The sequence below is a fragment of the Streptomyces sp. NPDC086549 genome (assembly GCF_044746205.1).
GTDB lineage: Bacteria > Actinomycetota > Actinomycetes > Streptomycetales > Streptomycetaceae > Streptomyces.
On sequence record NZ_JBIVBS010000002.1, the window covers coordinates 662,575 to 719,590 of the forward strand.

Sequence of the window (57,016 nt, forward strand, 5' to 3'; positions counted from 1 at the left end):
TGACGGCGAGACACAGGAGCTGGACGACGGCGCCCGCGATGTTCACGGCGACGAAGACGGCATACGGGCGCAGGCCCCTCGGCCGGGTGTTCCGGTACGTCCCGAGCGCGTTGCCGGCGTACGCGACCGTGCAGCCCGCGACGAAGGACAGGGTCTTGGCGGTGAGCGGACCGAGGGCGGCCGGTCCGCGCAGGTACGTGAAGAGGGCCAGGTCGGCGGCGTAGGCGAGCAGGCCGGCGACTGCGAAGCCCAGTACTTCGCGGTGGCGTGGCGCGCTTCGGGGGGCGCTCTGTGGCGCACTCACCAGTTCGCCACCGCCAGGGCGTACATCGCCAGCCAGACCATGCCGATGAGGGCCAGGGCCCGGTCGCGCAGGACCACCTCCTCGGGCTCACCCGCGGTGCCGCGGTCGGCGAAGACGGCGTACCTGAGGATCGCGAGGATGAACGCGACCATCGACAGCTGTCGCCAGGGCAGCACGCTCGCGTGCGGCACGCCGCCCGCCTCCAGGGCCCACATGCAGTAGGCGAGGACGGCGACACCGGCGGCGAGCTGCCAGACGAAGCGGAGGTAGCCGGTGGTGTACTCGGTGAGCAACGCGCGCGTGGCGCCCGCTTTTCCGGCCATCTGCAGGGCTTCGGAGTAGCGCTTGGCCGAAACCATGAACAGCGCCCCGAAGCCCGTGGTGATCAGGAACCAGCGGGACAGCGGGATGCCGAGCGCGACCCCGCCGATCACCGCCCGCATCAGGAAGCCCGTGGTGACGACGACGAGGTCGACGACCAGGACGTGCTTGAGGCTGACGCAGTACGCCAGTTGCACGCCGATGTAGGCCGTCAGGAGGGCCGCGACGACCGGTGAGGTCAGCAGGGCCGCGGCGGCCGGCGCGAGGACGGCCAGGGCGCCTCCGGTGGCGTACGCGACGGGCACGGGGACCTGTCCGGCGGCGACCGGGCGGTGGCACTTGGTGGGGTGGGCACGGTCGGCCTCGGCGTCGCGGGCGTCGTTGATCAGGTAGACGGCGGCGGCGCAGGCGGTGAACAGGACGAAGACGAGGGCGACCTGGACGACGGCGTGCCGGGAGAAGAGCTGTCCGGCGGCGGCCGGGGCGGCGACCACGAGGGTGTTCTTGATCCACTGCTTGGGGCGGGTGGTCCTCAGCAGGCCTCCCAGGAGGGTGCCCGTGCGCACGCGCGCGGGTGGCTCGCGGTGCGTGCGCTGTTCCAGGAGGGCTGCTTCCGCGGTGTGCGCGCCTTCGTGCAGGCCTTCGCGCACGCCGTTCGTGAGGGGCGCTGTCTCAGTCATGAGCGCCTCTGTTCATCCAGCCCGCTCCAAGTCGCGCCGTGAGCGCCCCCAGTGCCGCGCCGGCCACCACGTCCGAGGGGTAGTGGACGCCGACGACCAGGCGGGAGACGCACATGGCGGCGGCGAGCGGCGTGATCCCGTACGCCCCCAGCGTCCCGAAGGCGACGGCGGCGGCCATGGAGGAGGCCGCGTGGGAGCTCGGGAAGGAGTGCCTGCCCGCGGTGCGCACCAGGGGCTCGACGTGCGTCGGGCGTGCGCGGCGCACGAGCTGCTTCACGCTCGTGCCGGCCAGGTGCGCGCCCGCGACGAGCGCCGTGCCGCGCAGCCAGGAGCCGCGCCGCGCACTGTCCACGGCGGCTCCGACGAGGCCCGCCCCGAGCCACAGCGCGGCGTGCTCGCCGGCCAGGGACAGGCAGCGTGCGGCGGACGCGACGCGCGGATCGGTGCCGCAGGCGTGGAGTGCAGAAAGGATCCTGTGGTCCAGGTCGTCGAAGTCGTCCATGTGGACTCACTGTTCACGTCCACGCCCATAAAACTATGACAATATTAAGCGACATCCCATTAATCACCCATTTCGGGTAGCAGGTTATGTTTGGTAATCAATCGTCCACATAGGGGCGATACGGTCACCGACATGCCTGGAGACACGGTGTCCGTCACCGGATGGGGCCGCACCGCACCCACCACAGCCCGCCTGATCCACCCCCGGACGTACGAGGAGGCCACGGCCGCCGTCCGGAACTGCGGGGCCCGCGGGGGCATCGCGCGGGGGCTGGGGCGGGCGTACGGAGACGCGGCGCAGAACGCCGGCGGGTCCGTCATCGACATGACGGGGCTCGACCGCATCCACGCCATCGACGCCGACGGCGGCACCGTGCTGTGCGACGCGGGCGTGTCTCTGCACCGGCTGATGGAGGTGCTGCTGCCGCTCGGCTGGTTCGTGCCGGTGACCCCGGGCACCCGCCAGGTGACGGTCGGCGGGGCGATCGGCGCCGACATCCACGGCAAGAACCACCACGTCTCCGGCTCCTTCTCCCGCCATGTGCTGTCCCTGGAACTCCTCACCGCCGACGGCGGGATCCGCACGGTGGGCCGCGGCACGCCCCTGTTCGACGCCACCGCGGGCGGCATGGGCCTGACCGGGATGATCCTCACGGCCACGGTGCGACTGCTGCCGGTCGAGACCTCGTACCTGTCGGTCGACACCGAACGCGCCACGGATCTCGACGACCTGATGGCCCGTCTGACGGCCACCGACCACCGCTACCGCTACTCGGTCGCCTGGATCGACCTGCTGGCGCGCGGCGCGGCGACCGGCCGCGCGGTGCTGACCCGCGGCGACCACGCGCACCTGGAGGCGCTGCGCGAGGGCACGCGCGCGTGGCGGGACCCGCTGGCCTTCCGCCCGCGCCGGCTCCCGGCCGCCCCGTCCTTCGTCCCGGAGGGACTGCTCGGCAGCACCACCGTCGGATTGTTCAACGAACTCTGGTACCGAAGGGCGCCACGCGCGCGTACCGGTGAGCTGCAGGGGATCTCGGCCTTCTTCCACCCCCTGGACGCGGTGCCGCACTGGAACCGGATCTATGGGCGCGGCGGCTTCGTGCAGTACCAGTTCGTCGTCGGATACGGCCAGGAGGACGCCCTGCGCCGGATCGTGCGCCGCGTCTCGGAGCGCCGGTGCCCCTCCTTCCTGGCCGTCCTCAAGCGGTTCGGCGACGCCGACCCCGGATGGCTGTCCTTCCCCGTACCCGGCTGGACGCTCGCCCTCGACATCCCGGCCGCCCTGCCCGGCCTCGGCGCCCTCCTCGACGAACTCGACGAGGAGGTCGTCATGGCCGGCGGGCGTGTCTACCTCGCCAAGGACTCCCGGCTGCGGCCGGAGCTGCTCGCCGCCATGTACCCCCGGCTCGACGACTTCCGGGCCCTGCGCGCGGAGCTGGACCCGCGCGGGGTGTTCGTCTCCGATCTGGCCCGCCGCCTCGGGCTCTGACCTCCCGCACCCTCACCGCTCCAATCCCTCACACCCGCACCGCTCCAATCCCTCACACCCGCACCGCTCCAATCCCTCACACCCGCCCCAAGGAGCTGTCGTGAAGGACGCCTTCGGCATCCCCCAGTCCCTGCTCGTCCTCGGCGGCACGTCCGAGATCGCGCTGGCCACCGCGCGCCGGCTGATCGCCCGCCGCACCCGCACCGTGTGGCTGGCGGGCCGCCCGTCGCCCGCCCTGGAGAACGCGGCCGACAGCCTGCGCTCCCTGGGGGCGCACGTCCGCACCGTCGCCTTCGACGCGCTCGACCCCGAATCCCACGAGACCGTGCTCGGCAAGGTCTTCGCCGAGGGCGACATCGACATGGTGCTGCTCGCGTTCGGGATCCTCGGCGAACAGGCGCGCGACGAGCGGGAGCCGGTGAACGCGGTGCGCGTCGCCCAGACCAACTACACGGGTGCGGTGTCGGCGGGCCTGGTGAGCGCGCGGGCCCTCCAGTCCCAGGGGCACGGCTCCCTGGCGGTGCTGTCCTCGGTCGCGGGCGAACGCCCCCGCCGCTCGAACTTCATCTACGGTTCCAGCAAGGCCGGCCTGGACGCCTTCGCCCAGGGGCTCGGCGACGCGCTGTACGGCACCGGCGTCCACGTCATGGTGGTGCGCCCCGGCTTCGTACGCTCGAAGATGACGGCCGGTCTCGACGAGATGCCGCTGTCCACCACCCCGGAGGAGGTCGCCGCGGCCATCGAGCTGGGGCTGCGCCGCCGCTCGGAGACGGTGTGGGTGCCGGGAATGCTGCGGCTGGTGATGTCGGCCCTGCGGCACGTGCCGCGTGCGGTGTTCCGCCGGTTGCCGATCTAGCGCAGACGCGGCTACCGGCTACCGGCTACCGGCTACCGGCTACCGGCTACCGGCTGGCGATGGTCCCGCGCTCGATGTCCTCGATGTCCTCGATGTCCTCGATGCCCGCGTGCCCGGCCTGCGGCGGCACCACGGACCCGCCGAAGACGAACTCCCGGAGCTTGCGCCACACGCCGTCGGGGCCCTGTTCGTACAGCGCGAAGCCCGTGCACGGCCACTCGGCCTCGTAGTCGGCGAGTTCCCGGAAGGCACGGTCCATCGCCGCGTCGTCGATGCCGTGCGCCACCGTGACGTGCGGGTGGTACGGGAACTGCAGATCGCGCGCGAGGGGACCCGAGACGTCGCGGACCCGTGCCTGCAGCCGGGTGCAGGCCTCGGCGCCCTGGACGACCTGCACGAACACCACCGGCGACAGGGGCCGGAAGGTGCCGGTGCCGGACAGCCGCATCGGGAAGGGGCGGCCGGTCGCGGCGACCTCGGTCAGATGCGCCTCGACGGCCGGCAGGCCGGCGGCGTCGAGCTCGGTCGGCGGCAGCAGCGTGACGTGCGTGGGGATGCCGTGAGCCGCGAGGTCGCCGAAGCCCGCGCGCCGCTCCTGGAGCAGGCTGCCGTGAGGCTCCGGGACCGCGATCGACACGCCGATCGTTACGGTCCCCACGTCGTCTCCTGTCGTCGTGCCGGGTGCTCGTCGAGTGCGCGGTCGGACGGCAGTCGAGTGGCAGTCGGGTGTGTTGTCTGGTTCGTACTCAGCCGTCCGGCTATCGACTGTACGGCCACGGCTGTGCTGTGGGCAGGCGCAGCCGTAGTGATGTGCAGCGCTCTGCCCGTTGGTACGTGTGTGCGGTCGTACGCCTCAGTGCTTGGCAGGCAGGAAACCCACCCGGTCGTACGCCTGGGAGAGGGTCTCCGCGGCGACGGACCGTGCCTTCTCCGCGCCCTTGGCCAGGATCGAGTCGAGCGTCTCGGGGTCGTCCAGGTACTGCTGGGTGCGCTCCCGGAACGGCGTCACGAACTCGACCATGATCTCGGCGAGGTCGGTCTTGAGCGCACCGTAGCCCTTGCCTTCGTACTTCTCTTCCAGTTCGGCGATACCCGCACCGGTGAGCGTCGAATAGATCGTGAGCAGGTTGCTCACGCCGGGCTTGTTCTCCGCGTCGAAGCGGACCACGGTGTCCGTGTCGGTGACCGCGCTCTTGACCTTCTTCGCCGTCGCCTTCGGCTCGTCGAGGAGGTTGATGAGGCCCTTCGGCGTGGACGCCGACTTGCTCATCTTGATCGACGGGTCCTGGAGGTCGTAGATCTTCGCCGTCTCCTTGAGGATGTACGGCTTCGGAATGATGAAGGTCTGGCCGAAGCGGCCGTTGAAACGCTCGGCGAGGTCGCGGGTGAGCTCGACGTGCTGGCGCTGGTCCTCGCCGACCGGGACCTCGTTGGCCTGGTACAGCAGGATGTCGGCGACCTGCAGGACCGGGTAGGTGAACAGGCCGACGGAGGCGCGGTCGGCACCCTGTCTGGCGGCCTTGTCCTTGAACTGGGTCATGCGGGAGGCCTCGCCGAAGCCGGTGAGGCAGTTCATGACCCAGGCGAGCTGGGCGTGCTCGGGCACGTGGCTCTGGACGAAGAGCGTGCAGCGCTCCGGGTCGAGGCCGGCCGCGAGGAGCTGGGCGGCGGCGAGCCGGGTGTTGGCGCGCAGCTCCGCCGGGTCCTGCGGGACCGTGATCGCGTGCAGGTCGACGACCATGTAGAACGCGTCGTGGGACTCCTGCAGGGCCACCCACTGGCGGACGGCGCCGAGGTAGTTGCCGAGGTGGAACGAGCCGGCGGTGGGCTGGATTCCGGAGAGCACGCGAGCACGATCAGAGGCCATACTCATCATTCTCTCAGAGCGGGGCCGCCGCCCGGAACGGGTCCCGGGCAGCCCTGAGGGCTGCCCGGGGTGCCGGCGTGTGTCAGCCCAGGTCGATCTCGGGGTACAGCGGGAAGCCCGCCACCAGGTCCGTCGCCCTGCGGGAGATCTCGTCCGCGATCTTCTCGTCCAGGACGTGGGAGGCCTTGGAGGGGGCGCCCGACTTGGTGGTGCCGGGCTCGGCGGTGGTCAGGACGCGGTCGATCAGGCCCGCGACCTCGTCCATCTCCGCGGTGCCCAGGCCCCGGGTGGTCAGGGCGGGGGTGCCGATGCGGATGCCGGAGGTGTACCAGGCACCGTTGGGGTCGGCCGGGATGGCGTTGCGGTTGGTGACGATGCCGGATTCGAGGAGGGCGGCCTCGGCCTGGCGGCCGGTGAGGCCGTAGGAGCCGGCGACGTCGATCAGGTTGAGGTGGTTGTCGGTGCCACCGGTGACCAGCGTGGCGCCGCGCCGCATCAGGCCCTCGGCGAGGGCGCGGGAGTTGTCCACGATCCGCTGGGCGTAGTCCTGGAAGGACGGCTGACGTGCCTCGGCCAGGGCGACGGCCTTGGCGGCCATGACGTGCGGGAGCGGGCCGCCCAGGACCATCGGGCAGCCGCGGTCGACCTGGTCCTTGAGCGAGTCGTCGCACAGGACCATGCCGCCGCGCGGGCCGCGCAGCGACTTGTGGGTGGTCGTGGTCACGATCTGGGCGTGCGGGACCGGGTCGAAGTCGCCGGTGAGGACCTTGCCCGCGACCAGGCCCGCGAAGTGGGCCATGTCGACCATGAGCGTCGCGCCGACCTCGTCGGCGATCTCCCGCATGATCCGGAAGTTCACCAGGCGGGGGTACGCGGAGTAGCCGGCGACGATGATCAGCGGCTTGAAGTCACGGGCCGACGCGCGCAGGGCCTCGTAGTCGATCAGGCCGGTGGCGGGGTCGGTGCCGTAGGACCGCTGGTCGAACATTTTCCCGGAAATATTCGGGCGGAAGCCGTGGGTGAGGTGGCCGCCGGCGTCCAGGGACATCCCGAGCATGCGCTGGTTGCCGAAGGCCTGGCGCAGCTCGGCCCAGTCGGCCTCGGAGAGGTCGTTGACCTGGCGGACGCCGGCCTTCTCCAGGGCGGGCGCCTCGACACGCTGGGCGAGGACGGCCCAGAAGGCGACGAGGTTGGCGTCGATGCCGGAGTGCGGCTGGACGTAGGCGTGGCGGGCGCCGAACAGCTCCTTGGCGTGCTCGGCGGCGAGGGACTCGACGGTGTCGACATTGCGGCAGCCGGCGTAGAACCGGCGGCCGATGGTGCCCTCGGCGTACTTGTCGCTGAACCAGTTGCCCATGGCAAGCAGGGTGGCCGGGGAGGCGTAGTTCTCGGAGGCGATCAGCTTCAGCATCTCGCGCTGGTCGGCCACCTCCTGCCCGATGGCGTCGGCGACGCGCGGCTCGACGGCGCGGATCACGTCGAGGGCGGCTCGGAAGGCCGTCGACTCGGTGGAGAGAGGCGCAGGACTGGCGGAATTCTCGGGCATCGGGACCTCCGGACGTGGCATTCGGCGTACTCGGCTCGGCCCAGGCGCACGGCACTGTTTCCCGCTCGGGCCGCTCCCCGATGGTCCGTCCCATCCCAGCGCGCCAGTTACGGCCCGCTGGTCAGCCTACCGGGCGCGTCGGATTCGGCAGGTCCCACGTCCACCATGCGAGCGAGGATAAGAAGGGGGCGAAACCGACTCTCTGGCCCTCTGGAGATCCCGTGAACGCTACGGAGACGCTCATCGCCGCCGCCGACGCCCACAGTGCGCACAACTACCACCCGCTGCCGGTGGTCGTGGCCACCGCGGACGGCGCCTGGATGACGGATGTCGAGGGGAGGCGGTATCTCGATCTGCTGGCCGGGTATTCGGCGCTGAACTTCGGGCACGGCCATCCCCGGCTGGTGCAGGCGGCCAAGGCGCAGCTGGAGCGGGTGACGCTGACGTCCCGCGCGTTCCACCACGACCGGTTCGCCGCGTTCTGCACGGAGCTGGCCGAGCTGTGCGGCATGGAGATGGTGCTGCCGATGAACACCGGGGTGGAGGCGGTGGAGACGGCGGTGAAGACGGCCCGGAAGTGGGGGTACCGGGTGAAGAGGGTGCCCGCGGAGATGGCGAAGATCGTGGTCGCGGGCGGCAACTTCCACGGCCGTACGACGACCGTGATCAGCTTCTCCACGGACCCGGAGGCGCGGGCGGACTTCGGGCCGTACACGCCGGGCTTCGAGATCGTGCCGTACGGGGACCTGACCGCGATGCGGGACGCGCTCACCGAGAACACGGCCGCGGTGCTGCTGGAGCCGATCCAGGGCGAGTCGGGGGTGATCGTGCCGCCGGAGGGTTATCTGCCGGCGGTGCGGGAGCTGACGCGGGAGCGGAACGTCCTGTTCATCGCGGACGAGATCCAGTCGGGGCTGGGCCGGACCGGGCGGACCTTCGCCTGCGAGCACGAGGGCGTCGTGCCGGACATGTACGTGCTGGGGAAGGCACTGGGCGGCGGGATCGTGCCGGTGTCGGCGGTGGTGTCGAGCGCGGAGGTGCTGGGGGTGTTCCGGCCCGGTGAGCACGGGTCGACGTTCGGCGGGAATCCGCTGGCCTGTGCCGTGGCGCTGGAGGTGATCGCTCTGCTGCGGACGGGCGAGTACCAGGCGCGGTCCGCGGAGCTGGGCGCGCATCTGCACCGCGAGCTGGGCGCGCTGCTCGGCACCGGAAAGGTGACGCAGGTGCGGGGGCGCGGGCTGTGGGCCGGGGTCGACATCGCCCGGCGGACCGGGACGGGGCGGCAGGTGTCGGAGCAGCTCATGGACCGGGGCGTCCTGGTGAAGGACACCCACGGCTCGACGATCCGGATCGCCCCGCCGCTGGTGATCGGCAAGGAGGACCTGGACTGGGGCCTCGACCAGCTCCGTGGCGTGCTGGGTGTCTAGGGCCCGTCGCCCTGGATGATCACGTGGGGCAGGAAGCGGGCGTACTCGTCCGTGATCAGGCCCGAGGACTCGCGGATGCCCAGTCCGGCGGACTCGTCCTCGACGACCCAGGCGCCGAGGACGACGTGGTTGCGGTCGAAGACGGGGAGCGGGGCCAGCTGCTGGTAGCAGCAGGGCTCCTCCCGTACGACGGGCTCCGAGCCGGGCTCGTGGACGGTGACACCGGCGCCCTCCCGGCCCAGCAGGGGCTTGGCGACGTAGCCGGTGGTCGCCGCGAGCTCGCGCGGGCCGTCGAGGTAGGCGGGAAGGAGGTTGGGGTGGCCGGGGTGCAGCTCCCAGAGGATCGCCAGGAGGGCCTTGTTGCTCAGCAGCATCTTCCACGCGGGCTCGATCCACAGGGTGCTGCCGGTGCCGCCGCCGTTGTCGAGGGTGTCGAGGACGTGGCCGGCGAAGGCGTCGGTGGTGAGCCACTCCCACGGGTAGAGCTTGAAGCAGCTGCGGATGAAGTGGAGCCGGTTGTCGACGAAGCGTCCGGAGAGCGGGTCCCAGCCGATCTCCTCCATGGAGATCCAGTCGGTGTCCAGGCCGGCCTGCTCGGCGGTCTCCTTCAGATAGGCGACGGTCATCAGGTCCTCGCCCAGCTCGTCCTCGGAGGAGTGCGCGAAGTACAGGGGACTGCCGGGCGGGAGGAGCGCGGCCTGCTTCTTCCAGGCGGCGACGAGGCGTTCGTGCAGCGAGTTCCACTGGTCGGCGCCGGGGAAGCGGTCCTGCATCCAGAACCACTGGGGTGAGGCGGCCTCGACCAGCGAGGTGGGGGTGTCGGCGTTGTACTCCAGGAGCTTCGCCGGGCCGGTGCCGTCGTAACGGAGGTCGAAGCGGCCGTAGACGGAAGGGAGTTCGGCACGCCGCCGCCAGGCCTCGGCGACCGCCCGCGCGACGCGCGGGTCGGTGATGCCGAGGTCGGCGAAGCGGTGCTCCCTCACGATGTGTTCGGCCGCCGTCAGGCACATGCGGTGCAGTTCCTCGACGGTCTCCTCCAGCGCCTCGACCTCGTCGAGCGTGAAGGCGTAGTACGCGCTCTCGTCCCAGTAGGGGCGCAGGGAGCCGTCGGGGTGGCGGGTGAGCGGGTAGACCAGCCCCTGCTCCTCGACGGTCTGCTGCCAGCCGGGGCGGGGTTCGATCGTGCGGCGTTCCATCTCGCGTGCTTCGTTCAGCCGCCGGAGCTGCCATGACCGCCGCCGAAGCCACCGCGGTGCACGCCGCTGCGGTGGCTGTCGTCGTCGGAGGAGCCGCCCGATCCCTTGCCAGGCCTGGTGAAGGAGCCGCCGTCGACCCAGCCGCTCTTCTTGTCGCCGCCGTAGTACCAGGCACCGTTTACGGAGACCTTGGTCACCTTGGCGGACTTGGCGGAGGACTGGGTGGACTTGCAGTTCTTGTCGGAGACGACCTTGTAGCCCTTGGCGAGGTTGTAGCTGTCGCGGTCGACGCAGCGCTTGTCCGGTTCGGACGAGCAGGCGGTGAGGGCGGCCGCGAGCAGGCCCATCCCGCCGAGGACGACCGTTCCGGAACGGAGTTGTCGGCGTGTGTCGGCCATGTTCGTGTGTCCCCCGTCGGCTGATTTCCTGCTGCTGTCCGGTCAGCCTAGAGGCCGGTGAGAACGGCGCCACGGGAGCCCCCCCGTTTTTCCCGCTCCCCTACAGTCGCTCTGTGCTCTTTGGAATGGTGTGTGCGCTCGGCGCTGCGGTCTGCTTCGGTACGGCGACGGTGTTGCAGGCGATGGCCGCGCGGGAGGCCGCCGACACGGGCGGGGGCGGAGACGCCGCGCTGCTGCTGCGGGCGCTGCGACAGTGGCGCTACCTGGCCGGGCTGGCGCTGGACGGGCTCGGCTTCCTGCTGCAGATCGCGGCGTTGCGGTCGATTCCCATCTACGCGGTCGGCGCGGCGCTCGCGGCCAGCCTCGCGGTGACCGCGGTGGTCGCGGCGCGGCTGCTGCGGGTGCGGTTGAGCGTGATGGAGTGGCGCGCGGTCGGGGCGGTGTGCGCCGGGCTGGCGATGCTGGGGCTGGCGTCCGGGACGGAGGGGGACCGGGGCGGTTCGGCGGCGCTTAAGTACGCGATGCTGGGCGCGTCCTTCGGGGTGCTGCTCCTCGGCACGGTCGGCGGGCGGTTGCCCGGACGGGGGCGGGCGCTGCTGCTCGGGCTGGGGGCCGGGTTCGGCTTCGGGGTGGTGGAGGTGGCGGTCCGGCTGATCGACTCGCTCCGGCCGTCCGACCTGCTCACCAACCCGGCGACCTATGCCCTGCTCATCGGCGGGGGCGCCGCGTTCCTGCTGCTGACGTCGGCCCTGCAACGGGGTTCGGTGACGACGGCCACCGCGGGGATGGTGATCGGGGAGACGATCGGCCCGGCGGCGGTGGGGGTGGTGTGGCTCGGGGACCGTACGCGGGAGGGGCTGACCTGGCTGGCGGTGCTGGGCTTCGCCGTGGCCGTGGCGGGGGCGCTGGCGCTGGCGCGGTTCGGGGAGGCGCCGGTGGAGACGCCGTAGGGTGCCGAGGGCCTGTCCGGCGGATCGGGTCGCAGGAAGGCAGCGGCGCCTCATCAGTCCAGGTGAGCGGGGTCATGGGGTCCCCCGCGCGAGCGCAGCCGAGCGTGGGGGAGTCGGCAACCGACGACAACACGGCAGATGGGCGTGCCGGACCCCGCGTCTGCGCCATGATCCGCCGGACTGACCCCAGGGCCGCCGGGGTCACGGCAGCACCCGGCACAACGCCTCCAGGGCCCCGGCCCAGCTGTGGTCCGACGGGGTCCCGTAGCCGACGACCAGGGCGTCCAACGGGTCGGCGGCGGCCCGTTCGTGGCGGTAGAAGGACAGGCCGTGCAGGGCGAGGCCCTGCCAGGCGGCCGCCTGGACCACCGACCGCTCGGTGCCGGGCGGCAGGCGCAGGACGGCGTGCAGGCCGGCCGCGATGCCGGTGGCGCGGACCTCGGGCGCGCGGGCGGCCAGGGCCGCGACGAGGGCGTCCCGGCGGCGCCGGTAGCGCAGGCGGGCGGAGCGTACGTGGCGGTCGTACGCCCCGGAGGTGATGAACTCCGCCAGGGTCAGCTGGTCCAGCACCCCGCAGTTGTCGACACGGCCCTTGGCCGCCGCGCACTCCTCCATGAGGGAGGGCGGCAGCACCATCCAGGCCAGCCGCAGGCCGGGGGCGAGGGACTTGCTGGCGGTGCCCAGGTAGACCACGTGGTCGGGGTCCAGGCCCTGAAGGGCGCCGACCGGCTGGCGGTCGTAGCGGAACTCGCCGTCGTAGTCGTCCTCCAGGACCAGCCCGCCGGTGCGCCGCGCCCAGTCCACGACGGCCGCACGCCGGTCCGGGTGCAGCGCCGTACCCATCGGGAACTGGTGGGCGGGGGTGAGCAGCACCGCCCCGGCGTCCGTCAACTCGCGGGTGTCCGTGCCGAGTTCGTCGTACGGCAGCGGCCGGGTGGCCAGTCCGGCCGTCGTGAGCAGGTTCCAGTGGAATTCGAGGCCGTAGGACTCCACCGCGACCGTCCGTACGCCGCGCGCCCGCAGCACCGCGCCGAGGATCCTCAGCCCGTACGAGAAGCCGCTGCACACCAGGATCCCGTCGGGGTCGGCGCGCACGCCGCGGGCGCGGGAGAGATAGCCGGCGAGGGCGGTGCGCAGTTCGGGGCGGCCGCGCGGGTCGCCGTAGCCGAAGGCCTGGGAGGGGGCGGCGGTGAGGGCGCGGCGGGCCGCCTTGAGCCACTCGGCGCGGGGGAAGGAGGCGAGGTCGGGGGTGCCGGGGACCAGATTGTGGGTGGGCCGGCCGGGAGCGCGGTGGCGCGGAGCCGTCTCGCTGGGCGGTACGACCGCTCGCTCGGCGACCCGGGTCCCCGACCCCTGCCGTGCGGTGAGCCAGCCCTCCGCGACCAGGTCGCCGTACGCCTCGGCGACGGTGTTCCGGGCGATGCCGAGGTCGGCCGCGAGGGTCCGGGAGGAGGGCAGCCGGGTGCCCGGGGCGAGCCGTCCGCTGCGCACGGCGTCCCGCAGGGCGTCGGTCAGCCCACGGCGGAGCCCACCCGCGCCGGAGGGCTCCAGATGCAGATCAACCCCGAAAGCGGCCCAAGGTTTCCCCATGGAAATGGACCATACTCCTGGGCCGCCTACTCCATAGGGTCGAAGACATGAACGAAGACATGAACAACAAAACGACTGACGTCCAGTACGCCGCGGAGATCACCCCCCGCCTGAGGTGGGCCGAGCACGCCCCGGGCGTATACAAGGCGATGATCCACCTGGAGACCGCCGTCCGCCGGGGCCTGGACGACCCCACGCTGTACGAGCTGGTGAAGATCCGCGCCTCGCAGCTCAACCACTGCGCGTTCTGCCTGGACATGCACACCAAGGACGCGCTGGCGGCCGGCGAGAGCGTCGAGCGGATCGTGCAGCTGAGCGCGTGGGAGGAGTCGCGGCACTTCTACACGGAACGCGAGCTGGCCGCGATCGAGCTGACCGAGGCGATCACGGTCCTGACCGACGGCTTCGTCCCGGACGAGGTGTACGACCACGCCGCCAAGCACTTCGACGAGGCGGAGCTGTCCCACCTGATCGCCGCGATCACGATGATCAACGCCTGGAACCGCTTCGGCGTGAGCACCCGGATGACCCCGGGGCACTATCAGCCGGGGCAGCACGGCTGAGGCGCTCACCCCCTGGAAAGAACACAAGATAATCACAAAAACCCGGCTGCTGGCGGGCCTTGCTCATCGCACCCGCCAGTGACCAGCAAGAATGTCCCCGGCGAGCCAACTTGACATCCAGGTAGGGACTTTACGCGCGCATTACGTGTGCATATGGTGTCTGCGCATGACCGGACCTGACCAGTCCGCGTCCGTGCACATCTATCGGCGACCGGGGGAACACTGTCGCTCACGGGGAGGGCTCGCTTCGTCATGCCGCCGTACCCGTTCGTACGGCTTCTGGGCTGCTTTTCGGCCGTTCTTCGGCTGCTCTCCCGGCACGCATCCCCCTTGACGAAGACAAGGATGCCTCTTTGCGTTCCAAACCATGGTCCGGCCTGGCCAGATCACGCAGTTCAGGGTTTGTGACCACCTCCGCCGTGGCGTTGGCGGTACTGGCCGGGCTGGCAGTCCAGCCCGGTGCGTCGCCGTTGCGGGCCGAGCCGGCGAGTGACTCGTATCCCTGGTACGAGGACACGGCTGCCGAGCAGTTGCGGCAGGACCAGTGTCTGATGGCCGACGTGCTGCGGCTCGGCGGCACGTCGATGGCGGCGACCGCGCAGGACGGCCTGAACCAGACTCCGGAGAAGCTGCATGTCGCAGCCGACCGGAAGAACTGGGAGAAGACGCCGCTGGCCGTCGCCTACAAGGCGGACAAGGACGCGGCGAGCAAGGAGGGCGAGGCGCTGTCCGCGCTCCAGCAGTCCTGGCAGAAGCCGCTGGACGGTCTGGCGACGCCGGGCGGGTTCACGGATGCCGCGTTCCACTGGCCGCCGGGCACCAGTAACGACGGGCAGCAGACGTTCTACGGGCAGACCGGTCTGACGTCGTGGATCTCGGACCGGTACTGGAAGACCGACTCCGACTTCTACGACGACGAGACGCCCGCGGCCGACGAGAAGACACTCGCCGCCGTCGACCAGGTGGGCGGCCCGTTGTACGGGCAGGACCCGAGTCCGACGGGCACGACGCAGCAGGAGTGGAACCGGGCGCTGGCCGAGCACGACGCGTTCGAGTGGATGCACGGCCGTCCCAGTGCGAACCCGGGTGCGGACGACGCGCGGATCTTCCTGGCCTCGGGCGGCTTCCCGCGCACCGCGCCGCAGCCGGGCACGCCCGAGTACCGGATCGCGGTGGAGGACGTGAAGTCCCGCTTCGCCGCGTGCGGTTGGCGTGACCCGCTCGACCCGGACAACGTCCTGGGTGACATCACCTCCACCGCGGCCGGCGAGTGGCAGCAGGAGATCGCCTCCCAGGCCACCCAGCGCAACCAGATCCTCGGCGCCAACAAGGCAGCGGTCGACGCGCTGACCAAGGGCACCAAGGCCCTGGGCGAGATGCTCGGGCACTCCTGGATCGCCGACCACGCCACCCGCTGGCAGGACTACTGGTCCGCGGGCGGTATCGGTTACATCGGCGACGCCCCGCTGACCATCGAGATCCCCGGCGCCAAGGGCAAGTGCCTGGACGTGGAGGGCGGCGGCACGGCCAACGGCACCGCGGTCCAGGTCTACACCTGCAACGGCGGCGCGGCGCAGGAGTGGCAGCTGGGGGGGTCCTACGACGGCGGCTACGCCCTGGCGAACACCAAGTCGCTGAAGTGCCTGGACGTGGCCGGCGGCAAGAACGCCGACGGTACGAAGATCCAGATCTCCAGCTGCAACGGCAGCAAGGCGCAGCAGTGGGACTTCGACGTGCGGGCGGCAGGCGTGTTCCGTAACGCCGCGACGGACAAGTGCCTGAACCTGCCCTCGTTCGACAACAGCAAGAACTCCTCGCTGCTGGGCTGCAACAGCTCGGCCTCGCAGAAGCTGCGCCTCGTGCCCAAGGGGCACACCGGCGATGACAAGCTCGGCTACCCGACCACGGCGCAGTTCACCAAGGCGAAGAGCGCGGTGAGCTCGGCGCAGGCCGGGTCGAAGAGCCAGCTGGCCGTGATCAAGGCGCAGTTGGCCGCCGCGCAGAAGGCCGCGACCAGTTCGGACACCGCGCTGCAGACCGCCTACGACACCGCCGACGCCAACGGTGCGCCGCGGGGCCGTGGTCTGCTGGTGGGCCAGCAGAAGGCACAGGTGACCAAGGGTGCGGTCGCGGCGCTGACGGCGTTGGTGAAGGCCGGCGAGACGGCCGATGCCGCCACCCGCGCCTCCGCCGGTGACAGCGCGACCATCGCGCAGCGTGCGCTGGCGCAGGCGGCGCAGGCCAAGGCCGAGTTCCGCAAGGAGGCCGCGAAGACGGCCGAATGGCAGGCCAAGTCCGCGGCGGATGCGGCCAAGGTGCACCGCGACAACGCGAAGAAGGACAAGGAGACCGCGGAGGCCAAGCTCACCGTCGCGCTCACGGCCGAGGGTGACGCGAAGGCGGCCGCCGCCGACGCGCACGCCAAGCGGCTCACCGCCGAGGCCGAGGCACTGACCGCCAAGTCCGAGATGGAGACGGCCGCCGCCAAGCAGGCCGAGGCCGCCCAGCACAAGACCAACGCACAGGCCGAGGCCACCAAGGCGAGCGAGGCCAAGGGCCGCGCCGAAACGGCGGAGAAGACCGCCGAGGACCGCCGCGACGACGCGGTCAAGGCCAGCAACCACGCCCGGGACATGCGCGACGACGCCTGGGACGCCAAGCAGAAGTCCGACGCCCTGCGCGCCAAGGCCGACGCCAAGACCGCCTACGCCGACTCCCTGAACTCGGATGAGGGCGCCGACGCCGCCCGCGCCGCAGCGAACGACGCGGACAAGGCCGCCGACGACGCCGAGACCGCGGCGGGCAACGCCCGCTCCGAGGCCGACGCCGCCACCCAGGCCGCAGCCGAGGCCGACGCCGCAGCCACCCGCGCCGAAGCCGCCGCCAAACGCGCCCGCGCTGCTTCGGATGCCGCGCAGGCCGACAAGCTGAAGGCCGATGCGGCGGTACGGACCGCGACCGCCGCGGTGGCCGACGCGATCAAGGCGTCCCAGGACGCCGCCGCCGAGGCCAACGCGGCGGTCAAGCTCGCCGACGAGGCCGAGGCACACGCCAAGAACGCCAGGACCCAGGCCGACGCCGCCCAGGCAGAAGCCACCAAGGCCCTGGCCGCGTCCGCGAAGGCCGCCGGTTTCGCGCACGTCACCGCGCAGGCCGCCGCCGACGCCGGGAAAGCGGCCGAACAGGTCGCCGCCCCCGCCAACGACGCCATCCAGCTCGGCTCCCCCTACGTCGACACCGACTCCGCCGCCGGCCTGGTCGTCCTGACCGGACAGGCGTCCAAGTCCATCGCCGACCAGCAGCAGGCCGTCGCTGACGCGCACGCCAAGAACGCGGCAGCCGAGGCCCAGGCGGCCAAGAACCTCGCCGACCAGGCCAAGGGCGACGCCAAGGAGGCCTACCAGCACGCGGCCAACGCCGCCCAGTACGCCGCCGACGCCCGCACCTACTCCAAGGAAGCCCTCGGCTACGCCGCCGACGCAGCCACCGCAGCCTCCAAGGCATCCGCCTCACTGGCCCGCACCATCGAGTACGACCAGCAGGCCACCGAGGACGCCGCAGCCGCCGACAAGGCAGCCGGAAACGCCGAAGGCTACGCCGCCAGCGCCCGCGCCTCCGCCGACCAGGCCGCACTCGACGCCGCAGCCGCCCGCGCCGCAGCCTCCCAGGCCGAACAGGACGCCAAGGACGCCCGCGCCGCCGCCACCCGCGCCGACGCCGCCGCAACCGAAGCCGAACAAGCAGCCAAGGACGCCGACAAGTACGCCAAGGAAGCCCAACAGGCCGCCACGGAGACCGAGAACAAGAAAAACGGTCAGCAGATCCAGACGGGCACCATCCTCGACGCGGCCGGCCACATCGGCAACGTCTTCTATATGGTCGACCACTACGAGAACGTCGGCGAGCCGAAGACCCTGTCCAAGACGTCGGCGTGCGACGACTGGAAGAGCAGGATCGTCTACACGGGCGACTGCACCATCACCGCGGAGATCACCTACAAGGCGATCCTCGACCTCTACCTGTGCACCACGAAGGACCTCAACCCGGCGTACAACATCTGTGCCACCGCTGATGCGGTCTACCTCGGCCAGCAGCCGTCCGAGGAGATGACCAAGGACGTCACCCACACGATCACGATCGCGGAATTCAACGCGAACATCGACCCGATCGACATCCTCTTCGGCAGCTGGATCGACTGCGGCAAGAAGATCGGCTCGATACTCAAGATCTCGGGCAGCGGAGGAAACTGGGGCGGCTGCGGCTGGGCCGCCTTCGACGTCGCCACCCTGTTCGCGGGCAAAATCGTCCGGCCGATCGCAGACGCGGTCAGGGCAGCTGACGCAGCCGCGAGGACCGGCATCGGGTTCGCCGACGCCTACAAGGCCCTGCGTACTCTCGGTGTCTCGGAAGCAGCCATCTCGGGTATCACCGGCAAGGTCTTCAAGCAGCTGCGCGAAAGCTGCTTGAAGAAGACCAGACTCCCCGCCGCGAGGAGCCTGTCCCGGGTCCTCGCCAGGACCAGCCAGGTCGCCGGCTCCCCCTGCACCGAATGGGCGGACGACTACGGCAGCGGAAGTCACGGAGTGATGGGTTCCATCGACAGCGACGGAATCCTGAACCTCATCGTTCTCGCCAAGGAGGGCAAGACTCCGGCCGGCAGCGAAATGATCGCCGACGTCATGGAAAAGATCGGCGGAAACGCGAAGGGTATCCGGGGCACCTGGCTCGGCGGCGGCGACATGAAGGACAATCTGGACAGCTTCAACGCTGGTATACAGAGTCTCATGTTGAGCGAGGAAGAGGCAGCACGACTGACTTTCACCGGCAAGATGGCCGCCAAGTACGGGTTCAACGGGAGGGTCCAGATCGTGAAGACGGTAGGCACTCCTGGTAACTACACCAAGGCCGAGGTGGTGTTCTGGAAGTGAAGGACCCCAAGTTGATCGCGCTCGGCGTTCGTGAGCGTGCGATGCGCGGTGACGACACGGTGGACATCGCCCTGTGGGTGAAGGCGGAACTGGGCAGCGAAGCCACCTTCTTCGCCTTCGCCAGCTGCTTCTTCCATGGACTGGGAGTTCCCGTCCACGCGATCAGGGAACTTGAGGGATGGAACGGCGTAGGGGGCAACCGAGAGGTGTCTGACTCGGAGGTTCGATCGAGTCTGGATCCCTACGTCCTGCCACTCCGGCAACAGCGGTAACGGCTGCACGGCCGTCCGCACGTCCACGCGGCCCCCACTCTGCACCTGCCACGAGTGCGGGCCGCCCCGGGTCTATCCGCGCTGAAGCACTCGCCCGTACGACCTTGGCCCCACGAGGTTTTTCGTGGGGCCAAGGGAACGCGATCGGGTCACCGCTCGGTCAGGAAAGCCAGGGCTTCCACTTCGACTCGTTGGCGTCCACCCACTTCTTCGCCGCGTCCTGCGGACTCATCTTCTCGTCGGCGATCATCAGGGAGACCTCGTTCTGGTCCTCCGTCGTCCACCTGAACTTCTTCAGGAACGACGCCGCCTTGCCGCCGGACCTCGCGAAGTCCGTGTTGAGGTACTTCTGCAGCGGAGTGTGCGGGTAGGCACAGGTGATCTTCTTCGGGTCCGCGTCGCAGCCGTCCTTGTAAGGGGGCAGCTTCACCTCGGTCATCGGGACCTTCTTGAACAGCCACTGGGGTGAGTACCAGTAGGTCAGGAAGGGCTTCTTCTCCTTGGCGAACTGGCGGATCTGGGTGATCTGGGCCGCCTCGGAGCCGGCGAAGACCACCTGGTAGTCCAGCTTCAGGTTCTCCACCAGGGCCTTGTCGTTGGTGACATAGGACGGGGAGCCGTCCAGGAGCTGGCCCTTGCCGCCGCTCTCCGCGGTGCGGAAGAGGGAGGCGTACTTGTTCAGGTTCTTCCAGTCCGTGATGTCGGGGTGCTGCTCGGCGAGATAGGTGGGGACGTACCAGCCGATGTGCCCGGTCACCCCGAGGTCGCCGCCGTGCGCGATCGTCTTCTTGTCGCCGACGTACCGCTTCTCCTGGTCGGGGTGGCCCCAGTCCTCCAGGATCGCGTCCACCCGGCCCTGGCTGAGCGCATCCCACGCGGGGATCTCGTCCACCTGCAAGGTGTCGACGCGGTAGCCGAGCTTGTGCTCCAGGAGGTACTGGGCCACGGCCACGTCGGACTGCGCGCCCACCCAGGACTGCACGGACAGGGTGACCGTCTTCGCGCCCTGGGCGTTGGCGAACGGCGACGCCTGCTTGGTCATGTCGGCCGCGCCGCAGCCGGTGGCCAGGGTCAGGACGCCTACGGCGGCGATCGTCGTGATCTTCGTACGGCGCATGTCAGGCTCCCTTCCTCGCTCGGCGTTCCGTCGGCTGCGTCACCCGGTCGAGCACCAGGCCGAGGCAGACGATCGCCGCGCCGGCGACGAGTCCGGTGGCCAGGTCGCCCTGGGCGAGACCGAACGTGACGTCGTAGCCGAGGGCGCCACCGCCGACCAGGCCGCCGATGACGACGACGGCGAGGACCAGGACCACGCCCTGGTTGACGGCGAGCAGCAGCGCCCGGCGGGCCAGCGGGAGCTGGACCTGCCAGAGCTGCTGGCGGCCGGTCGCGCCGAGCGAACGGGCCGACTCCAACGCGGCCGGGTCGACCTGACGCAGGCCCTGCGCGGTGATCCGTACGACGGCGGGGAGCGCGTAGACGACGGCCGCGGCGACGGCCGGGGCGCGGCCGACGCCGAACAGTGCGACGACCGGGATCAGGTACACGAACTGCGGCATCGTCTGGAAGACGTCCAGGACGGGGCGCAGGGCCCGCTCGAAGCGGTCGCTGCGGGCGGCGGCGATGCCGGTCGCGAAGCCGAGGACGAGGGTGACGGCGACGGCCGCGAGCACCTGGGACAGGGTGTCCAGGGACGGCTTCCACACGCCGAGCACGCCGATCGCGGCCATGGCGAGGACCGCGGTCAGGGCGGTGCGCCAGGTGCCGATCACCCAGGCGAGGGCGGCGACGATCAGCAGCACCGACCACCAGGGCAGCCACTGCAGTCCGTCGCGGATCGGGTCAAGGACCCAGGTGGTGAAGTGGCCGGCCCAGTCGGCGGTGCCGCCGATGTAGGGCACGCCGGAGTAGAGGTGCGCGGTCATCCAGTCCACGACGTGGTTGACCGGTTCCGCGAGGTTGACCACCCAGCCGGACGGCCAGTCGAGGCGGCCCGCGAAACGTGCGGCCAGCGCGGCGGCGACGATGCCGAGCGCGCCGTAGGCCCAGGGGCGCAGGTCGCGCTCGCCCTCGCCGAGCTTCTCGCCTGCCGCGCCGGTGACCCGGTCGAGGACGACGGCGAGCAGCACGATCGGGATGCCGGCGGAGAGCGCCGCGCCCACGTCGACGGAGGCGAGCGCCTGGTAGACCCGGTCACCCAGGCCGCCGGCGCCGATCACCGAGGCGATCACGGCCATCGACAGGGCCATCATGATCGTCTGGTTGAGGCCGAGGAGGAGTTCCTTGCGGGCCAGCGGGATGCGGGCGGTCAGCAGGCGCTGGGGGCCGGTGGCGCCGAGGGAGTCGACGGCCTCCAGGACCTCGGGGTCGGCGCCGCGCAGGCCGAGCGCGGTGAGGCGGGCCATGGGCGGGGCGGCGTAGACGACGGTGGCGAGGACGGCCGCGGGGACGCCGATGCCGAAGACCAGGACGACGGGGAGCAGGTACGCGAACGCCGGGAGCACCTGCATGGTGTCCAGGACCGGGCGCAGGGCGCGGTCCAGGCGGTCGGAGAGGCCCGCGCCGAGGCCCAGCAGGGCGCCCACGGCCGCGGACACGAGCACGGCGACGACCATCAGGGCCAGGGTCTGCATCGTCGGCACCCACATGCCGAGCAGACCGCAGACCAGGAACGCGGTGGCCGTGCCCAGCGCGAGGCGGACGCCGGCGGCCCGCCAGGCGACCAGGGCGCCGAAGGCCGTGACGCCGGCCCAGCCCGCCGCGAGGAGCGCCAGGTACACGGCGCGCACGGAGAGGACGACGGCGTTGCTGATGTAGCCGAAGAAGTAGAGGAACAGGGGGTGGCTGTCCCGGTGGTCGATGACCCAGTTGCCGGAGTCGGTGAGGGGCCGGGAGAGGTCGACGGTGAGGGCGTGCGGCCAGGTTCCGCTCGCCCAGCGGGCGTCGGCCAGTGGGACGAGGAACGCGGCGGCGAGCGCGAGCAGGAGGAGCTTGGCCGCGGCGCGGTTCCTCAGGAAGCCGGGGAGCGCTGTGCGGGGGGCTGTCGCTGTGACCGTTGCCATCAGACGCCCTCCGGGCTGGTGCGGGGCGGGGGTGGGGTCACCCGCCGGCGCTTGCCGGGTGCGCCCTGCATCGGGACGGGCGCCGCCCCGGCGACACGGCTGCCAGGGGTTACGACGCCTGCCACCACGTCCAGCAGCCGGGCGTGGTCGACCACCCCTATGCACTTCCCGCCGTCCATCACCCGTGCCGGAGTTCCCGCGTGGGCCACCGCCTCGATCGCCTCTGCCACCGGGGCGTCCGGGCGGACGGCGGGGCCGCCCGCCGCCTCCTGCGGGAAAGCGGGGCGCATGGCCGTACGGCAGGTGATGACCTGTTCGCGGGGGACGTCGCGGACGAACTCGCGGACGTAGTCGTCGGCCGGGGAGGAGACGATCTCCTCCGGGGTGCCGAGCTGGACCACGCGGCCGTCGCGCATCAGGGCGATGCGGTCGCCGAGTTTCAGCGCCTCGCTGAGGTCGTGGGTGATGAAGACCATCGTGCGGCCCTCGTCGCGGTGCAGGCGGGTCACCTCGTCCTGCATGTCACGGCGGATGAGGGGGTCCAGGGCGCTGAACGGTTCGTCGAAGAGCAGGACCTCGGGGTCGACGGCCAGGGCACGGGCCAGTCCGACGCGCTGGCGCTGACCGCCGGACAGCTGGCCGGGGCGGCGCTTCTCCATGCCCTCCAGGCCGACCTTGGCGACGAACTCGGCGGCCCGCCTGCGCCGTTCGGACCTGCCGACGCCCTGGATCTCCAGGCCATAGGCCACGTTGTCGAGGACCGTGCGGTGCGGGAGCAGGCCGAAGTGCTGGAAGACCATCGCGGCGCGGTGGCGGCGCAGTTCGCGCAGGCGGGCGCGGTCCATGGCGCGGACGTCCTCGCCGTCGATGGCGATCGTGCCCGCCGTCGGCTCGATCAGCCGGGTCAGACAGCGCACGAGGGTGGACTTGCCGGAGCCCGAAAGTCCCATGACGACGAAGACCTCGCCCTTGCGCACGTCGAAGGAGACGTCCCGGACGGCGGCCGTGCAGCCGGTGCGCGAACGCAGGTCGGCGGGGGCCAGCGTGCTGAGTTCCGGGTCGGCCGGGACGCGGTCGGCCTTGGGGCCGAAGACCTTCCACAGGCCGTTCACCGAGAACACGGGCGACTGAGTGGTCGTACTCATCACGCACCACCTCCGATCAGGTCGACGGCCTTCTCCCCGACCATGAGCACCCCGATCATCGGGTTGACGGCGGTCATGGCCGGGAAGACGGAGGCGTCGGCTATGCGGATGCCGTCGAGGCCGCGGATCCTCAGCTCGGGGTCCACCACGGCGATTTCGTCGTCGGCGGCGCCCATCTTGCAGGTGCCGGCGGGGTGGTACACGGTGTGGGCGGCCTTGCGGGCGTACTCGCTCAGCTCGGCGTCGTCCACGACCTCCGGGCCCGGGCAGACCTCGCGCTTGAGCCAGCCGGCGAGCGGCTCGGCCTTGGCGATCTCACGGGCGATGCGGATGCCGTCGACCAGGGTCCGGGCGTCGTAGTCGTCCTCGTCGGTGAAGTAGCGGAAGTCCAGGGCCGGCTTCACGGACGGGTCGGCGCTGGTGAGGTAGAGGCGGCCGCGGCTCTTCGGCTTGGGGATGTTGGGGGTCATCGAGACGCCGTAGCGCGGGCGTTCGTAGCCGAGGCGCTCCGGGTTGTCCGTGAACGGGACCTGGTAGAAGTGGAACATCAGGTCCGGGCCCGCGTGTTCGGGGTCCCGGCGCACGAACAGGCCCGCGTCGGAGTCCATCGCGGAGTTGTCCGGGATCGGCCCGTGGGTCTCCCAGACGATGACCGACTCGGGGTGGTCGAGCAGGTTCTCGCCGACGCCCGGCAGGTCGTGCACGACGGGGATGCCGAGCGCCTCCAGGTCCTCGCGGGGGCCGATGCCCGAGTGCATCAGCAGGCGGGGCGAGTCGACGGCGCCCGCGCACAGCAGGACCTCGTTCCGGGCCCGGATCAGCAGTTCCTCGCCGTCCTTGGTGCGCACGTGGACGCCCTCGGCGCGGGTGCCGTTCAGCTCCAGCTTGTGCGCCCAGGTCTCCAGGAAGACCCGGAGGCCCGGACGCTCGTCCAGCACCGGGTGCAGGTACGCCACCGAGGCGGAGGAACGCTTGTTGTCCTCGGGGTGGTAGGCGAGGTCGAAGAAGCCGACGCCCTCGGTGAACGGCTCCTTGTTGAAGCCCTCGACGCGGGGGACGTCGAGCGCCTTCCGGGCGGCGTCCACGAAGTCGCGGGCGATGGCGTTCCGGTCCTTCTCGTCCACGGGGACGATGTTGTTCAGGAGGCGGGCGTAGTAGGCCTCCATGGGGACGGCACCCCAGCCCTTGGCGCCGGCCGCCTCCCACTCGTCCCAGTCGGACGGGAGCGGCTTGAAGGAGATCAGGGTGTTGTGGGAGGAGCAGCCGCCGAGGACGCGGGCCCGGCTGTGCCGGATGTGGGAGTTGCCGCGGGGCTGTTCGGTGGTGGGGTAGTCGTAGTCGAGTTCGCCACCGAGCAGGCCCATCCAGCGGCGCAGGGTCAGCACGTCGTCGCGGCCGACGTCGCTGGGGCCGCCCTCGATGACGGCGACGGTGACGTCGGGGTTCTCGGTGAGGCGGGAGGCGATGACGGATCCCGCGGTGCCGCCGCCGATGACGACGTAGTCGTAGAGGTGGGGGGTATGGGACGTGGGGGACATGGGGGTGTTACTCCAAAAGACTTGCTGTATACGGCAGTTGGGGGGATCAGCCGGCGAACCAGCGCACCGGCTTCGGTGCGAGGTTCTGGTAGACGTGCTTCGTCTCGCGGTACTCGGCGAGCCCGGCGGGGCCCAGCTCGCGGCCGACGCCGCTCTTTCCGAAGCCGCCCCACTCCGCCTGCGGGAGGTAGGGGTGGAAGTCGTTGATCCAGACGGTGCCGTGGCGCAGGCGTCCGGCGACCCGGCGGGCACGTCCGGCGTCGGTGGTCCAGACGGCGCCCGCGAGGCCGTACTCGGTGTCGTTGGCGAGGGCGACCGCCTCGTTCTCGGTGCGGAAGGTCTCGACGGTGAGGACCGGTCCGAAGACCTCCTCCCGGACGACCCTCATCTCCCGGTGGCACTGGTCGAGGACGGTCGGCTCGTAGAAGTAGCCGGTGGCGGTCCGCTCGGCGGACGGTTCGGGACGCTTGCCGCCCGCGCGCAGCACCGCACCCTCCTCCAGCGCCGACCGCACGTATGCCTCGACCTTGGCGCGCTGCTGCTCGGAGACCAGCGGTCCGCACTCGACGCCCTCGGCCGTGCCCCGGCCGAGGCGGATCCGGGCGGCCCGCCGGGCGAGTTCGGCGACGAACCGTTCCCGCACGCTCTCCTCGATGATCAGCCGGGCGCCCGCCGAACAGACCTGGCCGCTGTGGATGAAGGCGGCGTTGAGGGCCTGGTCGACGGCGGTGTCGAAGCCCTCCTCGGTGACGCAGGCGTCGGCGAAGACCACGTTGGGGTTCTTGCCGCCGAGTTCGAGGGCGACCTTCTTCACGGTCGGGGCGGCGGCCTGCGCGACCTTGGTGCCGCTGGCCAGGCCGCCGGTGAAGGAGACCAGGTCGACGTCGGGGTGCTCGGCGAGGCGGGCGCCGACGGTGTGGCCGGGTCCGGTGACCAGGTTGGCGACTCCGGCGGGCAGGCCGGCCTCGGTCAGCAGGTCGATCAGCGCGATGGTCGTCATCGGGGTGATCTCGCTGGGCTTGATCACGAACGTGTTGCCGGCGGCGAGCGCCGGGGCGATCTTCCAACTGGCCTGGAGGAGGGGGTAGTTCCAGGGCGTGATCAGCGCGCAGACGCCGACGGGCTCGTGTACGACGACGCTGTGCACGTCGGCCGAGCCCGCGTCGACGACCCGGCCCGGGGCCTCTGAGGCGACCAGGTCGGCGAAGTAGCGGAAGGCGTCGGCGACGCAGTCGATGTCGATGCGGCCCTCCTCGGCGGTCTTGCCCGCGTCCCGGCTCTCCAGCAGGCCGAGTTCCTCGCGGTCGCGCACGAGGAGGTCGGCGACGCGGCGCAGCAGGGCGGCGCGCTCGCCGACGGGGGTGCCGGGCCAGGGGCCGTGGTCGAACGCCTGCCGGGCGGCGGCCACCGCGCGCTCCGCGTCCTTCTCGGCGCCCTCCGCGACCACGGCGAACGGCCGGGCGTCTGCGGGGTCGAGGATCTCGCGCGTCGCGCCGGAGCCGGCTTCCAGCCACTCGCCGCCCGCGTGGATGGTCGCCCGGGCCTGTCGTTCCGTTCTGTCCGCCATGATCGGTATTGCCTTCCGTTCCTGTTCAGTGCCCCTGTGTCACAGGCGTGACCCACTCAGGGACCGTGGCCGCCTGCCCCAGGCCTGTGGCGGACATGCGCAATCGGCGGCCGAAAGTGCGCGGGGTCACTGAAAAGTGCGAACGAATGCAGACAATTCGGACGTGGTCGGCAGGGCTGCCCGGCGGATGGCTCTCACTGCTGCTTACTGCTGCTTACTGCTGCTTGCTACTGCTTACTACTGCGGCTCATACCGGCGTTTCTCCACCACCAGCGGCAGTCCCTCGATGTCCGGAACCTGCAACTGGGCGGGCACCTCGGCCTCCGGATCGACCGTGACTTCCAGCACGAGCCTGTCGTCCCGCAGTTTCACGCCGATACCGGTCACGGACGGCAAGGACAGGATGCCCTGTTCATGGCGGCGCTGGATGGACAGCGCCTGTTCGAGGGTCATCTCCACTCATTCATTGTGCCTGCTCGTCCCTGAGATCACCCTGTGCGGGCAGCTCGCCAAGCGAAGTCACGGCATACGTGGGAGCGTGATGTGTGATGCCCATGACGACCTAAGGGGTGCACGATGCCAACGATCGAAGAACTCGTCGCCATCAAGCAGCAGGTCGAACAGCACTACATCGACCAGCCGGGCGTCACCGGAATCGACGTCGGCTACAAGGAAGTCGGCGGCGAGCTCACGGACCAGATCGCTGTGCGCGTCCATGTGGCCCGGAAAACCGATGACATACCGGCCGACCAGAGGGTTCCCGAGGAGATCCACGGCGCCGTCACCGATGTGGTGGAACGTGTCTACGAGCTCCACGTCACCTCCCTGCCCGTGGCTTTGCTGCCGGACGCCAAGCACTACTCGCCCCTTCGGGGAGGCGTGAGCATGGGCCCGAGCAGGGACATCGGCGACAGCATCTTCGCCGGCACGCTCGGTGCCGTCGTCATCGACAACGAGACCCAGGCCCGTGCGGCGCTGACCAACTTCCATGTCGCCGCCGTCGACGCGACGGGCCAGGCCGGCGACCGCATGGTGCAGCCCAGCCGTATCGAGCACGGCAAGGTTCCGCAGGACGAGTTCGGAGCCACCTTGCGCCTCGTTCTCTCCGACCACGTCGACGGTGCGGTGGTCGCCATCGACGAGGACCGGCAGACGTCGTGCGACATCGCCGAGATCGGCGGCGTGCACGGGACGAAGACCGCCGATCTCGGGATGACCGTACGCAAGCGCGGGCGGACGACGGGGCTGACCCTCGGCTCGGTCGACGGAATCTCGGCCACCGTCCAGGTGCCCTACGAGGGTCTCGGTGTGCGCACCTTGCGCGACCAGGTGAGCATCACGGCCGCCACCTCCCCCGACGCCGTCTTCTCCGACCACGGTGACTCGGGTTCCGTCATCGTCGACGACGACGGTTTCGTGGTGGCGCTGCTCTTCGCCGGCGCGGGGGCGAACACGGTCGGCAATCCGATCGCCTCCGTGCTTCAGGAGCTGAACGTCTCCATGTGCACCGGCGGGTGAGACGGCCACCACCAGCCACGGGCGCGGTCGCCCACGACCAAGGATGCGTCACGTCCTCGGGCGAGGCAGACTGGTCATGGAGTGCGAGGCACTCAAGCCCCCTGACACACCGCTCCCACCTCACCGGACAGTTGTGGGCGACGAAAGGTCGAGTCGGTGGACGGCATACGAGAGCATCGCCGGGCAACCGCCTGGTTGCAGCAGGCTCGCACCGCGGAGACCCGCGGCTCCCCGACCGGAATCGCACGCCCCACCAGCCGCGCGGTCCTTGCCGCCCTGGGCGACGCGGACCTCGACGACAGGGAGGCACCGAGGCTGTACCGCTTCGTGGTGGGCGTCGACCAGCAGGCCCGTCCGCTGGACGCCCAGGAGCTGGCGGAGCTGGGTGATCCGATGGCTGGGTTGTTCTTCCGCAAGGGCACCTACCCGCTGACGGTGCAGGATCTCCTCGCCGGGCTGCCCGAGCCGGCGACGAAGGCGAACCAGTCCGTGTATCTGATCGGCGAGGCCGGGCAGATTCCGCTCGGCTCCGCCCCCGAGCTGCCGCGTGCCCTGCGGTTCGCCGTCGCTCGCGCCGCCACCGGCCGGGACGTGGACCTGCTGGTGAGCACGGGGGCGAACGAGGATCCGGCCGCGACGTTTCTGCAGGTTGCCGCCTGGGATCCGGCCGCGAAGGTCTTCAACTACTACATGCGGATCAGCCCCGTGTGGGTGTGGGCGGGCAACTCGTGGTCCGCCCTCGCCCCCGGCTCCCGCGGCCACGGCTGCTTCGACAGCCACATCAACGGCAGCGTCGTGATGAAGGAGCTGAAAGCGCCCTGGAGCAACTGGCAGTCCCAGGCCGCGACGATTCGCCTGGCCCCGGACGACCCCTTCCGTGACGACCCGCTGTATCAGCAGGTCATCGGCGCCGAGAATCTCGAGCTGACCGTCCGTGCGCTGATCAGCCGCTGGACCGCCGCCCGCCTGGCAGCCGTCACACAGGACGGCACCGTGGAGCATCCCGAGCAGCTGATGCGCCATCTGTTCACCACGACCGCCGTGAACCTGGCCAGTACGGCGACCCAGAGTTCGACGGTCACCCCCACCAGTGGTGACCTGCTGCTACCCCCGGGCTTCTGGCTGAACGGCGACGCACTCCTGAGTGATCTCGAACTGCCCGTCACGTCCGCCCTTCCTCCCATGGCGCCGGCCGCCCACTACGTGGCGAGCCTGGCAACCTTCGACTTCGCCCTGGAGGAGAAGAGCAGCGGTTTTTCCCAGGCGGGGGACACCTTCTTCGCGTTCGTCGTACCGGAGCCGGCCTGCGAGGACAACGACGTGGTACGGCAGATGGTGGAACAGGGCCTGATCACGGCCAAGTTCGCCGCCTGCGCGTTCATGGTCGATTTCACCAACCCGGTCTTCAGCCCCGTCCGGGCGCGGTTGATGGCCCATGTCCCCACCACGCCGACCGCCGTGCCCGAGCTGCAGGACCACATCGCACAGGCGATCCTGGAAGCCGCCACGAGTCTGCCGCCCGGCAGCCCCGAGGGACGTTTCGCCGCCGACTGGGTCCTCGCCGACGACACCTGGCCCAAGGCCTTCGCCCAGCGGATCGACGACTACCTCGGTCACGTCGGCCGACGGATCCGTGAGTCCGCCGGGTTCGACGACTACGTCCGGCTGGCGGAGTCCCGCCGCCGCGACTTCAAGGCGATGCGGCTCAACGAGTTCGAGCTGACGCTGCCGACCACCAACATCCCCGCGAACGCCCCGCGGCTCAGGATGAACGACGACGGCACGGTCGCGCCCGCCTCCTGACAGCCACCGCCGTCCGCGGCTCCGTCCGTCCCCGGCCACCTCTCAGCGAAGGAGTGCCCCCATGAGCCTGCTCGCCTCCTACGGCCCACCCGGACAACTCGACGACCTCGACGAGACCGGCCTGAAGGCCTGGAACATGTTCATCAGCGACCGGGTCGACAGCTCGATCAAGGGCCCCGATCCCCACAAGGTGCTCAACGACAGCCCTCGCAGTCAGTTCTACAACCTCACCAAGACCGACACGGCGGCCGACGTCCAGGAGGCCACCGTCACCTGGACGGCCTTCCCCCGTCTGGTCAAGATCCAGTTCCTGTCCGACGCCCAGCGGTGGAAGCGGGCCGACGCCAGCCGGGACGTCCAGGACGAGTACTGCGAGTGGAGCGTCACCCGCAATACCGCCGGGAAGATCACCAAGGTCATGTTCACCTGCGAGGGCCCCGAGTACTGGCATCTGCTCGGCCAGTCGAACCCCGCCAAGGTTCTCGAGCTCTACCAGACTCACATCAGCCCGAACGTCCAGCACAGCGACCTCTTCGGAGCCACCGGGACCTACAACCCCCGTAACCGGTGGAACGACTCCGCGACACACGGCGCCATGCATCTGATCCAGGACAACAACACCCTGGGCGCCGAGATCGAACTCGCGGCCGCAGCCACCATCGTGCGGGTCATCGACGGCCACGAGCTGACCACCGAGCAGGAACTCGTCCACTGCAGCAAGTACGGCGAGCCCGAGCGCAACAGTGACCCGCACATCGGCGGAGCCGTGAACGCCCTCGCCCGGCAGAAGGCGGACATCTCCCTCGCCGACCCGGTCGGTCTCTACTTCGACAATCTGGCCACGGACGGCTGGGCCACCCCGGACGGCTCGGACCCCAGGGACTACTGGATCAGGCAGCGCGGCAGCGCGACCCACCCCGTGCGGTTCGTCTACGAGGTGCCCCAGGACAAGGGCTTCACCGTCGGCGACATCAAGATCAACGGCAAGCCCATCCAGTTCGGCGCGCAGATCACCGACTTCATCACCATCAAACTGACCGGCGTGGCCTGCCGGTTCGGACAGAGCACCACGCAACCGAAAACCGCCTGCGTGCAGGTGCCCCCTTCGCCCGTCGAGCCGGCCGCGGTCGCACGGGACCTCAGCGCGGCATCGGTCCCCGGCTACCGCGCCGCTGCACTCGCCACTTCCTGGACCCGCCGCCGCTGAGCAGCCCGTCCGGACGGCGCACCCGGTCACTGCCGCGCGGCCGACTCCGGGACCATCAACTCCCGCACGCAGCCGCGCAGCCAGGCGTGGGCCGGGTCGGCGTCGTGGCGCGGGTGCCAGGCCAGGCCCACCGGGAGCGGTGGGAGAGCGAGCGGCACCTCGAAGGTCACCAGGCCGAGGGCGGCGGCCGGCGGGCACCCCCAGGAGCTGACCAGCCCAACCAGGTCGGTCTCGCGCAGCACGAAGAACGAGGCCGGAAAGGTGCCGACGCTGCCCACCACCCGGCGCTCCAGGCCGAGTTCGGCCAGCGCCTCGTCGACCGGCCCGTGCAGTCTGCCGCGTCGGGAGACGTTGAGGTGATCGGCCTCGGTGGCGAACCGCTCGGGCGTCAACTCGCCTGTGAGCAGTGGGTGTCCGGCGCGTACGACACCCAGCATGCGGTCCTCGTACACCGTCTCGACGTGCACCTCGGGTGCGGTCGTGTCGATCACGCCGACCTCCAGATCGGCGGTGCCCTGGCGCAGGACCGGGGCGTCCACGTGGCTCTCCGACAGGAAGCGGAGGCGGATGCCGGGCGCCTCCTCGGCGGCACGGGCGAAGAGGGCCGCGCCATGGGACGCGGCGATCGCGTCGTGGCCGAGGATCGTGAACGTCCGTGAGACGGTGCGCAGATCGGTGTCCCGGCCCGGGGCGAACAGGGCGCGGGCCCGCTCCACCACCGCGCTCACCTCGGCCCGCACGGCCAGCGCGTGCGGGGTGGGCACCATCCGGCGCCCGGCGCGGACCAGCACGGGATCGCCGAGCGCCTTTCGGATCCGGCCGAGGGTACGGCTCATCGCCGGTTCGGAGAGATGCAGACGACGGGCGGCGCCCTGGACGCTCTGCTCGTCCAGGAGCACGTCCAGGGCGACCAGCAGATTCAGATCGAGGCCGGTCGACGGGCCGGTGGATTGCGTCACGCGCAACTGTCCCTTGCAAAGGTTGCACTGGAAAGCAGGTCAGCGCCGAGCCTACGGTGACAGGGCACCCCACACCATCCAGCTCCCGGGAGGAGCCGTGCCCTCGCACGCCCTGAAACGCCCGACACTCCTGACCCTGTGCGCCTGCGTCCTGGTCGCCCAGAGCATGGTTGCCGCCATCAACCTCCTGATCCCCGAACTGATGTCGTCGTCCCTGCACCCCTCGCACACCGAGATCCTGTGGACGGTCGACGCGTACGTCATCGCCTTCGCCGGCCTCCTCGTCCCGGCCGGCGCGCTCGGCGACCGGTACGGCCGCAAGGGCGCCCTGCTCGCCGGGCTCGCCCTGTTCGCCGCAGGCGCCGGCACCAGCGCGCTCGCGTCCGGCCCGGCCGTACTGATCGCGGGCCGCGGCCTGTCCGGCGCCGGAGCCGCGCTGATCACCCCCGCCACGATGTCGATCCTGCTCCACCTGTCCGCCCCGGAGCACCGGGCCCGCACCATGGCGGCCTGGACGCTGGCCATCGGTCTGGGCGGGGCCATGGGCAACCTGGGCGGCGGCCTGGTCGGCCAGTACCTGTCCTGGCGGGCCCTGTTCGCGGCGATGGTCCCGCTGGCCGCGTTCCTGGCCCTCGCGGTGGCCGTCACCACCCCGCGCACGGACCGCTCCGCGCACAGCAACCTCGACCCCCTCGGCACGCTCCTGCTCACGGCGGGCCTGGTCACGGTCCTCTTCGGCATCATCGAGGGCCCGACCTACGGCTGGACCTCCCCGCGCATCCTCGGCTCGTTCGCCGCGGGCGCCCTGCTGACCGCGCTCTTCACCGCCCACGCGCTGCGCTCGCCCACGCCCCTGTTCGACCCGCGAGTCTTCGCCTCGGCCCGGCTGCGCTCGTCCGCCCTCGGCACGGCGACCGGCTTCTTCGGCCTGTTCTCCCTCTTCTACGTCAACTCGCAGTATCTGCAGGGCGTGAAGGGCTTCGGCGCCGCCCTGACCGGGGTCGCGATCATGCCGCTGACGGTGGGCATGGCGCTGGTCCCGAAGTTCGCCGCCCGCTGGGCAAGCCGTCCGCGCCCGGTCGTCGGCGCCGGGCTCACCCTGATCGGCACCGGACTGCTCGGCGCGTCCACCGTCGACGTGTCCACGCCGTACTGGGCGTACACCTGCTGGCTGCTCGTCATCTCGGCCGGCACCGGGCTGTCCATGCCCGCCCTCACCCTCGGTGTCGTCACCTCGCTCCCACCCCACCAGGCGGGCCTCGGCTCCGGTCTCGGCACCACGGCCCGCGAGACCGGCGCGGCCCTGGGGGTCGCGGTCACCGGAACGGTCCTGTCCTCCCACCGCGGCCTCTCCGACGGCATGGGACCGGCCCTGCGCACGGTCGCCCTGGTGGTGCTGGCCGCGACGGCCGTCGTGGTCGCCGGGTACGGCGGCGGGACGGGTGCACGTGCTGTCGCGCCCACCGACGAACGCGTACTGTCGCGTTCGGCGCGCTCCTGACGCGCAACTGCCCTGCAACACATCGGAGTCGACGCCCGCTTCCGCCAAGGAGACCGTCCGTGCCTGCCCTGCTGAACCCCGTCCTCGACCTGCTGACGCTCCGCGGCACCGTCACCGAGGCCGAACCGATCGCCGCCCGTATGCGGCGCCTGCGCATCGAGGGCGACGCGCTCGCCGGGCTGACCGTGCAGCCGGGACAGCAGGTGCGGGTCCTGGTCGGCGGCGGGCTGACCCGGCGTACGTACTCGGTGTGGCGCTACGAGCCCGCCGGCGCCGTCGAGTTGTGCGTGCTGGACCATCCGGGGGCCGGGCCGGGAGCGCGGTGGGGGCGGGCCGCCGGGGTCGGCGACGAGGTGCGGATGGGCCGGCCGGAGGGGTCGTTCGTGCTGCATCCCGAGGCCGCGCACCATGTGTTCGTCGGGGACGAGACGGCCTCGGTCGCCTTCGGGGCGATACTCGCGGCGCTGCCCGAGGGGGCACGGATCTCGGGGTGCGTCGAGACGGAGACGGCAGCGGACCGGCTGCCGCTCGCGCACGCCGGGCGGCTCGACTGGCTGGTCCGGGGCGCAAGTTCGCTGCCGGAGGCGGTACAGCGGCTCGGTCCCGAGCCCGGCGGCGTGGCCTACGTCGCCGGGGAGGCGCGGACCGTGCAGGCGGTGCGGCAGGTGCTCGTCCGGGAGGCGGGCTGGAACCGGCGCGCGGTGCTCACCAAGCCGTTCTGGGCACCGGGCAAGCGCGGGATGGAGTGACCCCCTGGGCCCGGCCTAGCCGCACTGGGTGCCCGTCGGGCAGAACGAGGCCAGGGCGGTGTCGAGCGGCCCGCGGACCAGGTCGGCGGAGAGATCCTCGGGGCCGCTGGAGCGGATCGCGTACAGCGTGCCGTCGGCGGCCTGGAAGCGGTGGTCGACGACCTGGCGGGCGCCCTTGTCCTTGTCGTCGTAGCGGTACGCCAGCTCGGCCCAGGTGTCGCCCGACGTGCGGTTCCCGGCCTGGAAGCCGGGCTGCCGGGAGTAGCCGTAGCCGGGGTCGTTCTCGGCCAGGTCCAGGGACTCGGCCGGAGTGGACTCGGAGAGCTCGAAGATCTGCAGCTGGCGGCCGTCGGACGGGGAGTCGTAGTAGACCACCATGGCCTTCTCACCGTGCTGCTGCCTGCGGGTCCAGCCCTCGGGGACGTCGATCGTGTAGCCGACCGGGTCGTGGGCGGTGCGGTAGCCGACGGGAGGCGAGGAGGCGAGCGTCGAGACGGACGGGGTCTCGGACGGGGTCTCGGACGGGGTCTCCGGGGTGTTCGGGGTCGCCGGCGGGAGCGAGGTTCCCGGCGTCGAGGCGCCGACGCTGACACTGCTGGCGGGGCCGGGAGCGGCCGCGGTCCCGTGGTCGCCGGTGAAGTACCAGACGCCGAGACCGGATCCCACGGCCGCGACGACGGCGGCGGCGAGCACGAGGAGCGCCCGCCCGGGACCGTGTCCGGCGCCTCGTCCGGGGCTGGTGACGGGGTGATACGGGGGCGTCGGCTCGGCCGGGGCCCAGGTCTGGGGCGGCGAAGGCATCTGGGACGGCGTGTGAACCTGGGGCATCGGCACGCCGGCCTGCGTCTCGGCGGACGCCCACGGCGGAGGCGGCGGGGGCGGGGTGTCACCGAGGCGGCTGATGCGGCGGTCGGCCCACGGCGGAGGAGTGTCGCCCGGGCCCGCACCGGCGGACGGCGGCGCTGTCCGGTCCGTCCAGGTCTCCGCGGAGACCCACGGCGGCGGGGTGTCCGGCTGGTGGGCGGCCCAGGCGGCCCGGCCTCTCTCCTCGCTGGGCTCGCGCTCCGGCCCGGAACCGGAACTGTGACCGTCCTGCCCGTGACCCTCCTGGCCGTGACCCTCCTGCCCCTGCGCGTCCTGCCCCTGCGCGTCCTGCCCGCGCTCGTACCAGTCCTGGCTGTCCCATCCGCTCATCGCGAACCCCCCGAATTCACCCTGTCGCGTACCGCTCTTGACGGTAGCGGCGAAAACGGGCGCGGGCCCCGTTCCGGAGGAAATCCGGAACGGAGCCCGTGCGGTCTCGTGACAGAGACGGGTCCGTCAGGCGGCTCGGATCTCAGATGAGGCCGAGGGAACGGACCGCGTCGCGCTCCTCCTCGAGCTCCTTGACGGAGGCGTCGATGCGGGCGCGGGAGAACTCGTTGATGTCCAGGCCCTGGACGATCTCGTACTTGCCGTCCTTCGTGGTGACCGGGAAGGAGGAGATCAGGCCCTCCGGGACGCCGTAGGAGCCGTCCGACGGGATGCCCATGGAGGTCCAGTCGCCCTCGGCGGTGCCGTTGACCCAGGTGTACACGTGGTCGATCGCGGCGTTGGCGGCGGAGGCGGCCGACGACGCGCCACGGGCCTCGATGATCGCGGCGCCGCGCTTGGCCACGGTCGGGATGAAGTCCTCGGCCAGCCACTTCTCGTCGTTGACGACCTCGGCGGCGTTCTTACCGGCCACGCTGGCGTGGAAGATGTCCGGGTACTGGGTGGCGGAGTGGTTGCCCCAGATGGTCAGGCGCTTGATGTCGGCGACCGTGGTGCCCGTCTTCTTCGCGAGCTGGGTCAGCGCGCGGTTGTGGTCCAGACGGGTCATCGCGGTGAAGCGCTCGGCCGGTACGTCCGGGGCGGCGGCCTGGGCGATCAGCGCGTTGGTGTTGGCCGGGTTGCCGACGACCAGGACCTTGATGTCGTCCGCGGCGTGGTCGTTGATGGCCTTGCCCTGCGGCTTGAAGATGCCGCCGTTGGCCGAGAGGAGGTCACCGCGCTCCATGCCCTTGGTGCGCGGGCGGGCGCCCACGAGGAGGGCCACGTTGGCGCCGTCGAAGGCGACGTTCGGGTCGTCCGTGATGTCGATGCCCTGCAGGAGCGGGAACGCGCAGTCGTCCAGCTCCATCGCGGTGCCCTCGGCGGCCTTCAGGGCCGGGGTGATCTCCAGGAGGCGCAGCTTGACCGGCACGTCCGCGCCGAGCAGCTGGCCGGAGGCGATGCGGAAGAGCAGGGCGTAACCGATCTGGCCGGCCGCGCCGGTGACGGTGACGTTCACGGGAGTGCGGGTCATGGCGTTCTCCGTATGACAGCTGGCGGTGGGGCGTCCCTGCCCCTGGGGTACGGGATCCCCGCCCCGGCTTGTGGCCGGTGCCCGCTGCGATGATCGATCACGGGTACGAATGATCGATCTCTTGGCGTCAAGAGAGATCCAGCGGTCAGGCTATCGCGCCTCCGGTATCCCGGACGTCCGGGTCGGTGTGGCCCGTCCCACAGAGAGACGAAAGAAGGCGGCCGCCCGTCCGGGAGAGGTGAGACGAAGGCGGCCGCCGTCTGGGGGACCGGTTCCCGGACTCCCGTGGGGGTAACGTTCGCGTGCCCACGATCCGGCGGGTCATGCCTGTCTCACGCGGATCTTTTCGCCGGCCGGCACGCGGGGGCATGCCGGCCGGCCCCAGAAGTGAACGTTTCTACTCCGTGCACCCCTTCCGGCCCGAGGCCAGCGTCGCGCACGCCTTGGCCTCGCCCGCGCCCTTCACGGCCACCATGGGGGTGTACGCGATGGTGTCGCCCGCGGTCGTGATGTCACCGGTCTGCTTGACCTTGCCCACGACGACCTGGACCTGGTCCCCCTGCGCGGCCCCGGTGATCCGCCCCCAGGCCGCGCCGCAGGTCTTGCTGTAGCGGACTTCGAGAACGGTGGTGCCGATGGCGACGCTCTTGGTGGTGGACACCAGGTCGCCGCTGCACCCCATGCTCTCGGCGTCCTTGCCGGTGCAGCCGGCGCCGCTGCACTTGACCCCGGCGGGCAGGTCGGAGGCGCTGACCGACGGGGAGGGCGACTTGGTGGCACCCTCGTGCTTCTTGTCGCCGCCGCGGTGGGTGAAGAAGAAGACGGCGGCTATCACGACGGCCATGCCGACGACGCCCGCGAGGAACATCGTCAGCCGCCGCTTGCCCCCGGCCCCCGCGGAGGAGGACCCGCCGGGACGCGGACCCTGCGGGGGTTCGCCGTACGGGCCCGCAGTCGCCGGGGACAGGCCGGGGCCGTCCGGAGAGGCCGAGGCCGGAGCCGGAGCGGGAGCGGGAGCCGGTCCCGAGGCCGAAGGCATCGCCGCCTGGCCGGAGGGGCGGCGGCTCGTCCTCGACGGACCCTCGTACCCGGCGATCCCCCAGGAGTTGGGGCCGTCCGGCGCGGAGGTCCGCGCGGCCTCCTCCCGGGCGTCGGCGTCGGGCGCCGTCGGCTGCGGCGGGATCGTCGGGGACACGCCCGCGGGCCCCGCGATCCCGGGAGTGACCGTCGCGCTGCCGCCCTTGCGGGTCGCCTTGCTCCCGTTGGCGCCCGCGGCAGGCTGCCCGCCGAACTCCCCGAGCGCGGCGCGCGCCTGGGAGATCCGGATCGCCTCCATGGTCATGTCGTGGCGCATCTCCGAACGGCTCCAGGCGCGTTCGGCGAGCTCCCACATGGTCGTCAGGTGAATGGGATTGGTGCCGGTGACCTCGGCGAGCGCGACGATCGCGCCCTTGGGCGCGAGGAGCCGGCCGTTGAGATAACGCTCCCAGGACGTCTTGCTGTAGCCCGTGCGGTCGGCCAGCGCCGCGATGCTCAGCCCACTGCGGTCCACGAGCCGCCGCAGTTGGCTTGCGAACTCCCTGACCTGCGGATCGAGTTCATCCGGCAAGGCTTTCCAACGAGGCATTGGTTCCCCCTCTTCCCCCCGGTTGGTGCTGTTTGGTTCCCCGCGCCTTCCCCTGGTCGATCCCGCGCGCTCGGGCCCCCGGCCAGTCCCCGTTCTGGCTACCCACAGGGATGCGTCTGTTAAGGGGCACAGTTCCCGGGAAGGGGGCGCACGGAAGCAATAGGCCCGTTGGGCATGCACCGTTGCACGCCGACCGCTCCGCGGTCCACCGGACCGTCCCGATTGGACACGTTAGCCCGATTGTTCGGTGCCTTCCTGACATATCCCCGAACCTGTCAAGACATCGACACAGTGGATACACGGCCGTGACCTCGCCCGTCACAGAGGCGCACAGGTCACCCGAAGACCACGGCCCCGACGACCGTGACCAGGATCAGGACCAGGAGCAGCAGGACCGCGGACAGCAGCAGGCGCCCTGCCGGGCGGGGCGGCGGCTCCTCCCGCGGCCGGTCCCACCACGGGAGCGTGGGGTCGTCCTCGTACTCCTCGGCGCCGGCGGGCCTCTCCTCGCGGTCCGGTGCCGTCGCCGGGCGCGGCCAGGCCTGGACCGCGAGTTCCCAGCGCACGGCGTGCCGGTCGGCGTCCGGGCCGGCCACGCCCGCGACCCGGCACAGCGCGACGACGGCCTGCCGGGGCGGCGGCTGGACCGCGTTGAGGTAGCGCTGCCAGGAGGACTTGCTGTACGCGGTGCGCGCGCCCAGCGCGACCAGGCTGAGGCCGGTGCGGTCCTTGAGGAGCCGCAACTGCTCGACGAAATGCCGTACTTCCGGCGGCAGTCCGTCCGGCAGCGGCTGCCAGCCGCCCATCGTGCACCTCCACGGCCTGCCTCGGCTCATCGGTTCGCCCGCTCTGAGCAGGTGACGACGCCGGGCGGCCGATCGGTTCCCGGGGCCGGAGGCAGGGCGCGGTCACGTGGCGGAACGGTCACTTCCGTGCCACAGCGCACTGACAGGCGTTGAAGTGGCCGTTCCCGGTGCAGGAGTGTGGGTGCCGGCGGCGGTCCGTCCCTGTTCGGGGGAAGGGGCGGGCCGCCGCCGTCGGCGCTGGTTCTTCGTCGTCGCTAGTTCTTCATCGTGAAGTGCAGCGTGTCCTTCAGGAACGGGATCTCCAGCCAGGGCCTGGGCTGGGCCATCATCGCCAGCAGGACGATCGCCATGCCCAGCACGCCGTACGTGACGATGTCCGTGAAGCGGGAGCGCACGGCGAGCATGCCGACGCTCGGCAGGACCCAGCGCATGACCGCGCCGGCCAGCAGGGCGGCGCCGATCAGCAGGGTCCCGTAGCGGAACACGTCGAGGGCGGTCAGCAGCAGGCCGACGCCGACAGCCGTCAGCACGACGAGCATCGGCCACTGCCGGGCCGGTGCCGGGGCGTCGCCGGGAGCGGCCCGGCCGCCGCCCTCGGGGCGGGCGGTGTCCTTCGTGAAGAGCGGGAAGCGGCGCGTGACACGGCGCGGGCGCCCCTCGGTGTCGGGGGCGCTGATCGCGTCGCTCACGGTCGGCTCCGGGCCCGGTGCGTTCTCAGCCGGCACTGCGCTCCGCCGCCTCGACCACGTTGACGAGCAGCTGCGCCCGGGTCATCGGGCCCACGCCGCCCGGGTTCGGGGAGATCCAGCCGGCCACCTTCGCGACGTCCGGGTGGACGTCGCCCACGATCTTGCCCTCGGCGCTGCGCGAGACGCCGACGTCGAGGACGGCAGCGCCCGGCTTGACGTCCTCGGGCCGGATCAGGTGGGCGGAACCGGCCGCCGCGACGATGATGTCCGCGCGCTTGAGGTGGGCGGAGAGGTCACGGGTGCCGGTGTGGCACTGGGTCACGGTCGCGTTCTCGCTGCGCCGGGTGAGCAGCAGCGGCATCGGGCGGCCGATGGTGATGCCACGGCCGACGACCACGACCTCCGCGCCCTTGATCTCCACGCCGTAGCGGCGCAGCAGGGTCAGGACGCCGTTGGGGGTGCAGGGCAGCGGGGCCGGCTCGCCCAGGACCAGGCGGCCGAGGTTCATCGGGTGCAGGCCGTCGGCGTCCTTGTCCGGGTCCATCAGTTCGAGGATGCGGTTCTCGTCGATGCCCTTGGGCAGCGGCAGCTGGACGATGTAGCCGGTGCAGGCCGGGTCCTCGTTCAGCTCCCGTACGACCGCCTCGATCTCCTCCTGCGTCGCCGTGGCCGGCAGCTCGCGCTGGATGGAGGCGATACCGACCTCCGCGCAGTCGCGGTGCTTGCCGGCGACGTACTTCTGGCTGCCGGGGTCGTCCCCGACCAGGATCGTGCCGAGGCCGGGCGTGATGCCCTTCTCCTTCAGCGCCGCCACGCGGGCGGTCAGATCGGACTTGATCGCGGCTGCGGTGGCCTTGCCATCGAGAATCTGGGCAGTCATGTACCCATCCTCGCGGATGACCGGCTCCGGGTTCCAATCCGGGTTCCCTCCAGGTTCCGATCCGGGTGCCCGTCCGGAGCCGCTTCTTGATCAACGATGTTGCACTTGCACAACACATAGTGAATGCGGCTGGACAAGTAAGACACCCCTGAAGAACGATGAGCAGACAGTGCCGCGGGCAGTACCGGGGGGACAGGCCGCATCTGTAGAACCCTCCTCCGAACCGTGCCGCGCGTCGTCCCCGCACTTGGAACAACGGAGGAAAGACCGCCATGAGCTTCGGCGAACCGAACAACCCCTACGGCCCGCCACCTCAGCAGCCACCGGCCCCGCCGAACTACGGCTACCCCCAGCAGGGCCCGGCACAGCCCGGCGTCCCGCCGCAGGGCTACGGCTACCCCCAGCAGCCCGCCTACGGCGCCTACCCCGGCGCCAACATGATGCCGCAGACGATGCCCGGCCTGATGATGACCGCCCGCGTCCTGCTCTACATCGTGGCAGCCGTGCAGGTCCTCGGCGGCGTCTTCGCCATCTTCGGCGCGGCGACCCTCAACGACGCGTCCAACGCGGGTGAGGACACGTTCGGCAGCAACGGCTTCTCCGACATGGGGCACGCGGGGGCCGGCGTCATCCTCGTCGTCGCCCTGCTCTTCCTCGGTCTCGCGGGCCTGTCGATCACGCTGGGCGTCAAGTTCTCCCGGGGCGGCCAGGGCATCCGTATCACCACGATGATCTACGGCATCCTGGGCTCCCTGTTCGGTGTCCTGATCCTGATCGGCGCGGCCAATGCCAACTCCTCCGCGGCGCTGGTGTGGGCGCTGCTGTGGATCGGCTTCGGCGGCATCATGGCGGCGGCCATGATCACCCCGTCGGGCGCCGCGTGGTTCAACCGCCCGCGGTACTGAGCCGGTACACCGCCACGCACGTCCAAGGGCCGTGTCCCACCCCGGGTGAGGGGGGGACACGGCCCTGGTGCGTTCCGGAACCCGCGTTCCGGAACCCGCCGCGTGCTCAGTGGAAGAAGTGCCGCGTCCCCGTGAAGTACATCGTGACGCCCGCCTTCTTCGCGGCCTCCACGACCAGTTCGTCGCGGACCGAACCGCCGGGCTGGACCACGGCCTTGACGCCGGCCGCGGTCAGGATCTCCAGACCGTCCGGGAAGGGGAAGAACGCGTCGGAGGCGGCGTACGAGCCCTGGGCGCGCTCGGCGCCGGCCCGCTCGACGGCCAGCTTCGCGGAGTCGACCCGGTTGACCTGGCCCATGCCGACGCCGACCGAGGCACCGTCCTTGGCGAGCAGGATGGCGTTGGACTTCACGGCCCGGCAGGCCTTCCAGGCGAAGGCGAGCTCGGCGAGCTCGGAGGCGGACAGCGCCTCACCGGTCGCCAGCGTCCAGTTGGCCGGGTCGTCGCCGTCGGCCTGCAGCCGGTCGGTCTCCTGGAGCAGCACGCCGCCGTCGATGGCCTTGACCTCGACCGGGTTGGCCGGGGCGCCGACGGCCTTGAGCACCCGGATGTTCTTCTTCTTGGCGAGGGCCTCCAGGGCCCCCTCCTCGTAGTCGGGCGCGACGATGACCTCGGTGAAGATCTCGGCGACCTGTTCGGCCATCTCCCGGCTCACCGGCCGGTTGACGGCGATGACCCCGCCGAACGCGGACAGCGGGTCGCAGGCGTGGGCCTTGCGGTGCGCCTCGGCGACGTCCGCGCCGATCGCGATGCCGCAGGGGTTGGCGTGCTTGATGATCGCGACGCACGGCTCGTCGTGGTCGTACGCGGCACGGCGCGCGGCGTCCGTGTCCGTGTAGTTGTTGTACGACATCTCCTTGCCGTGCAGCTGCTCGGCCTGGGCGAGGCCGCTGCCGCCGGCGTCGACGTAGAGCGCGGCGGGCTGGTGCGGGTTCTCGCCGTAGCGCAGGGTGTTCTCGCGCTCCCAGGTGGCGCCGAGGAAGTCGGGGAACGACGACTCGTCGACGGGCGCGTACGAGGACGCGAACCAGGAGGCGACCGCGACGTCGTAGGCGGCCGTGTGCTGGAACGCCTCGGCGGCCAGCCGCTTGCGGGTGGCGAGGTCGAAGCCGTCCTCCTTGACCGCGGCGAGGACGTCGGCGTACCGGGCGGGGCTGGTGACGACGGCCACGGAGGGGTGGTTCTTGGCGGCGGCGCGGACCATCGACGGGCCGCCGATGTCGATCTGCTCGACGCACTCGTCGGGCGAGGCGCCGGAGGCGACCGTCTCCCGGAACGGGTAGAGGTTGACGACGACGAGGTCGAACGGCTCGACGCCGAGCTCGGCGAGCTGCCGCTGGTGGTCCTCCAGGCGCAGGTCGGCGAGGATGCCCGCGTGCACCTTGGGGTGCAGGGTCTTGACCCGGCCGTCCAGGCACTCGGGGAAGCCGGTGAGCTCCTCGACCTTGGTGACGGGGACCCCTGCGGCGGCGATACGGGAGGCGGTGGAGCCGGTGGAGACGAGTGCGACGCCGGCCTCGTGCAGCCCGCGGGCGAGCTCTTCGAGTCCGGTCTTGTCGTAGACGCTGACGAGCGCGCGGCGGATGGGCCGCTTGTTGCTCTCGGCGGTGGCGGTCACTGGATAACTACCTTTCGTCCCTCAATGCGATAGCCGTTGCGGGCGATCCGCCCCACGACCTCGACGAGCAGCCTTCGCTCGACTTCCTTGATGCGCTCGTGCAGAGCGCTCTCGTCGTCCTCGTCCCGGACCTCCACCACGCCCTGGGCGATGATCGGTCCGGTGTCGACGCCGTCGTCGACGAAGTGGACGGTGCAGCCGGTGACCCTGGCGCCGTAAGCGAGCGCGTCCCGCACGCCGTGGGCCCCCGGAAAACTGGGGAGAAGGGCGGGGTGGGTGTTGACGAACCGCCCGCCGAACCGCGCGAGGAACTCCTTCCCCACGATCTTCATGAACCCGGCGGAGACGACCAGGTCGGGCTCGTAGGAGGAGACGGCCTCGGCGAGGGCGGCGTCCCACTCCTCCCGGGTGCCGTAGTCCTTGACCTTCCGCACGAAGGTCGGCAGCCCGGCACGCTCGGCCCGCGCCAGCCCCTCGATGCCGTCACGGTCGGCACCTACGGCGACGATCTCGGCGCCGTAGGCCTCGGCTCCGATGCGCGCGATCTCGTCGAGGAGCGCCTGCAGATTGGTGCCGGATCCGGAGACCAGCACGACGAGGCGCTTGGCCACGGGCTTGGCGGCCACGGTGGGGCCCTTTCTCGGGGGAGCGTCTGTACGGCGGCCGGACCCGTACGACGTTTGTACATTCGTACGAGTGCTTCGCGCCCCCGGATACGGGGAAGTCTACGAAGCGGCCGACCGCCAGCAACGATACCGGCACACCAGGCGGCCCCCACGGGACGGGTGCGTGGCCGGAAGGTAGCGTCTGAGAAGGAGAGGGCTCGGGAACGCGGCCGTCATGCGGCGCGTTCACGCAGTGACAGCTCACGCCAGACAGGTCGTACCAGCCGTATTCACCTAGGGGAAGACGCTCACTTGATGCCGGACCGCAGCCTGCGACTTCTCACGTTCCCCCCGCAGTCGGCACGGGGAGGAGAGCGTCGCGCCGTGCTGCTGCGCGAGCGGCCGGCCTCGCCGCCCGAAGCACCCTCGGGCCGGGAGAATGGCAACGGCGAGGAGCAGGGCGGGGCACCGAAGGACGACAACCCGTTCGCGCCCCCGCCGGAGGGCACACCGGACCGCCCGTGGCAGCCGCGACGCCCCGCGGGATCCTCCGACGAGCACCGCTCCCCCTGGGGCAACCAGTGGAGCGACCGCCAGCCGGGCCGCTCCCCCGGCGGTTTCGGCGAGCGCCCCCGCGGCCCCGAGGGCCAGGGCGGCGGCCCCGGCTCCGGTCCGGGCATGCGCTGGGACCCGACGGACCCGGCCCAGCGCCGGGGCCGGTACGCGCTCCTGTGCGGCATGTGGGCCTTCTTCTTCGCCCTCTTCGGCTGGCCGTACGTGGCCCTGCTGCTCGGCTCCCTGGCCCTCTACTGGGGTGTGAGCGCCCTGCGCGCCAAGCCCCGCGCCGCCGACCCCGACTCCCCCGTCCGGAATCAGACCGGGCGCCCCCAGACCACGGCGGCCGTCAGCGGCCTGGTCACGGCATCGCTCGCGCTCGCCCTGGTCGCCGCGACCTTCACGGCCCAGCTGGTCTACCGCGACTACTTCACCTGCGTGAACGACGCCCTCACCAACCAGGCCAAGCAGTCCTGCGACCACCTGCTGCCGCAGGAGCTGCGCGGGCTGCTGGGCGGCAACACCTGACACCGGCCTTCCGGCGCCGGGACCCCTCACGGTGTGTCCGAGGGGTCCGGTGGGGCCGAGGCATCTCTCAGCGCCGCCCAACGGGCCTCGCGGTTCACCTCGTCGTGCCACGAGGGGTTCGCGTCGTCGTACCACGAAGGGTTCGCGTCGTCGTGCCATGAGGGCACCAGCGGGACGTCGAGGGGCAGGAGGTCGTACGCGTCTTCGGCGTGCGGCTCGCGCGGGGGAGCCGGTGCGGGCTGCGCCGGAAGGCCCCCGGCGGGCAACGGCTCCGTCCCCGGTAGCGGTCCCGGTCCCCTGGTCGAGCCGCCCCGCAGCCGCCAGGCCCGCACCCCCAGCGCCAGCGGAACGGCCACCACGCCGATCCAGGCCGCCGTGGCGATCCCGGTCTGCCACCACACCGGCCCGAACCGGGCGAGCGCGGCGTCCCCGAGCGGCCCGCCCGCCAGCTCGGTCAGCACCGCGACCACGATCGCGCACACCCCCGCCGCCGTCCCCGCCACCGCGGCGGTCCCCGCGGCCGACCAGCGCCGCACCCACCGCCCCGCCTCACCGGAGGCGGCCCCGCCAGCCCCCTCCGGCTCCCCGCGCCGCACGGCCGCGGCGACCGTGAACCACGCCACCGTCACCCCCGCCACCACGGGCACCACCCCGGCCGCCCAGTTCAGCGGCCCGCCGCCGCCCGCCTCCGGCACCGCCGCCAGCAACGGGAACGGCGGCAGCAACGGCGCCGGGTCCGCGAAGAGCGGGTACACCACGTGCCCGGTACCGAGCGCGAACCCCGGCCCGAGGGCGTACGCCGCCGACCACACCGCCGCATTCGGGAGCAGGGCGGCACACAGCAACAGAACGGCGAACCGCCCCGACAAGCCCTCCGTCAGCTGGCCGAAGGCCGCGCGCGCCACCCCGCCGTGCCCCACCAGCGACACCCCGAGCAACAGCACCCCGCCTCCGAAGAGCACCGAGGCGCCCGCACCGGCGGCCCGCAGCGCGGCACCGAGGCGCGCCCGGCCGTCCGCCCCGAGGACCAGCCGGCGCAGCCGCCCCGGCAGCAGCACCAGCACGCTCAGCAGCGGCGCGGGCGGGCGGCCGTACGCCGTCCACACCCCGGCACCGGCCGCACCCGTGGCGACGAGCGGCAGGCACGCCGCCACCCACCCCCACTCGGCGCGCAGTTCGCCACCGGAGGCGTACAGCTGGGCGCCGCACCCGACGGTGAGGTAGCCGAGGACCACGCCCGCCCACGCGGTCGGTGCGGCGACCGGCGGCGGCCCGTCGGCGTCGATGGGCGCGTCCACCGCGTCCCGCGCCGCCCGGTACAGCAGCAGCACCGGCAGGACCAGGAGCAGCAGCGGGGTGACGCCCACGGGCGCCGGGGCGCCGGAGAGCGTCTCGGTGCGCACCAGCTCGACCCCGTGCGCGAGGAGCCACAGCGCGGCGGCGACATGCAGCGCTGCGCCCGGCCCGCTGTCGGGGTACGGCGAGCTGATCCACATCACCATCACGGGCACGGCGAACGAACCGAGGCCGAGCCCGGCCGCGAGCGCGCCGCCCACGAGACTCGCGGCCAGTCCGGGCGATCGGTCGCGCATCCGGGCAAGCAGGGGTGACAGGTGTGACAACGACAGTCGGCGATCGGTCATCTGGATCACGACCGTCATGCTCCCAACGACACGCGCTTTCCCGTCGTAACGGGCGAAGCTCGGAAGTGTCGCTCAATATATGTTTATGTACTTTTTCGTGCGAAGAGCAAGCACGACGGACCGTCACGAGGCCGTGCCGGCGGGAGAGCTGACGCCCGCACAGGCCTTCGACGCCCTGTACGCGTTCTGCGCTCCGGCCCTCGTACGGCAGACGTACCTGCTCACCGGGCGGCGCGAGCTGGCCCGCGAGTCCGTGGAGCGCGCCTTCCAACTCGCCTGGCAGCAGTGGCCGGAGGTGGCCCAGGACCGCGATCCGGCGGGCTGGGTGCGGGCGACGGCGTACGAGTACGCGCTCTCCCCCTGGCACCAGTTCCGCCCCCGCTACCGGCACCCCGAACCACCACCCGCCGGCGCCGCCGACCGCGCCCTGCTGCACGCGCTCCTGCGGCTCCCGCCCTCGTACCGCCGCACGCTCGTGCTGTACGACGGCGTCGGCCTCGGTCTGCCGGAGACGGCGGCGGAGACGGAGGCGAGCACACCGGCGGCGGCGAACCGGCTCACTCACGCGCGCGCCGCGGTGGCCGCCGGCGTGCCCGAGCTGTCGGACCCCGCCGCGCTCCACCGGCGGCTGGCCGAACTCGCCTCCACCGAGCGCCTCCGGGCGGCGAAACCGACGACGGTGCGGACGATCGGCGAACAAAGGACCCGCTTCTGGACCCGGGCCGCCATCGCCTTCACCGTCGCGATCATCGGCGCGACGTCGCTCACGCTGCGCACCGCGCCGACCCAGTACGAGGCGCCGATCGGCCCGGCGCAGGCGATTCAGGGGGTTCCGCCGAGAACCGCGCTGGGCCCGCTGTCCAGCGCCGAGCAGCAACTGCGGGCGAAGCTCCGGACGGCGTCGGCCGGCGGACCGGAGAGGGTACTGCCGCTGCCCCGGTGAGCACCTGCGCACCCGGGCACACGGAAGGGCCCGCACCCCCCGTGAGGGTGCGGGCCCTTCCGGCTGTGGTCCGGGGCGTCAGCCGCCCAGGATCTCCCGGGCGAGCTTCGCCGTCTCGGTCGGCGTCTTGCCGACCTTGACGCCGGCGGCCTCGAGGGCCTCCTTCTTCGCCTGGGCGGTGCCGGACGAGCCGGAGACGATGGCGCCGGCGTGGCCCATGGTCTTGCCCTCGGGGGCGGTGAAGCCCGCGACGTAGCCGACGACCGGCTTGGTCACGTTCTCCTTGATGAAGGCCGCGGCCCGCTCCTCGGCGTCGCCGCCGATCTCGCCGATCATGACGATCAGGTCGGTGTCGGGGTCGTCCTGGAAGGCGGCCAGGGCGTCGATGTGCGTGGTGCCGATGATCGGGTCGCCACCGATGCCGACGGCCGTGGAGAAGCCGATGTCACGCAGCTCGTACATCATCTGGTACGTCAGCGTGCCGGACTTCGAGACCAGGCCGATGCGGCCCGGCTTGGTGATGTCGCCCGGGATGATGCCGACGTTCGACTGACCCGGGGTGATGATGCCGGGGCAGTTCGGGCCGATGATGCGGGTCTTGTTGCCCTTCTTGCCGGCGTGCGCCCAGAAGGCGGCCGTGTCGTGCACGGCGATGCCCTCGGTGATCACGACGGCCAGAGGGATCTCGGCGTCGATGGCCTCGACGACCGCGTCCTTGGTGAACTTCTCCGGCACGAAGATGACGGAGACGTTGGCGCCGGTCTTCTCGATGGCCTCGGCGACGGTGCCGAAGACCGGTACCTCGTTGCCGTCGAAGTCCACGGAGGTGCCCGCCTTGCGCGGGTTCACGCCGCCCACGACGTGGGTGCCGTCACCGAGCATGAGCTTGGTGTGCTTCATGCCGGTGGAGCCGGTCATGCCCTGGACGATGACCTTGCTGTCCTTGTTGAGCCAGATAGCCATGGTGTGTTGGTGTCCTCGTCCTGAGTGCTTACTTGGCGGCGTGGGCCAGCTCGGCGGCCTTGTCCGCCGCGCCGTCCATGGTGTCGACGCGCTGCACCAGAGGGTGGTTGGCGTCGGTGAGGATCTGCCGGCCCAGCTCGGCGTTGTTGCCGTCGAGACGGACGACCAGCGGCTTGGTGACGTTCTCGCCGCGGTCCTCCAGGAGCTTCAGGGCCTGGACGATGCCGTTGGCGACCTCGTCACAGGCGGTGATGCCACCGAAGACGTTGACGAAGACCGACTTGACGTCGGGGTCGCCGAGGATGATCTCCAGGCCGTTCGCCATGACCTGGGCGGAGGCGCCACCGCCGATGTCGAGGAAGTTGGCGGGCTTGACGCCACCGTGGTTCTCACCGGCGTAGGCGACGACGTCCAGGGTGCTCATGACGAGACCCGCGCCGTTGCCGATGATGCCGACCTCGCCCTCGAGCTTGACGTAGTTGAGGCCCTTCGCCTTGGCAGCGGCCTCCAGCGGGTTGGCCGCGTCCTTGTCGTGGAGCTCCTCGTACTCGGGGTGACGGAACTCGGCGTTCTCGTCGAGCGACACCTTGCCGTCGAGGGCGATGACCTCACCGGAGGCGACCTTGGCCAGCGGGTTGACCTCGACCAGGAGGGCGTCCGACTTGATGAAGGTGTCCCACAGCGTGACGAGGACGTTCGCGACCTTGTCGGCGACCTCGGCCGGGAACTTGGCGGCCGCGACGATCTCGCGGGCCTTGGCCTCGTCCACGCCGTCGATGGGGTTGATCGGGGTCTGGGCGACAGCCTCCGGACGGGTGGCCGCCACCTCCTCGATCTCCATGCCGCCCTCGACGGAGGCGATGGAGAGGAAGGTGCGGTTGGCACGGTCGAGGAGGAAGGAGACGTAGTACTCCTCGACGATCTCCGGAGCGGTCTCGGCGATCATGACCTTGTGGACCGTGTGGCCCTTGATGTCCATGCCGAGGATGTCCGTCGCACGGGCGACGGCCTCGTCCGCGGAGGCGGCCAGCTTGACGCCACCGGCCTTGCCACGACCACCGACCTTCACCTGCGCCTTGACGACGGACTTGCCGCCCAGCCGCTCGGTGATCTCGCGCGCCGCCTCAGGCGTGTCGATGACTTCACCGGCCAGCACCGGTACATCGTGCTTGGCGAAGAGGTCCCTCGCCTGGTACTCGAACAGGTCCACGCGCTTCCGTCCCTATCAGTGATCTCGCGGTTCGTTGGATGCGTGGGCGTGCCGCGAAGGGCAACGTGACGTCCGCGTGTGTCACTAGGGGGGCGCACACGGTGTCCGAGCGCGCGGCATGTCCGTCTCGCAGGTTATCGCCGCTTGCAGGGGCGCCCTAAATCGAGGGTCACACCTGAGCGGTGATACCTGTCACATGATGCCGGGTTTTCTGGCACGGCGTGCCGGGGCGAGGAGGCCTCACCGGGCTGGGGTTGACCCGGTGAGGCCTCCGGAACGGCCCCGAGGGGCCCTGGCCTGCTGATCCCCACCCCAATGGGGACCAGCCGGCTCAGTCCGTGAGGTGTCGTCCGAACGCACCGACGGCATTCGGCCGTTCGGAACCTCAGCCCCACGGAGTCGGTCACGGCGGGTCGGCTCAGACGCCGTAGGTGTGCCCGTCGTGCACGTTGTGCAGGTCGTGCGCGTACCCCGTGTGCGGCAGATAAGTCGGGGTAATCGATTCGGCCGCACCCGCCGCGCCGGTGACGGCATGGGCGGTGAGCGGGGCCGCGGTGGCGTGGACGGTGCCGGTCAGGTCCTGCGCGAAGGAGCCCGCCTGCCCGGCGACCCCCTGGGCGAACGGGGCGGCCTCGCCGGCCACACCGCCCGCGAACGGATCGGCGTCACCCGTCACGCCGTACGCCAGCGTCGTGGCGCTGCCCGCGACCGGCTCGACGGTCCGGGCGGCGGTGCCGACGACCGGCCGTACGGCACCGGTGACCCCGTACGCGAACGGCGGCACCTCCCCCGCCGCGTCCTGCGCGAAGGAGCCCGCCTGCCCGGTCACGCCGTCCGCGAGCGGCGGTACGGCGCCGACGACGCCGTCCGCGAAGGGCCGGCCGTCGCCCACCGCACCGGGCGCGAGCGTCCCGGCGTCCGCCACGGCCTGCCCGGCGACCGGCAGGACGCCGTGCACGGCGGCACCGGCCACGGGTGGCAGAACGGCTTCCGTGGTGTCGTACGCCACCTGGCCGACCAGGCCGGTGGCGTACGGAGGCACGTCCGCCACGACTCCGCCGACGACCGGCTGGACGCCCTGGACGACGCCGCCCACGACGGGCTCCACATCGGCGGCCACCCCGTACGCGAGCGCGGTCGCCGCGTTCACGGCGTGCCCGGCGACGGGGGTCGCCCCGGCCACGGCGTGCCGGGCCACAGGCGCAACCCCTGCCGCGGCGCGACCGGCTACCGGCACGGCCCCGTGCACGGCGTCGGCGGCGACCGGCGGGGCGACCGCGGCGGCCGTCTCGTCCACCACGGGGGTGACGGTGCCGGGAACGGCGCTCACCGTGCCGACCAGCCGCTGCTCGATCCCGCCGACGGTGCCGGTGAGGTGACCAGGCACGGCGGACACGGAGGCCTCGGCTGCGGTCGTCACCTCGTCGGCCCCGCCCCGGGCGACGCCGAGGGCGCCGGCGGCCCGGCCCTGTGCGGCGGCGACGGTGTGCTGGGCCTTGGTCCGTACGACGCCGTCCACGCCCTGGGCCTTGGTGCGGGCGGCCGCCTGGGTGGCCTGGAGCTTGGTCTGGGCGGCGGCCAGGGCCTGCTCCAGCTCGGGGGCGAAGGAGGAGAGCGGGCCGAAGAGGTAGTCGATCTCGTCCTGCGGGGAGGTGGCGTCGGAGACCGTGCCGGCCGCCTCGGCAGACGCGCGGTCGGCCAGGTGGGTGGTTCCGGCCTTCGCGGCACGGGCCGCCCGGGCGCCCTCGATGGCCTGGGCACCCTTGGCCTTGGCGGCGGCCGGGACCTTGGCGTCGACGTGGCGGCGGGCCTGGTCCGCGTTGCCGGCGGCGGTTCCGGCCGCGGCGGTGGCTCCGGCGGCGGTTCCGGCCGTGTGCTCGGCCTCGGCCGCCGTGCCCTGGGCGTCGGACACCGTGGATGTCGCCCTGCCGGTGGTGTCCGCGACCGTCGAGGCCGCGCCGCCGGTGACGCCGGTGACCGTGTCGTGCACGTCGGACACGACACCGTCGACCGTGTCGGTGACCCCGGAGGTCGTGTCGGACGTCGTGTCGGACACGGAGAGGGACGAGGCGGGCAGTTCGTCGGCGCTGGCCACGGCCGAGCCGAGCGCCCACGCGCCGGTGACTCCGGCGGCTATGACGATGGAGCGGCGGATGTTCTTGTTCATGCGTGCGTCAGATCCTTAAGGGGTTCCTGGACGTCGGAGCCGCAAGGGGCTGCCAGGACGTCGGAAGCGCGACTGGGAGACTCGGGAGACTTGGCCGTCCGGAGCTCGGAGGGGTGTCCGGACGGTCGGGCGGACCTGTTCCGCCCCCGCGCGACAGGTCCACGGCGGGGAGGTGGCCGTAGGCCCTGTCGCCCTAGCCGGGGAAGACGGGAATGTCCCGGTGCCTGTCCCTGGTCCCGGCCGCGTCGACGCGCGCGGCGGTACCGGGCGCGAGACGCAGCGGCGCCCGGTGGTTCGGGGTGACGGCGTGAGCGTCACCGTGCCTCGGGGAGTCGTTGCCGACCGCCGGCCTGCCCGGCGCGCCGCCCTGGTCGCCGGGGGGCGCGGGGTGGCTCGGGGCGTTGACGGGGGGTGCGGCTCGGTGGCCGTCGGCGTGTGCCGCCGGGCCCGGCGCGGGGGCGGCGGCGGTGCGGTCCGGTCCGTACGCGCCGGTCGTCGTCGTGGGCTCGGCCGTACGGGCCGTCGCGCCCCGGATGCCGTCACCGGCCGACGACCCGGCGACGCCGGGCCGCTTCGTCCCGGGTTCCGGGGTGACCGGCGCCGGCAGCAGCCGGCCGGGCAGCTCGGACACTCCGGGAAGCCCGGGCAGTTGGGGAAGTGCGGGCAGCGACGGCAGCTTGGTGCGCGCCTCGCCCAGTTCCTTGGTCACGGTCCCGACCAGGTCCCCGACCGGCCGCACGACACGACGGGGCACGGAACCAACCGCTTCCCGGTCCACCGGAGCGACGGCGGCAGCCGCACGGCGACCGGCGTGCTCGACCGGAGCGGCAACGGGTGCGGGTGCGGCAGCGGCAGCGGCAGCGGCCGGAGCGGTGACCGCCCCGACGACGCTCTTCGTCGGTACCTTCCGCGGAGCGGCCCGCACCGCGTCCGCCGAGACCGACGGCACGGACGCGACCGAGGTCACCGACGGCGCCCCCTCCGCGGCGTGCGCCTGCTCGCCGCAGAGGAAACCGAGCGCGAGCAGACCGCCCACCAGCAGCGCCAGTTGCAGCGCACGCCGCCCGGCCGCAGTGCGCGACACACGCACAGCGGCACCGGGCAGAGCTGCTGGCCAGTTCAAGAGGGGAAGGGTCCTCCCGTGCGGCGGAACGAATGACGCGTGGGCACGACGCGGGCGCGCTCGATCCTCGCACGGCCCGCCCGCGGTTGCGCAAGCCCCCTGTTACCGATGGGTAGTCATGTCCCTTTTCCCGCCTGGCGTCACGCGCTGTCCGGTATCGGAAGCGGGCGCTTCTCGATCGCCGCCGCCATCACCTCCGGGAACAGGTCGGGCGTGCAGGCGAAGGCGGGCGCGCCCAGCGCGGCGAGCGCGGCCGCGTGATCCCGGTCGTACGCGGGCGCCCCCTCGTCCGACAGCGCGAGCAGCGCGACGAACTGGACACCCGACGCCTTCATCGCCGCGACCCGCTTCAGCATCTCGTTCCGTATGCCTCCCTCGTAGAGGTCGCTGATGAGCACCACCACGGTCTCGGCGGGCCGGGTGATCTGCGACTGGCAGTAGGCGAGCGCCCGGTTGATGTCCGTGCCGCCGCCGAGCTGGGTGCCGAAGAGGACGTCGACGGGGTCGTCGAGCTGGTCGGTGAGGTCGACGACAGCCGTGTCGAAGACGACGAGCCGGGTGCTGATCGACCGCATGGAGGCGAGCACCGCCCCGAACACCGACGCGTAGACGACGGACGCCGCCATCGACCCCGACTGGTCGATGCAGAGGATGACCTCCTTCTTCACGGACTGGGCGGCGCGGCCGTAGCCGATGAGCCGTTCCGGCACGACCGTGCGGTACTCCGGCAGGTAGTGCTTGAGGTTGGCGGCGATCGTGCGGTTCCAGTCGATGTCGTGGTGGCGCGGCCGGTTGACCCGGGCGCTGCGGTCGAGGGCACCGGTGAGGGTGGCCCGGGTGCGGGTGGCGAGCCGCTTCTCCAGGTCCTCGACGACCTTGCGCACGACCGCCCGCGCCGTCTCCTTGGTGGTCTCCGGCATCGCCTTGTTGAGGGAGAGCAGCGTGCCGACCAGGTGCACATCGGCCTCCACCGCCTCCAGCATCTCCGGTTCGAGCAGCAGGGAGGCCAGTCCGAGCCGGTCGATGGCGTCCCGCTGCATGACCTGGACGACGGAGGAGGGGAAGTAGGTGCGGATGTCCCCCAGCCAGCGTGCCACGGACGGCGCCGACGCCCCGAGCCCGGCCGAACGGTCCCGTCCTGTCCGCGCTTTGTCCGCCTTCCCGTAGAGCGCGGCGAGCGCTCCGTCCATCGCGGCGTCCTGCCCGGACAGCGCGCAGCCGGTTCCGTCGGCCGTGTCGCCCCCGAGCACCAGCCGCCAGCGCCGCAGCCGCTCCTGGGCCGGTTCCACCGGTTCGGTCTTCATGTCCCCACTCCCACAAGGTGGTTGTCGACCACGTCGCCCGCCTGCTCTCCGTCGTCATCCAGTCCGAGCAGCAGCCGCACGAGCGGCAGAACGGCGTCCGCGCGCACGGTGTCCAGTTCGGCGTCGAAGCCGGGCGGGCCACCTGCCCGGCCCAACGTGCTCCCCCGCTCCCCCGGCCCGCGCCGCACCAGCTCGCCGAGCGTTCTGCGCACGCCCGGCTCGTAGGCCGAGAAGGTCCGCCGCAGCAGCGGCAGTACGTCCGTGAACGCCTCCGCCGGCACCCCGGTCAGCCAGGCGTCCACCAGACCGAGCAGCCTCTCGTCGTGCACGAGCAGCATCCCGCCCCCGCCGCCGACGAAGCCCTCGATCCACGCGGCGGCGTCCGGCGGCGGTGTCCCCGGCGACAGCACGAGCCCCATCAGCCGGGCGGCCTCGTCCGGCCCCAACTCCCCTTCGTCCAGCAGCAGCCGCACGGCACGCCCCCGGATGACACCGGGTACGGTGTCCCGCCCGGACAGGACACCGAGCACGGAGCGCCAGCGGGTGCGCAGGTGGCCGTGTCCCACGGCGGAGGCCTCCCCCAGCAGTCCCACCGCCCCGTGCACCTCGTCCACATGGCGCCGCATCTCCTCGGCCGCGTCCGGGTCCAGGGCGGCGCAGGCCGGGGGCAGGCCGACGAAGATCCGCTCGGCGAGGCCCGCGGCGACCTCGGCGAGGGCCCGGGTGTCCGTGCCGCGTACGTCGCCGTAGCGCAGGGAGCGGACGAGGGCGGGGAGTGCCTTGGCGAGGTGGCCGACGTCCGCGTCTAGGGCCGCTCGGTCGGCGAGCACCCGCATCACCACGGGGAGCGCGTCCGGCAGTTCGGCGAGCAGACAGTGTTCGGCGAGCTCGGTCACCTCGGCGAGGGACTGCGCGGCCACGGCGTCCGCCTCGGCCCTGGCGGTCGCGGCGCCGAGCACCGTCGTACCCCAGACCCCCGCTTCGGCGACCCGCACGGACAGTTCTGGCTCCCAGCGCAGCCGCCACGTCTCACGGAACGTGCCCGTACTGCCCCGTGACTCGGACTGCGCGCCCCACTCGATGCCGAGCAGCCGCAGCCGGTGCAGCAGCCTGCTTCGTCCGGCGTCGGTCTCCTTGCGCAGGTCGAGCTCCAGCTGCCGCTCCAGCGCCTCCGGCTTGAGCCGCAGGGTCCGCTGCAGCCGGGCCAGGTCGCGCTGCAACGGCACCGCGGGTGCCGTCTCGGGGACCTCGCCCAGCACGTCCCCGACGACCAGCCGGTCGTGCACGAGCGCCAGCGGCACGTCCGAGCCGTCACACATCACCGCGCGCACGGCCTCGGTCGTCTCGCTCAGCCCGGCCAGCGGACGGCCCCGCATCGCGGCGAGCGTCTCCGCCAGCCGCACCGCCTCGATGACGTGGGCCGAGGACACGATCCGGTCCTCCTCGCGCAGCAGCCCGGCCACCTTGGTCAGCCATCTCTCGACCGGCCGGTCAGGCGCGCCGAACAGATGCCCGTACCAGCCCGGCGAGTCGATGCCCGCCCCGTACCCGCTGAACCGGGACAGCCTGCGGTATGTCCAGGGCACCCACGTCATGTCCACCTTGGCCTTGGGCAGCCCCTTCAGCAGGGCCCGGTCGGTGGCCACGGCGGCCTTCTGCCGCAGCGCGGGCACATGCCACGCCCCGCACACCACGGCCACCGCGTCGCCGAACTCACGTTGCGCGGCACGCAGTTGGAGCCGCATGTGCGCCTCCCGCACGAGGTCCCGGGTGTGGCCGCCGACCCCGTACGTCTCCCGGAGCGCCCCCATGGCCTCCTCCAGCGCGGCGAACGGCGCGAACGCGTCCCGCTCGCGGGTCCCCCGGTGCTCGACGACGTCCTCCCACCACCGCTCGGGATCGTCGTAGCCTCCCGCCTCGGCGAGCACGGCGATCGGGTCGACGCGGACGTCCGGCTCCTGGACACTCTCCTCGGTTCCCTCGGCTCCCTCGGCCCCGGGCGGCGTCTTCTCCCCTTCCTTCTCCTCGTCCTTCTCTTTTTCCTCCTCCTCTTCCTTGCCTCGCGCCAGCGTGTGCGTGGCCGGCAGGTCGATGAAGCGGGCCGGGACCCCGTGCTCCAGAGCCCAGCGGATCGCCACCCACTCCGGGGAGAACGCGGCCAGCGGCCAGAACGCCGAACGGCCCGGCTCGTCCACGGCGTGGGCGAGGAGCGCGACCGGGGGACGCATGTCCTCGTCGGCGGCCAGCGGGATCAGCGCGTCGGCCTCGGGCGGCCCCTCGATCAGGACCGCGCTCGGCCGCGCGGCGTCCAGCGCGGCCCGTACGGCCCGCGCCGACCCGGGGCCGTGGTGCCGCACCCCGAGCAGCAGCGGCCCGGGGCCGGGCGCCCTCTCCCACCCGGAGTCGTTCACGCGCTCACCTCACGGCAGGCCCGGTAGAAGTCCTTCCAGCCGTCCCGCTCACGGACGACCGTCTCCAGGTACTCCTGCCAGACGACACGGTCGGCGGCCGGGTCACGGACGACGGCGCCGAGGATGCCCGCGGCGACGTCGGCCGGCCGCAGCACGCCGTCGCCGAAGTGGGCGGCGAGCGCGAGGCCGTTGGTGACGACGGAGATCGCCTCGGCCGTGGACAGCGTGCCGCTGGGCGACTTCAGCTTCGTACGGCCGTCGGTGGTGACCCCGTCGCGCAGCTCGCGGAAGACGGTCACGACACGGCGGATCTCGTCGATGCCGTCCGGTACGGCGGGCAGGTCGAGGGAGCGGCCGATCTGGTCGACGCGGCGCGAGACGATGTCGACCTCGGCGTCGGCGCTCTCCGGCAGCGGCAGCACCACTGTGTTGAAGCGGCGGCGCAGGGCGCTGGACAGATCGTTGACCCCGCGGTCGCGGTCGTTGGCCGTGGCGATCAGGTTGAAGCCGCGGACCGCCTGCACCTCCTGGCCCAGCTCCGGGATCGGCAGCGTCTTCTCGGACAGGATCGTGATCAGCGTGTCCTGCACATCGGCCGGGATGCGGGTGAGCTCCTCCACGCGTGCCGTCATGCCCTCGGCCATGGCCCGCATGACGGGGCTGGGCACGAGGGCATCGCGGCTGGGGCCGTGGGCGAGCAGCCGCGCGTAGTTCCA

47 protein-coding genes (2 of these 47 running past the window's edge) are annotated in these 57,016 nt (G+C 71.7%); 15 read left to right on the forward strand and 32 right to left on the reverse strand.

The features are described from left to right. The 3 genes in view from ACIPSA_RS09710 to ACIPSA_RS09720 are tightly spaced (each overlapping or abutting the next) and all read right to left on the reverse strand, a layout consistent with a single transcriptional unit that may run on beyond the window. Window positions 1-304, reverse strand: the 5' portion of a protein-coding gene (locus ACIPSA_RS09710; RefSeq protein WP_402631065.1) for a GtrA family protein. It extends 149 nt beyond the left edge of the window; 304 of the gene's 453 nt are visible here — the first part of the coding sequence; the start codon lies at window positions 302-304; the stop codon falls past the left edge of the window. Continuing rightward, a complete protein-coding gene (locus tag ACIPSA_RS09715) occupies window positions 301-1,305 on the reverse strand; it encodes a decaprenyl-phosphate phosphoribosyltransferase (RefSeq protein ID WP_402631068.1) in 1,005 nt (334 codons plus the stop codon). The genes ACIPSA_RS09710 and ACIPSA_RS09715 overlap by 4 nt, the downstream gene beginning before the upstream one ends. Beyond that, a complete protein-coding gene (locus ACIPSA_RS09720; protein ID WP_402631070.1) occupies window positions 1,298-1,807 on the reverse strand; it encodes a phosphatase PAP2 family protein in 510 nt (169 codons plus the stop codon). The genes ACIPSA_RS09715 and ACIPSA_RS09720 overlap by 8 nt, the downstream gene beginning before the upstream one ends. Before the next feature lie 132 nt (window positions 1,808-1,939). Here ACIPSA_RS09720 and ACIPSA_RS09725 point away from each other — a divergent pair, with 132 nt between their 5' ends. Both ACIPSA_RS09725 and ACIPSA_RS09730 read left to right on the forward strand, forming a co-directional pair. Then, window positions 1,940-3,295, forward strand: a complete 1,356-nt coding sequence (locus ACIPSA_RS09725; protein ID WP_402631073.1) for an FAD-binding protein — start codon at window positions 1,940-1,942, stop codon at window positions 3,293-3,295. A 100-nt stretch (window positions 3,296-3,395) separates the two neighbouring features. Continuing rightward, the gene (locus ACIPSA_RS09730; protein WP_402631076.1) at window positions 3,396-4,151 is read left to right on the forward strand and encodes a decaprenylphospho-beta-D-erythro-pentofuranosid-2-ulose 2-reductase; all 756 of its coding nucleotides are present in this window, start codon (window positions 3,396-3,398) and stop codon (window positions 4,149-4,151) included. Window positions 4,152-4,197: 46 nt separating this feature from the next. On the opposite strand, the gene ACIPSA_RS09735 is transcribed toward ACIPSA_RS09730, so the two are convergent. The 3 genes from ACIPSA_RS09735 to ACIPSA_RS09745 form a co-directional block, all read right to left on the reverse strand. Then, on the reverse strand, window positions 4,198-4,809 hold the full coding sequence (locus ACIPSA_RS09735; RefSeq protein WP_402631079.1) for a 2'-5' RNA ligase family protein: 612 nt from the start codon (window positions 4,807-4,809) through the stop codon (window positions 4,198-4,200). 195 nt (window positions 4,810-5,004) lie between these two features. Further along, a complete protein-coding gene (gene trpS, locus ACIPSA_RS09740) occupies window positions 5,005-6,018 on the reverse strand; it encodes a tryptophan--tRNA ligase (protein WP_402631081.1) in 1,014 nt (337 codons plus the stop codon). An 82-nt stretch (window positions 6,019-6,100) separates the two neighbouring features. After that, entirely contained in the window at window positions 6,101-7,564 is a 1,464-nt protein-coding gene (locus ACIPSA_RS09745) for a glycine hydroxymethyltransferase (RefSeq protein ID WP_402631084.1), read from the reverse strand. Between the two features lie 221 nt (window positions 7,565-7,785). On the opposite strand from ACIPSA_RS09745, the gene rocD reads away from it, so the two are divergent. After that, window positions 7,786-8,991, forward strand: coding sequence for an ornithine--oxo-acid transaminase (gene rocD, locus ACIPSA_RS09750; protein ID WP_402631087.1), 1,206 nt, complete (start codon window positions 7,786-7,788; stop codon window positions 8,989-8,991). Here rocD and ACIPSA_RS09755 read toward each other — a convergent pair. Both ACIPSA_RS09755 and ACIPSA_RS09760 read right to left on the reverse strand, forming a co-directional pair. Then, window positions 8,988-10,187: a glutathionylspermidine synthase family protein gene (locus ACIPSA_RS09755; RefSeq protein WP_402631090.1), complete on the reverse strand. Its 1,200-nt coding sequence runs from the start codon at window positions 10,185-10,187 to the stop codon at window positions 8,988-8,990. The two genes, rocD and ACIPSA_RS09755, sit on opposite strands and share 4 nt — an antisense overlap. A 14-nt stretch (window positions 10,188-10,201) precedes the next feature. Further along, window positions 10,202-10,585 (reverse strand): hypothetical protein, encoded by a 384-nt coding sequence (locus tag ACIPSA_RS09760; RefSeq protein WP_402631093.1) that lies wholly within the window; start codon window positions 10,583-10,585, stop codon window positions 10,202-10,204. A 125-nt stretch (window positions 10,586-10,710) separates the two neighbouring features. Between ACIPSA_RS09760 and ACIPSA_RS09765 the strand changes: the two genes are divergently transcribed. Then, window positions 10,711-11,535, forward strand: a complete 825-nt coding sequence (locus ACIPSA_RS09765; protein WP_402631740.1) for a hypothetical protein — start codon at window positions 10,711-10,713, stop codon at window positions 11,533-11,535. 201 nt (window positions 11,536-11,736) lie between these two features. Here ACIPSA_RS09765 and ACIPSA_RS09770 read toward each other — a convergent pair whose 3' ends face one another. Further along, complete coding sequence (locus tag ACIPSA_RS09770) at window positions 11,737-13,125, reverse strand: PLP-dependent aminotransferase family protein (RefSeq protein ID WP_402631096.1); 1,389 nt, start codon at window positions 13,123-13,125, stop codon at window positions 11,737-11,739. A 47-nt stretch (window positions 13,126-13,172) separates the two neighbouring features. Between ACIPSA_RS09770 and ACIPSA_RS09775 the strand changes: the two genes are divergently transcribed. The 3 genes from ACIPSA_RS09775 (at window position 13,173) to ACIPSA_RS09785 (ending at window position 18,888) form a co-directional block, all read left to right on the forward strand. Beyond that, window positions 13,173-13,688, forward strand: coding sequence for a carboxymuconolactone decarboxylase family protein (locus ACIPSA_RS09775; protein ID WP_402631099.1), 516 nt, complete (start codon window positions 13,173-13,175; stop codon window positions 13,686-13,688). A gap of 404 nt (window positions 13,689-14,092) precedes the next feature. Further along, window positions 14,093-18,616, forward strand: a complete 4,524-nt coding sequence (locus ACIPSA_RS09780) for an RICIN domain-containing protein (RefSeq protein WP_402631102.1) — start codon at window positions 14,093-14,095, stop codon at window positions 18,614-18,616. Then, window positions 18,613-18,888 (forward strand): hypothetical protein, encoded by a 276-nt coding sequence (locus ACIPSA_RS09785; RefSeq protein ID WP_402631104.1) that lies wholly within the window; start codon window positions 18,613-18,615, stop codon window positions 18,886-18,888. The genes ACIPSA_RS09780 and ACIPSA_RS09785 overlap by 4 nt, the downstream gene beginning before the upstream one ends. A 160-nt stretch (window positions 18,889-19,048) precedes the next feature. On the opposite strand, the gene ACIPSA_RS09790 is transcribed toward ACIPSA_RS09785, so the two are convergent. The 6 genes from ACIPSA_RS09790 to ACIPSA_RS09815 form a co-directional block, all read right to left on the reverse strand. Next, window positions 19,049-20,005, reverse strand: a complete 957-nt coding sequence (locus ACIPSA_RS09790) for an ABC transporter substrate-binding protein (protein WP_402631107.1) — start codon at window positions 20,003-20,005, stop codon at window positions 19,049-19,051. Window position 20,006: 1 nt separating this feature from the next. Next, window positions 20,007-21,950 carry an ABC transporter permease gene (locus ACIPSA_RS09795; protein WP_402631110.1) on the reverse strand — a complete coding sequence of 648 codons (1,944 nt, stop codon included), beginning with the start codon at window positions 21,948-21,950 and terminating at the stop codon, window positions 20,007-20,009. Beyond that, window positions 21,950-23,095 (reverse strand): glycine betaine/L-proline ABC transporter ATP-binding protein, encoded by a 1,146-nt coding sequence (locus ACIPSA_RS09800; RefSeq protein ID WP_402631113.1) that lies wholly within the window; start codon window positions 23,093-23,095, stop codon window positions 21,950-21,952. Before ACIPSA_RS09800 ends, ACIPSA_RS09795 begins: the two co-directional genes overlap by 1 nt. Then, window positions 23,095-24,633 carry a GMC family oxidoreductase gene (locus ACIPSA_RS09805; RefSeq protein ID WP_402631116.1) on the reverse strand — a complete coding sequence of 513 codons (1,539 nt, stop codon included), beginning with the start codon at window positions 24,631-24,633 and terminating at the stop codon, window positions 23,095-23,097. The genes ACIPSA_RS09800 and ACIPSA_RS09805 overlap by 1 nt, the downstream gene beginning before the upstream one ends. Before the next feature lie 46 nt (window positions 24,634-24,679). Then, on the reverse strand, window positions 24,680-26,200 hold the full coding sequence (locus ACIPSA_RS09810) for an aldehyde dehydrogenase family protein (RefSeq protein ID WP_402631119.1): 1,521 nt from the start codon (window positions 26,198-26,200) through the stop codon (window positions 24,680-24,682). Between the two features lie 237 nt (window positions 26,201-26,437). Next, entirely contained in the window at window positions 26,438-26,653 is a 216-nt protein-coding gene (locus tag ACIPSA_RS09815) for a hypothetical protein (protein ID WP_402631121.1), read from the reverse strand. Window positions 26,654-26,776: 123 nt separating this feature from the next. Between ACIPSA_RS09815 and ACIPSA_RS09820 the strand changes: the two genes are divergently transcribed. The 3 genes from ACIPSA_RS09820 to ACIPSA_RS09830 all read left to right on the forward strand — a co-directional run bounded on the left by ACIPSA_RS09820 (window position 26,777) and on the right by ACIPSA_RS09830 (window position 30,728). Continuing rightward, window positions 26,777-27,718, forward strand: coding sequence for a hypothetical protein (locus ACIPSA_RS09820; RefSeq protein WP_402631124.1), 942 nt, complete (start codon window positions 26,777-26,779; stop codon window positions 27,716-27,718). Window positions 27,719-27,874: 156 nt separating this feature from the next. Beyond that, entirely contained in the window at window positions 27,875-29,521 is a 1,647-nt protein-coding gene (locus ACIPSA_RS09825; RefSeq protein ID WP_402631127.1) for a hypothetical protein, read from the forward strand. 61 nt (window positions 29,522-29,582) lie between these two features. Then, on the forward strand, window positions 29,583-30,728 hold the full coding sequence (locus ACIPSA_RS09830; RefSeq protein ID WP_402631128.1) for a hypothetical protein: 1,146 nt from the start codon (window positions 29,583-29,585) through the stop codon (window positions 30,726-30,728). 26 nt (window positions 30,729-30,754) lie between these two features. Here ACIPSA_RS09830 and ACIPSA_RS09835 read toward each other — a convergent pair whose 3' ends face one another. Next, window positions 30,755-31,693 (reverse strand): LysR family transcriptional regulator, encoded by a 939-nt coding sequence (locus ACIPSA_RS09835; protein WP_402631131.1) that lies wholly within the window; start codon window positions 31,691-31,693, stop codon window positions 30,755-30,757. Window positions 31,694-31,784: 91 nt separating this feature from the next. On the opposite strand from ACIPSA_RS09835, the gene ACIPSA_RS09840 reads away from it, so the two are divergent. Both ACIPSA_RS09840 and ACIPSA_RS09845 read left to right on the forward strand, forming a co-directional pair. Continuing rightward, window positions 31,785-33,188, forward strand: coding sequence for an MFS transporter (locus tag ACIPSA_RS09840; RefSeq protein ID WP_402631133.1), 1,404 nt, complete (start codon window positions 31,785-31,787; stop codon window positions 33,186-33,188). Between the two features lie 59 nt (window positions 33,189-33,247). Next, window positions 33,248-33,937 (forward strand): siderophore-interacting protein, encoded by a 690-nt coding sequence (locus tag ACIPSA_RS09845; RefSeq protein ID WP_402631136.1) that lies wholly within the window; start codon window positions 33,248-33,250, stop codon window positions 33,935-33,937. Between the two features lie 15 nt (window positions 33,938-33,952). Here the strand turns inward: ACIPSA_RS09845 and ACIPSA_RS09850 are convergent, their stop codons facing one another. The 6 genes from ACIPSA_RS09850 to ACIPSA_RS09875 all read right to left on the reverse strand — a co-directional run bounded on the left by ACIPSA_RS09850 (window position 33,953) and on the right by ACIPSA_RS09875 (window position 40,265). Further along, window positions 33,953-35,131 carry a hypothetical protein gene (locus ACIPSA_RS09850; protein WP_402631139.1) on the reverse strand — a complete coding sequence of 393 codons (1,179 nt, stop codon included), beginning with the start codon at window positions 35,129-35,131 and terminating at the stop codon, window positions 33,953-33,955. 142 nt (window positions 35,132-35,273) lie between these two features. After that, window positions 35,274-36,263: a malate dehydrogenase gene (locus ACIPSA_RS09855; protein ID WP_402631142.1), complete on the reverse strand. Its 990-nt coding sequence runs from the start codon at window positions 36,261-36,263 to the stop codon at window positions 35,274-35,276. A 397-nt stretch (window positions 36,264-36,660) separates the two neighbouring features. Continuing rightward, window positions 36,661-37,890: a helix-turn-helix domain-containing protein gene (locus ACIPSA_RS09860; RefSeq protein ID WP_402631145.1), complete on the reverse strand. Its 1,230-nt coding sequence runs from the start codon at window positions 37,888-37,890 to the stop codon at window positions 36,661-36,663. Between the two features lie 335 nt (window positions 37,891-38,225). Continuing rightward, window positions 38,226-38,696, reverse strand: coding sequence for a helix-turn-helix domain-containing protein (locus ACIPSA_RS09865; protein ID WP_402631148.1), 471 nt, complete (start codon window positions 38,694-38,696; stop codon window positions 38,226-38,228). Between the two features lie 254 nt (window positions 38,697-38,950). Next, complete coding sequence (locus tag ACIPSA_RS09870; RefSeq protein ID WP_402631150.1) at window positions 38,951-39,421, reverse strand: DUF3017 domain-containing protein; 471 nt, start codon at window positions 39,419-39,421, stop codon at window positions 38,951-38,953. After that, window positions 39,411-40,265 carry a bifunctional methylenetetrahydrofolate dehydrogenase/methenyltetrahydrofolate cyclohydrolase gene (locus tag ACIPSA_RS09875; RefSeq protein ID WP_402631153.1) on the reverse strand — a complete coding sequence of 285 codons (855 nt, stop codon included), beginning with the start codon at window positions 40,263-40,265 and terminating at the stop codon, window positions 39,411-39,413. The genes ACIPSA_RS09870 and ACIPSA_RS09875 overlap by 11 nt, the downstream gene beginning before the upstream one ends. Window positions 40,266-40,537: 272 nt before the next feature. On the opposite strand from ACIPSA_RS09875, the gene ACIPSA_RS09880 reads away from it, so the two are divergent. Next, a complete protein-coding gene (locus ACIPSA_RS09880; RefSeq protein WP_402631156.1) occupies window positions 40,538-41,170 on the forward strand; it encodes a hypothetical protein in 633 nt (210 codons plus the stop codon). Window positions 41,171-41,276: 106 nt separating this feature from the next. Here the strand turns inward: ACIPSA_RS09880 and purH are convergent, their stop codons facing one another. Then, the gene (purH, locus tag ACIPSA_RS09885) at window positions 41,277-42,848 is read right to left on the reverse strand and encodes a bifunctional phosphoribosylaminoimidazolecarboxamide formyltransferase/IMP cyclohydrolase (protein WP_402631158.1); all 1,572 of its coding nucleotides are present in this window, start codon (window positions 42,846-42,848) and stop codon (window positions 41,277-41,279) included. Then, window positions 42,845-43,474, reverse strand: coding sequence for a phosphoribosylglycinamide formyltransferase (gene purN / locus ACIPSA_RS09890; RefSeq protein ID WP_402631161.1), 630 nt, complete (start codon window positions 43,472-43,474; stop codon window positions 42,845-42,847). Before purN ends, purH begins: the two co-directional genes overlap by 4 nt. Before the next feature lie 294 nt (window positions 43,475-43,768). Between purN and ACIPSA_RS09895 the strand changes: the two genes are divergently transcribed. Then, a complete protein-coding gene (locus ACIPSA_RS09895) occupies window positions 43,769-44,536 on the forward strand; it encodes a hypothetical protein (protein ID WP_402631163.1) in 768 nt (255 codons plus the stop codon). A gap of 26 nt (window positions 44,537-44,562) precedes the next feature. Here the strand turns inward: ACIPSA_RS09895 and ACIPSA_RS09900 are convergent, their stop codons facing one another. After that, on the reverse strand, window positions 44,563-46,197 hold the full coding sequence (locus ACIPSA_RS09900) for a DUF6350 family protein (protein ID WP_402631166.1): 1,635 nt from the start codon (window positions 46,195-46,197) through the stop codon (window positions 44,563-44,565). 67 nt (window positions 46,198-46,264) lie between these two features. Here ACIPSA_RS09900 and ACIPSA_RS09905 point away from each other — a divergent pair, with 67 nt between their 5' ends. After that, the gene (locus ACIPSA_RS09905; protein ID WP_402631169.1) at window positions 46,265-47,122 is read left to right on the forward strand and encodes a sigma factor-like helix-turn-helix DNA-binding protein; all 858 of its coding nucleotides are present in this window, start codon (window positions 46,265-46,267) and stop codon (window positions 47,120-47,122) included. 78 nt (window positions 47,123-47,200) lie between these two features. On the opposite strand, the gene sucD is transcribed toward ACIPSA_RS09905, so the two are convergent. From sucD to ACIPSA_RS09940, 7 genes are all read right to left on the reverse strand, one after another. Beyond that, complete coding sequence (gene sucD / locus ACIPSA_RS09910; protein WP_402631172.1) at window positions 47,201-48,085, reverse strand: succinate--CoA ligase subunit alpha; 885 nt, start codon at window positions 48,083-48,085, stop codon at window positions 47,201-47,203. A 28-nt stretch (window positions 48,086-48,113) separates the two neighbouring features. Next, window positions 48,114-49,295 carry an ADP-forming succinate--CoA ligase subunit beta gene (gene sucC, locus ACIPSA_RS09915; protein ID WP_402631174.1) on the reverse strand — a complete coding sequence of 394 codons (1,182 nt, stop codon included), beginning with the start codon at window positions 49,293-49,295 and terminating at the stop codon, window positions 48,114-48,116. A gap of 418 nt (window positions 49,296-49,713) precedes the next feature. Beyond that, the gene (locus tag ACIPSA_RS09920; protein ID WP_402631177.1) at window positions 49,714-51,462 is read right to left on the reverse strand and encodes a hypothetical protein; all 1,749 of its coding nucleotides are present in this window, start codon (window positions 51,460-51,462) and stop codon (window positions 49,714-49,716) included. Window positions 51,463-51,655: 193 nt separating this feature from the next. Next, complete coding sequence (locus ACIPSA_RS09925; RefSeq protein ID WP_402631180.1) at window positions 51,656-52,546, reverse strand: hypothetical protein; 891 nt, start codon at window positions 52,544-52,546, stop codon at window positions 51,656-51,658. 179 nt (window positions 52,547-52,725) lie between these two features. Beyond that, window positions 52,726-53,889, reverse strand: a complete 1,164-nt coding sequence (locus ACIPSA_RS09930; RefSeq protein WP_402631183.1) for a VWA domain-containing protein — start codon at window positions 53,887-53,889, stop codon at window positions 52,726-52,728. Then, window positions 53,886-56,300, reverse strand: coding sequence for a DUF5682 family protein (locus tag ACIPSA_RS09935; protein ID WP_402631186.1), 2,415 nt, complete (start codon window positions 56,298-56,300; stop codon window positions 53,886-53,888). Before ACIPSA_RS09935 ends, ACIPSA_RS09930 begins: the two co-directional genes overlap by 4 nt. Continuing rightward, a protein-coding gene (locus tag ACIPSA_RS09940; protein ID WP_402631188.1) for an AAA family ATPase crosses the window boundary here: on the reverse strand, window positions 56,297-57,016 show its 3' portion. 435 nt of this gene lie beyond the right edge of the window; 720 of the gene's 1,155 nt are visible here — the last part of the coding sequence; its start codon lies beyond the right edge, outside the window; its stop codon occupies window positions 56,297-56,299. The genes ACIPSA_RS09935 and ACIPSA_RS09940 overlap by 4 nt, the downstream gene beginning before the upstream one ends.

Excerpts from the sequence above, each read along its gene's own strand:
- ACIPSA_RS09725 (WP_402631073.1), top strand. The coding sequence starts at position 1,940 with ATGCCTGGAGACACGGTGTCCGTCACCGGATGGGGCCGCACCGCACCC.
- ACIPSA_RS09805 (WP_402631116.1), bottom strand. The coding sequence starts at position 24,633 with ATGTCCCCCACGTCCCATACCCCCCACCTCTACGACTACGTCGTCATC.
- ACIPSA_RS09775 (WP_402631099.1), top strand. The coding sequence starts at position 13,173 with ATGAACGAAGACATGAACAACAAAACGACTGACGTCCAGTACGCCGCG.
- ACIPSA_RS09755 (WP_402631090.1), bottom strand. The coding sequence starts at position 10,187 with ATGGAACGCCGCACGATCGAACCCCGCCCCGGCTGGCAGCAGACCGTC.
- ACIPSA_RS09820 (WP_402631124.1), top strand. The coding sequence starts at position 26,777 with ATGCCAACGATCGAAGAACTCGTCGCCATCAAGCAGCAGGTCGAACAG.
- ACIPSA_RS09715 (WP_402631068.1), bottom strand. The coding sequence starts at position 1,305 with ATGACTGAGACAGCGCCCCTCACGAACGGCGTGCGCGAAGGCCTGCAC.
- sucD (WP_402631172.1), bottom strand. The coding sequence starts at position 48,085 with ATGGCTATCTGGCTCAACAAGGACAGCAAGGTCATCGTCCAGGGCATG.
- trpS (WP_402631081.1), bottom strand. The coding sequence starts at position 6,018 with ATGGCCTCTGATCGTGCTCGCGTGCTCTCCGGAATCCAGCCCACCGCC.
- ACIPSA_RS09905 (WP_402631169.1), top strand. The coding sequence starts at position 46,265 with ATGTACTTTTTCGTGCGAAGAGCAAGCACGACGGACCGTCACGAGGCC.
- ACIPSA_RS09860 (WP_402631145.1), bottom strand. The coding sequence starts at position 37,890 with ATGCCTCGTTGGAAAGCCTTGCCGGATGAACTCGATCCGCAGGTCAGG.
- ACIPSA_RS09850 (WP_402631139.1), bottom strand. The coding sequence starts at position 35,131 with ATGAGCGGATGGGACAGCCAGGACTGGTACGAGCGCGGGCAGGACGCG.
- ACIPSA_RS09880 (WP_402631156.1), top strand. The coding sequence starts at position 40,538 with ATGAGCTTCGGCGAACCGAACAACCCCTACGGCCCGCCACCTCAGCAG.
- ACIPSA_RS09865 (WP_402631148.1), bottom strand. The coding sequence starts at position 38,696 with ATGGGCGGCTGGCAGCCGCTGCCGGACGGACTGCCGCCGGAAGTACGG.
- ACIPSA_RS09895 (WP_402631163.1), top strand. The coding sequence starts at position 43,769 with ATGCCGGACCGCAGCCTGCGACTTCTCACGTTCCCCCCGCAGTCGGCA.
- ACIPSA_RS09770 (WP_402631096.1), bottom strand. The coding sequence starts at position 13,125 with ATGGGGAAACCTTGGGCCGCTTTCGGGGTTGATCTGCATCTGGAGCCC.
- ACIPSA_RS09765 (WP_402631740.1), top strand. The coding sequence starts at position 10,711 with ATGGTGTGTGCGCTCGGCGCTGCGGTCTGCTTCGGTACGGCGACGGTG.
- ACIPSA_RS09745 (WP_402631084.1), bottom strand. The coding sequence starts at position 7,564 with ATGCCCGAGAATTCCGCCAGTCCTGCGCCTCTCTCCACCGAGTCGACG.
- ACIPSA_RS09930 (WP_402631183.1), bottom strand. The coding sequence starts at position 53,889 with ATGAAGACCGAACCGGTGGAACCGGCCCAGGAGCGGCTGCGGCGCTGG.
- ACIPSA_RS09800 (WP_402631113.1), bottom strand. The coding sequence starts at position 23,095 with ATGAGTACGACCACTCAGTCGCCCGTGTTCTCGGTGAACGGCCTGTGG.
- ACIPSA_RS09830 (WP_402631128.1), top strand. The coding sequence starts at position 29,583 with ATGAGCCTGCTCGCCTCCTACGGCCCACCCGGACAACTCGACGACCTC.
- ACIPSA_RS09810 (WP_402631119.1), bottom strand. The coding sequence starts at position 26,200 with ATGGCGGACAGAACGGAACGACAGGCCCGGGCGACCATCCACGCGGGC.
- ACIPSA_RS09720 (WP_402631070.1), bottom strand. The coding sequence starts at position 1,807 with ATGGACGACTTCGACGACCTGGACCACAGGATCCTTTCTGCACTCCAC.
- ACIPSA_RS09815 (WP_402631121.1), bottom strand. The coding sequence starts at position 26,653 with ATGACCCTCGAACAGGCGCTGTCCATCCAGCGCCGCCATGAACAGGGC.
- ACIPSA_RS09855 (WP_402631142.1), bottom strand. The coding sequence starts at position 36,263 with ATGACCCGCACTCCCGTGAACGTCACCGTCACCGGCGCGGCCGGCCAG.
- ACIPSA_RS09875 (WP_402631153.1), bottom strand. The coding sequence starts at position 40,265 with ATGACTGCCCAGATTCTCGATGGCAAGGCCACCGCAGCCGCGATCAAG.
- ACIPSA_RS09920 (WP_402631177.1), bottom strand. The coding sequence starts at position 51,462 with ATGAACAAGAACATCCGCCGCTCCATCGTCATAGCCGCCGGAGTCACC.
- ACIPSA_RS09795 (WP_402631110.1), bottom strand. The coding sequence starts at position 21,950 with ATGGCAACGGTCACAGCGACAGCCCCCCGCACAGCGCTCCCCGGCTTC.
- ACIPSA_RS09900 (WP_402631166.1), bottom strand. The coding sequence starts at position 46,197 with ATGACGGTCGTGATCCAGATGACCGATCGCCGACTGTCGTTGTCACAC.
- ACIPSA_RS09790 (WP_402631107.1), bottom strand. The coding sequence starts at position 20,005 with ATGCGCCGTACGAAGATCACGACGATCGCCGCCGTAGGCGTCCTGACC.
- ACIPSA_RS09760 (WP_402631093.1), bottom strand. The coding sequence starts at position 10,585 with ATGGCCGACACACGCCGACAACTCCGTTCCGGAACGGTCGTCCTCGGC.